Below are 48407 nucleotides of genomic sequence, written 5' to 3' on the forward strand. Positions count from 1 at the left end.
CAGAAGATATGAGAGCTTCTTTCGCTGAAGAAAAAGAAAAGAATATTTACAGCCGTTACAGCAATCCTACAGTGAATGAATTTACCGATAAAATGGTAAAGCTGGAAGGAGGTGAGGCTGGTTATGCTTTTTCATCCGGAATGGCAGCCGTTTACAGTACTTTGGCTCCTCTTCTAAACAGTGGAGATCATGTATTAAGCTGCCAGTCTGTATTTGGATCTACTCATACACTTTTTACAAAGTATTTTCCGAAGTGGAATATCAATACTACTTACTTCAAAGCTGATGAGGTAAATGATATCGAGAAATATATAACACCGGAAACTAAGATTCTTTATGCGGAAACACCAACAAACCCAGCTATAGAAATTCTTGATCTGGAAGTATTAGGGCAAATTGCTAAAAAAAATAATCTGATCTTTATAGTGGATAACTGTTTTGCAACACCTTATTTGCAGCAGCCTATAAAATATGGTGCCGACTTAGTAGTGCATTCTGCAACCAAGCTAATCGACGGACAAGGACGTGTATTAGGTGGGGTAGTTGTAGGAAAAGCAGATCTTGTTCGTGAGATTTATCTTTTTGCAAGAAATACAGGACCATCGCTTTCTCCATTCAATGCATGGGTGTTATCCAAAAGTTTGGAAACATTAGCCATTCGCGTAGAAAGACATTGCGAAAATGCACTGAAAGTTGCAGAGTTTTTGGAAGCGCACCCGAATGTAGTAACAGTGAAATATCCTTTCCTTAAATCACATCCTAATCATGAAATTGCTAAAAAGCAAATGAAATTAGGTGGAAATATTATTGCTTTTGAAGTAAAAGGCGGACTGGAAAAAGGGAGAGCTTTTATGGATAACATAAAGCTATGCTCACTGTCACCAAATTTAGGAGATACCAGAACTATTATTGTGCACCCGGCATCTACAACACATAGCAAGCTTACAGAAGAAGAACGATTGGAAGTAGCTATTACTCCGGGGTTGGTAAGATGTTCTGTAGGATTGGAAAATGTAAATGATATTATTGCGGACCTAAAACAAGCTTTGGAAGCCATAGGTTAGGTTGTTGGTTTTTGGTTGCCAGTTTTTAGTAATACTTTTTAATACATATATCATGAAAAAAGAATACACTGAATTAGAAGTCTGGCAGGAAAGCCGAAAATTGACAAATATAGCTTACAGATTAATGCAGAAGTATCCAAAAGACGAATTGTTTGGAATAACAAGCCAGATACGAAGAAGTGCAGTTTCAGTGCCTGCTAATATTGCTGAAGGCTGTGGAAGGCGAACAGCCAATGATACCATACAATTTTTACATATTGCGAGAGGCTCACTTTATGAACTTGAAACACAGTTTTATATATCATACGATCAGAATCATATTTCGGAAGATGAGTTAACTGTTGTATTGGGGAAAACTCTGATCTGTAAAAAACTTTTGAACGGTTTTATTAATTATTACAAGAACCTATAAAATGAAAAACCAAGATATAATACCAACAACCGATAACCAGAGACTGGCAACTCTCTATGATATTATTAAAGAGCGAATCCTTATTCTGGATGGGGCTATGGGGACAATGCTACAGCGACATAAATTTGAAGAAGAAGACTTCAGAGGAGATCGCTTCAAAGATTGGCAAAGTCCTTTAAAAGGAAATAATGACTTGCTTTCTTTAACACAGCCACAAGCTATTGAAGATGTGCACAGACAATATTTTGAAGCTGGTGCAGATATTATTGAGACCAATACATTCTCCGGAACTACAATTGCAATGGCAGATTATGGGATGGAAGAACTGGTAACAGAGCTTAACTATGAATCAGCGAGAATTGCCAGAAAAGTTGCAGATGAGTATACCGCAAAAACACCGGATAAACCTCGATTTGTTGCAGGAGCTATTGGTCCTACTAATAAAACGGCAAGCCTTTCTCCGGATGTGAATGATCCGGGATATCGTGCAATTACCTTTGACGAACTTAAAGAGGCTTATAAACAACAGGCTAAAGCTTTATTGGATGGAGGTTCTGATATTTTATTGGTAGAAACCATATTCGATACCCTGAATGCTAAAGCAGCACTTTTTGCTATCGACGAGATTCAGGATGAAAGAAATATCCGTGTACCTATTATGGTGAGCGGGACAATTACGGATGCCTCCGGGAGAACACTTTCTGGACAAACTGCCGAAGCTTTTCTTATTTCGGTTTCACATCTTAATTTGCTAAGTGTTGGTTTCAATTGTGCTTTAGGGGCTCAGCAGCTGACACCATATCTGGAAGTATTATCACATAATACAGATTTTGCAGTTTCTGCTTATCCAAATGCTGGTTTACCAAACGCATTCGGGCAATATGATGAAACACCCGAGGATATGGCGGAACAAATTAAGGAGTTTGTAGACAAAGGACTAATCAACATTATCGGAGGATGTTGCGGAACAACACCGGAGCATATTAAAGCTATTGCAGATTTAGCTAAAAACTATAAGCCAAGAGTGATATCTGTTAAGGCTTAAGGTAGATTTTATAAATAACAATTATTAATTTAAAGTATAGTAATATAGGTAGTTATAGGGTAAAGATGAATTTTCATTTTTTGTAAATTTGTTAGAACATCACAAATAATTACAAATGAAACATCCGACTTATTCTAAGAATACTGATGAAATACATTTATTCAACGAGCTAAGAAAACGAGTGAACCAGAGAATTGAAGAAATACCGGAAAATCGGGATAGATACATCCAGATTAAAGCTATTCTTCTGCCAATTGTATATTTTGGCAGTTATTTTCTTGCGATTTTTAATGGGGATAGACCATGGCTTTATATAACCTGTTATGTTTTAATGGGGTTTACACTGGTTTTAATCTATCTGAATCTGATTCATGAAGCAGCTCACAACAATATATATAAAACCAAAAAATATAATAAATGGATTCTGAAGTTATTCGACTTTATTGGTGCGAATAGCTATATATGGCAGAAAAGACATATTGTAAGCCATCATGCTTTTCCCAATGTAGATGGTTGGGATACCGATGTGGAACAGAGCGGTCCGATAAAAATTTTCCCACACGTGGAAGCAAAGGGAATTCAGAAATATCAGGACAGATATTTCATTTTTGCTTATCCGTTCTACCTGTTCAACTGGATGTTGGTTCGGGATTTCAGAGACTTTTTCGACAAAGAAAGAGTTATTTATAAAACTCATGGAGAAGCTCCTAAAGCAGAAAAAGTGAAACTGATCCTTTACAAATTACTTTACCTTTTCTATCAGATAGTAGTTCCTGTTTTATTTCTGAAAGTATCTTTCGGATTAGCTTTTGGGGCGTGGGCTCTGGAAATATTGGTAGCAAGTGTATTTGCATTATTTGTATTGTTGCCACTGCATCCGCTGCCGGATAATGAATTTCCACTACCGGATGAACAGAATAATTTACCATTTAGTTGGTTAAGACACCAGTTGGAAGTAACAAATGATTTAAGCAACAATAATTGGTTTATTCGTCATGTACTGGGGAATTTTAATTTCCATGTGGCACATCATTTATTCCCCAACTACAGCTATGTATACTATAATGAGATTACAGAAGAAATAGAAAATTTTGCTCACGAGAAAGGGTTTGTTTATAAAAGATTTCCATTACTCACAGCATTGGGCAAACATTATCAATTATTAAAATATAATGCGAATAACATTCCTCTGAGGCATGTCTTCGAGGAGCTTGATTCCTAATCAAGAATGAGAAATGCCTGTAAAAAGCATTCCATTTGGTAAAAATACCGCAAAGCGGTAAATTAAAAGTAGACGAATGAAATATCTAAAGCTATCGGGGCTTGAGCCATTGGTGATTACACCAGAAAGTAACTTTATAAACGTAGGGGAAAGGACAAACGTTGCCGGATCTAAAAAATTTCTGAGATTAATCAAAGAAGAAAAATATGCTGAGGCTTTAGATATTGCCCGCCATCAGGTAGAAGGAGGAGCTCAGGTACTGGATGTTAATATGGACGACGGCCTTCTGGACGGTAAATATGCTATGGTGAAGTTCCTGAATCTTATTGCTTCCGAGCCGGATATTGCAAGGATTCCTATTATGATTGATAGTTCTAAATGGGAAATTCTGGAGGCAGGCCTACAGGTTGTTCAGGGAAAACCCGTGGTGAACTCAATCAGCTTGAAGGAAGGTGAAGCCAATTTCATCGATCAGGCAAAGAAAATAAAGCGTTACGGAGCAGCTGTTATTGTAATGGCATTTGATGAGGTAGGACAGGCAGATAATTATGAGCGTCGTATAGAGATTGCTAAGAGGTCATACGATATTCTTGTTAATCAAATAGACTTTCCGCCGGAGGACATTATTTTCGACCTTAATATATTCCCGGTAGCTACCGGTATGGATGAGCACAGACGGAATGCTATCGATTTTATAGAAGCTACCCGTTGGGTAAGAACCAATCTTCCTTATGTATCAGTAAGTGGGGGTGTTTCCAATGTGTCTTTCTCTTTCAGAGGAAACGATGCAGTGAGAGAAGCAATGCACTCTGTATTCCTTTACCATGCTATTAAAGCAGGAATGAATATGGGAATTGTGAATCCGACAATGTTGGAAGTTTATGATGAAATTCCAAAAGATCTACTGGAGCTGATAGAAGATGTAATGCTGGATCGCAGGGATGATGCAACAGAAAGACTTCTGGATTTTTCCGAAAGAGTAAAATCTGTCAGAAAAGAAAAAACTGAAGACCTGGCCTGGAGAGAGCAACCGCTTCAGGATCGTATTACGCATGCTTTAGTGAAAGGTATAGACCGATTTATTGAAGAAGATATAGAAGAAGCCCGTCAACAAGCTAAACGCCCTTTGGATGTTATAGAAGGTAATCTCATGACCGGAATGGGAGTTGTTGGGGATTTGTTTGGCAGTGGGAAAATGTTCCTGCCTCAGGTTGTGAAATCTGCCCGTGTAATGAAAAGGGCAGTGGCATATTTACAACCCTATATTGAAGCTGAAAAAGATACAGGCCGTCCGGCTGCTGGAAAAGTATTGATGGCAACTGTAAAAGGTGATGTACACGATATCGGAAAAAATATTGTAAGTGTGGTATTAGGTTGTAACAATTACGAGATTATAGACCTTGGTGTAATGGTTCCGGCTGAAAAGATTATTCAGACAGCTATAGATGAAAAGGTAGATATTATTGGTCTTAGTGGTCTTATTACACCGAGTTTGGATGAAATGGTTCATGTTGCCAGTGAATTGGAACGAAAGAATCTGGATTTTCCGCTTCTTATCGGTGGTGCTACAACATCTAAAGCGCATACCGCAGTGAAAATTGATCCGTCATACTCTAATGCTGTAGTACATGTAAACGATGCTTCCCGTGCTGTAAATGTGGTTTCCAGTTTGCTGAACAAAGAAAAATCTAATGTTTATACACTGGACCTGAAAACTGAATATGAAGATTTCAGAGAGAAATTCTTAAACAGAGGTGAGCACAAAGAATATGTAGCACTGGAATTTGCAAGAAAAAATAAATATAAAATAGACTTTAAATCCGAAGATATTGTGAAACCTGCTAAACCGGGAATTACGATTATCGAAGATCAGCCATTGGAAGATTTATTAGATTATATCGACTGGTCACCATTTTTCAGAAGCTGGGATCTTCACGGAAGATATCCGGATATTTTGAAAGATGAAGTAGTGGGGGTGCAGGCAACGGAACTTTTCCACGATGCTCAGAAAATTCTGAAAAAGTTGATTGAAGATAAAAGCTTAACTGCTAAAGCTATTTTTGGCCTATTCCCGGCGAATGCTGTGGAGGATGATATTTTTCTGCAAAATGAGCAAGGTGAAGATATTGGCAAATTTATTACATTACGGCAGCAGGCTAAAAAATCAGAAGGAAAAGAATATCTGGCTTTGGCAGATTTTATAGCACCAAAAGAAACCGGAATTCAGGATTATGTAGGGTGCTTCTGTGTAACTGCTGGTTTCGGAGCAGACGAAGTAGCAGCAAAATATAACGAAGAAAACGACGATTATAATTCCATTATGGTAAAAGCCTTAGCAGATCGTTTTGCTGAAGCCTATGCTGAATTTTTACACTATAAAATACGTAAAGAATACTGGGGGTATGCTTCCGATGAAAATCTGAACAACGAACAGATGATCAAAGAAGAATATAAAGGAACCCGTCCCGCACCGGGGTATCCGGCTTGTCCGGATCACCTGGAAAAAAATATGATCTGGGATGTTCTCAATGTTGAAGAAAATATTGGTGTAAAACTAACAGAGAGCCTGGCAATGTGGCCGGCAGCCAGTGTTAGTGGTTATTATTTTGCCCATCCTATGAGTAAATATTTTGGACTGGGTAAAATAAAAGAAGACCAGCTTCGGGATTATACAGAACGTAAAGGCATCGATTATGATGTTGCAAAGAAATGGTTGAGTCCTAATTTGGCCTAGAAAATTGACCAAATAAAATATTGTTAAAAACAATTACATCCTTAGATTATTACATTAAAAACTATGAAAGTTACCGAACATATTGCTCAAAGTAAAGGAAAAACACTTCTCTCCTACGAAATTATTCCGCCTCAGAAAGGTCACGGAATTGGAGACTTGTACAAAAATATAGATCCGTTAATGGAGTTTAAACCCTCTTTTATAGATGTAACTACCTCCCGGGAAGAATATATTTACCTTGAAAAAGGCAATGGGCTTATGGAGCGTAAAATTTCCAGAATGAGACCAGGAACATTAGGGATTTGCGCTTCAATTCAGTATAAATATAATGTAGATACTGTTCCACATGTACTATGTGGTGGCTTTACTAAAGAAGAAACAGAATACCTGCTGGTAGACTGTCTTTATTTGGGAATTGATAATATAATGGCACTACGTGGCGATGCTATGAAAGGTGAAAAGTATTTTGAGCCAACTAAAGGTGGAAACCGTTATGCATCAGATCTTGTTACTCAGATTAATGATCTTGGAAAAGGAAAGTTTCTGCATGGCGAAATTTCAGGTAACGATCTCAACAATAGTTTCTGCATTGGTGTAGCAGGTTACCCTGAAAAGCACCTGGAGGCACCTTCTATGCAATATGATCTGAAAATGTTGAAACAGAAAGTAGAGTTGGGTGCAGATTATGTGGTAACTCAAATGTTTTTAGATAATCAGAAATACTTTGAATTTGTAAAACTAGCCCGTGAAGCTGGTATAGATGTTCCTATTATCCCGGGTATAAAACCTCTTGCTGTAAAAAAACACTTGCAGCTGCTTCCTCAGGTATTCAAAATAGATATTCCTGAAGATTTGGTAAATGCTGTGTCGCAATGCAATAATAATGAAGCTGTAAAGCAGGTGGGAGTTGAATGGTGTGTTCAGCAATGCAAGGAGTTATTAGATTTTGGTGTTCCTGCACTACATTTCTATACAATGGGTAAAAGTGATAATATCCAGAAAATTGTAAGCGAATTTTTCTAAGAATATTTTATAAAAATAAAAGAGGCTGTCTCAAAAGACTGTCTCTTTTTTTGTGCAATTTTTTATAAGATGTTTTTAATGTTTTATTTTTAGTGGTTCAAATTTTTTAGAATTCATTTTTTTCAGTTTTTGTGTTTATATTTTTAAAAAAAGTAGGATTTTCATCCTGCAAGAGCTAATTTCCGCAAGTTGTGAGCAATAGCTATCAAACCGGTTTCTATTTCGACTTTATTTTGGCCTCTGAGAAAAAATCTTTTAAATCCTTTGTTATGCTTAATTTGGGCAAAAACCGGTTCTACATCATGACATCTTTGCTTTCTGAGTTTTATACCACGTTTTGTATTGAGAAGCCGATGGGCTTTGTGCCGAAGTTTTGAAAGTGTTGGATTTGAGGGCGAAGAAGTTATTGTTTTGGATTTCTGATCTTTATCAAAATAATTATATTTGATGTAAGCCTTAATCTTTCTTTTTTTGAGAAGAATATAATTCTCTTCTGAGCCATATCCGGCATCCGTTACTATTTCTTTGGGGCGTTTATTATAAAGATATTCAAAGTTCTCAATGTGAGGCAGAAGGGTTTTAGTATCACCGGCATTGGGATGCAGGGTATAATTAATAATGAACTGATTCTCTGTACTGAGCTGAAGATTGTAAGCTGCTTTAAGCTGACCGTTACGCATGTGATCCTCCTTCATGCGCATAAAAGAAGCATCTGGGTCTGTTTTTGAGTAGCTGTTTCGCTGCCCAAGAATTTTCTGCTGTTTCTCGTATTTCTCAAGATTATCCGGCCAGTTCTTTTTGGCGTAATTAATCTTCTGACGAACTTTGGGGTCGATTTTCTTCTTTTTTAAAGTAGAATCTATCATTTCTATAACAGACTTTACTTTTTCTTTATCCATAGATTTAAAAACCACTTCCGAAATATCCTTCATTTCTTCTTTGGCTACTTGCTGGGTATAATTCCAGAGTTCTTCAAGCTGTGCTTCTATACGCTCTTTGTTATTCTTTATAGACTTGCCCCACACGAATGTATAACGGTTGGCATTGGCCTCTATTTTAGTTCCATCTGTAAAAACAGTTTGTAAACTTACCAGCCCTTCATTTTCTAAATAAAGCACAAGCTGGGCAAATATGTCTTTGATCTCACCTTTTAACCTTTCGCTCCTGAAACGATTTAATGTGTTGTGGTCAGGACGATTCATAGCACTAAGCCACATAAAGTGAATATTTTCTTTTAGAGCCTGTTCTAACTTTCTACTTGAATAAATATTACACAAATAGCCATAAACCAACACTTTTAACAGCATCTTGGGATGGTATACTCAGGTACCTCCAGGTTTGTAATTCCGGATTAAGTTACTGATATCAAGACCGTCTATAACTGCCGAAATAGTCCGGACAGGATGGTTATTTTCTATTAGTTCCGATAAATTTGGAGGAAAAAGAAAATTTTGCTTGGGATTGTAATCTTTAAAGACTACTTTTGAATTAATCGACACAAAGCAAATTAATCAATTTGCTGATATTAGGAAAGCTTTGGCTTTCCTTTTTTTATCCAGAAAAAAGGCTATCTCACTTTTGAGACAGCCTCTTTTGGGTATCTATACCTTTTAAAAAGCCTTATCAAATTTTGAAATCTTGATAAGGCTTTTGTAATTCTATACGAAATGGCTAAACAGCCTCTAATTGCAAAGACTTTAGGTTGTTGCAAATTTGTTCTGTTGTAGGTTTTCCTGAAGATGTGTGCCAGATAAACATTCCGCTTTCTACATTAAAGTAGTATTCTGTCTGCTCGTCCGAAACTTTAAACCAGTTAAGAGCTCCATTAGCCGCATTAATTCCAACCCAGTTAACTGCTGCCGTTTTCAGATCAAAGTTATATGGATTCTGATTTAGTGTGTCCTGAAAAATAATCTTGTTATCCAGAACATAAAGAACGCCACTTCCCTGGAAGGCTTTCATTTTTAATATTTTAGTTTGTTGCTTGCCCTTATTGTAACGTACAATAGCTTTAAGCTTGGCACCTTCTGGTAATGTAGCAAGTACAGCTTCCTGTTTTTTCTTTCTGCTTTGAGAAGCCAGAAATGCAATAAGGAAAATAAGTCCGATAAAGCCTAAAAAGGCAATAATGAACACGATTAAAAGTATAAAAATTGAATTCATTGTAATATATTTTCGTTATAACGTTGGATGTTTCTTAAATATTTTATTTCTGTCGAATAAATAACGATAAGTTATAAGTTTTCTTGTGATTGTTGTATCTAAGTTTTCTGCAATTTTAATCATTTTAGGATTGAAATCGCCTATCCACTGCATTTCTATTTCTTCAAAATGAGTAAATTTTCTTAGATGCAGTGTTCCTTCCCATATCATATAACCATCTATACCCTTTTTTTGCCATTCGGGTACAACACCAAAAACAAGTCCTACCATTTTTTTATTGGGTACAAATTGCCGGATAAATAAAAACTTTATTTTCTCCCATATTCCAAATTTACCATTCAGATACCGGAACCATTCATTCAGGTCCGGAAGATTTATCCACATAGCAACCGGACGTCTTTTTTCATATACAAACCAGGAGATATGTTCATTGATTACAGGTTTTATAATATGAAACATTTTTTTAACCTGTTTTGCATCCAGCTGCTTTCCTTCACCGTGTTTTGCCCATGCAGCATTATAAATATGGGTAAAATCCTCAGCATAGCGATCAAGATGCTTTATCTGCATTCTTTCTGCATGAATATCCGGATTTTGGCTAAGACGCGTATGTGCATTTATAAAACTGGAGCCGACTTCACTTGTTGTTTTTCGGGAAAAACATAATTGCTGAAAATATGGTTGAAAACCATAATTCTCAAAAAGCTTCTGATAGTAAGGGAAATTGTAATTCATCCTGTAAAGAGGTCTTGTAAAACCTTCTGTCAACAAACCCCAAAACTGATCTCTTTCACCAAAATTAATAGGGCCGTCCATAGCCTCTATACCTTTCTGTTGTAACCATTTTCTACAAAAATCGAAAATGAAATTAGCCGTTACCTGATCATTAATACAATCAAAAAAGCCAATTCCACCTGTTGGTTGATCTTGCTTATACTTATGGGTATAGAATACAGCTACACGACCTATTGTTTCTTGTTTTTCATTAGTGCATAGCCATCTGGAAGCTTCTCCGGAGCCAAAAAACTTATTCTTCACAGGATTGAAGATGTCTTCAACATCTTTGTCCATATTGCGGATAAAATTTTTATCTAGCCGATAGAGCCTTACAGGAAATTCAAGAAACTCTTTTCGCGTTATTCTATCAGTAACCTCAATCATCTTCAGCATAACACTTGTGTTTTGTCAGAGAAGTTACGAAAAATATTATTTTCTGTAAAGTTGTTGATACTTTAGAGGACTCTTACCTGTGATGTTTTTGAAACACTCATGAAAGCTGGTAAAATTATTGAAACCACTCGCAAAGCAAACCTCCTTTACAGACATTTGGTTTTCAATAAGCTTCTGACAAGCATCACCAATTCGGATTTCATTAACAAATTGTGTATAAGTTTTCCCTGTACGGGATTTAAAAAATTTACAAAATGAGTTAGGACTAAGGTTAGCTATTTCAGATACATCTTCCAAAGTTATTTTTTGAGTATAGTTAGATAAGGTGTAATTATAGATGTCAAGAATCCGATGTCTTTCATCTTCATCAAAATGATATTTAAAATTAGCTGAAGCTAAAAACTCGTATTCAGCAGATTCACTAATACTGTGTAAAGCTTCTAATAAACGTATAATTTTCAGAGTTCCATCACTTTCTACAATTTCCGGAATAAGATGTGTAAGCTTTTCCTTAGTTTCCCCTTTAATCTGAAATCCTCTGGAGCTAAGTGCCAGGGTCTTTTTCAATACCTGATTCTCAGGGAGCTTTAAGAAATCTTCACCCCAAAAATGTTCTCCAAAATGTATTACAAAAATTTCAACCTTATTTCTCTTAGGATTTTCGAAGTATTTTGCATCGAATAGCCAATAATGTGGAAGGTTTTTACCAATAAGAGCAACATCTCCTTCTTTAAAACGCTCAATACTATTACCCACATACTGAGTACCCGAACCTTTTCGAAAATAGATAAGCTCTAATACCATGTGGTAGTGCCATTTGTTGTTTACGTCGGGCATTATATCCTTTCTGGCATTGAAGGAATGTAGTGTATCTGAGGAGATTTTCAGGAACTGTGGCTTCATTATTTAGTTATATCAGTATCTAAAACATAAAATTAAACCTTTTTGGATAATATAGCTTAATAATTGGATAAAATACTGAAATTTTATTTTCTAAATAAAACCTTAATTTGTGTTAATAAAGTTTAAAAAAATATTTGATTCTTTATTGAATTGTTATGAAAGTTGGATTATTCGTGCCATGTTATATAGATATATTGTATCCTAAAGTTGGGATAGCAACTTATTCTTTATTAAAAAAGCTTGGTGTTGATGTTAGTTATCCAACTGGTCAGACCTGCTGTGGTCAGCCAATGGCCAATTCAGGTTATCAGCATCTTACATGCGATACTGACAGGAATTTTATTCAGCAATTCAAAGACTATGATGCTATTGTAGCTCCTTCAGGAAGTTGTGTTTTACATATTAAAGAGCATCTGAAGGGCGAAGGAAAGGAAAATAAAGATACAGCAATATGTATTCGTAAGAATATTTATGAGCTGACAGAATTTTTGACAGATGTATTGAAAGTTGAAAATCTTGAAGTTTCTTTTCCTCATAAAGTAGGCTTTCACCAAAGTTGTCATGGACAAAGAGGTTTAAAGCTTTCCGGTATGAGCGAATTAACAGCTCCTTATTTTTCAAAACCTGAACAATTATTAAATCAGGTGAAAGGAATAGAACTTATAGAATTAGATAAACAAGATGAGTGCTGTGGTTTTGGCGGAACATTTTGTGTTGCTGAAGAAGCTGTATCATCCAAAATGGGTAAAGACAGAGTAGATGATCATATAAAACACGGTGCAGAATATATTGCAGCTTGTGATATGTCTTGCCTTATGCACCTGGAAGGAATTCTGAAAAGAGAGAAAAGCACTGTGAAAGTGATGCACATAGCGGAGATTTTGAATACTTAATAAGTAAATTAATGAAGAATCACGCCGCTTTAGCAGAACAATTTAACCGGGATGAAGACCGTGTAGACTGGCACAACAAAACGTTGTGGTTTGTCCGCGAAAAGCGTGACCGACAGAGTAAACCGATTCCTGACTGGGAGAAGCTAAGAGAAACTGCATCTAAAATAAAATTAAATGTGCTTTCCAATCTCGATACCTATTTAATAGAGTTCGAGAAGAATGCTTTAGAAAATGGTATAAAGGTACACTGGGCTAAAGATGCAGCGGAGCATAACGCTATTGTACTTTCTGTTCTGGAGAAACATCAGGTAAAAAAGATGGTGAAAAGTAAATCTATGCTTACAGAAGAATGTCACCTGAACGATTATCTGGAGAAAAACGGAATAGAAGTAACAGATACCGATTTGGGAGAGCGTATTGTACAACTTGCTAAAGAACCGCCAAGTCATATTGTACTACCATGCATTCATAAGAAGAAAGAAGAAATCGGAGAGATTTTCCATGAGCATCTTAATACACCAAAAGGTCTTTCTGATCCACAGCAGTTAACAGAAATAGCACGCCAGGATCTTAGAAAAAAGTTTTTGCAAAGCCAGGCAGCTTTAACGGGAGTTAACTTTGCTGTTGCAGAAACCGGGGAGTTCGTGGTATGTACCAATGAAGGAAATGCAGATATGGGTGCGCATCTGGCAAATGTGCATATTGCCTGTATGGGATTGGAAAAAATAGTTCCGAAGCGTGAGCATCTGGGGGTTTTTCTTCGTCTTCTTACAAGAAGTGCTACTGGGCAGCCGATTACTACGTATTCCAGTCATTTCAGAAAACCAAGAGAAGGACAGGAAATGCACTTGGTAATTGTTGATAACGGCCGATCTGAGCAATTGGGTAGAGAAAAATTCAGAAATTCACTGAAGTGTATACGTTGCGGTGCCTGTTTTAATACATGTCCGGTGTACAGACGGAGCGGCGGACATAGCTATCATACAGCAGTTGCAGGGCCGATAGGCTCAGTACTAAGCCCGGCACGAAATATTGAGGAATACAAGGATCTACCTTTTGCATCTACATTATGTGGTTCATGTACTAATGTATGTCCGGTACAGATTGATTTGCATAATCAGCTGTATGAACTAAGACAAGAGGTTATTGCCTCAGGATTAGGAGAGCCGGTGAAAAACTTCTCTATGAAGCTGATGGCAAGGTCACTTTCCAATGCAAAAAAGTATGAGAAGCTTAGAAAAAAAGTAAAATTTGGGTATCGCTACACACCATTCCTTCTTAAAAGTGGTATGAATCCTTGGTATAAGCATCGGGAGATGCCTGAAATGCCAGAGAAAAGCTTTAAAGAATGGTATAAAAAGAATGTTGAGAATGGGAAGTAGAGAAGAAATTTTATCCAGAATTGCAAAAGTAAAGCCTGCAGGAAATGAATTGCCTGAAGACTTATCATTTATACTGGGAACCGGAAATCTTCTGGAGTCTTTTGTACAGACAGCCCGGAATAATGGTTCGCAGGTTACACTTGTAGAGAATACAGACGAGGTTTTAGCATACCTCAAAGAGAATATAGCATCTGATAAAAGAATAATCTCTAATATCAGTGCACTGAAAGAAGATTTGTACAGTGACAGCGATGAAATAACAGATCCGCATGAACTGGAAAATGTAGAAGTGGCTCTTATTGAAGGAAGTATAGGAGTAGCAGAGAATGCTGCAATCTGGATTACAGAAAAGCAAATGAAATATAGGGCATTACCTTTTATCACTCAGCATTTATTTGTGATATTAGCGGCCGATAAAATAGTAGCTCTGATGCATGATGCATATAAAATAATAGAGATAGAAGGCGGATTTTCATCTTTTATTTCAGGACCGTCTAAAACGGCGGATATAGAACAATCACTGGTGATTGGTGCACATGGTGCACGCAGCCACCACATATTTATAATGAATAACCAATAACCATGAAAGCTTAAATAAAAACTAACAAACTAATAACCATGAAAATTTAAGTGAAAAACGAAAAACTAATAACCACGAAGACCTTTACTTTATAGACCATGCAAAACATAACAACAGAGCAATCAACAAAAGCTTCATCAGAAAGGAGGAGAGGCTACCTTTTCCCACTGATTCTCGTTACGAGTCTCTTCTTCTTCTGGGGCTTTGTTCACAACCTGGACCCGGTGCTGATTCCGCACCTGAGAAAGGCCTTTCAGCTTACAGATTTAGAATCTTCCCTTGTGGATTTTTCTATATTTATTGCCTATTTTCTTATGGCAATACCTGCCGGAAATGTTATGCGTAAGTACGGCTATAAAAGCGGAATCATATTCGGACTCTGTCTGTTTGCATTAGGAGCCTTCCTTTTTATTCCGGCAGCCAATACCCAGAAGTACATTTTCTTCTTAGGAGCATTATTTGTTATAGCATGTGGATTGGCATTTCTGGAAACAGCAGCTAATCCTTATGTAACTATTCTAGGCCCTGAAGAAACTGCAACACGCAGATTAAACTTTTCCCAATCTTTCAACGGACTCGCAGCTTTTATAGCGCCAATTGTTGGAGGTAAATATATTCTGAGTGAACAATCTCTGACCGATGCGCAACTAAAAGCATTGTCCCCACAGGAACTCAGTGCTTATATTACTCAGGAAGCAGCCAGTGTAAAAGGACCATATCTGATCCTGGGAGTTATTATTGTCATTGTAATGCTTTTGTTTGTCTTTACCAAGTTACCCGATATTAAGCATGAAGACGATGGTGATAAATCGAAGATTTCCCATGCATGGAGGCACAAACATCTCCGTTGGGCAGTAGTTGCACAATTCTTTTATGTAGGAGCGCAGGTATGTGTACTAAGCTTTTTTATACGTTTTGTTGTCGTTTCTGCCGGAATTACGGAAAAAAATGCAGCGTTTTATTCAGGATTGGCAGGTCTGGCCTTTATGGTCGGGAGATTTGTCGGAACCTTCTTTATGAAATATGTAAAACCTAATAAGCTTTTAATGATCTACGCAGTTCTGAGTATGCTTCTCACTTTGGTGGCAGTATTCGGAAAAGGTGATATTACCATTTATGCGCTGATCGGAGTAGCTTTCTTTATGTCGATAATGTTCCCTACAATTTTTTCACTGGGAATAGCAGATTTGGGTAAAGATACCAAGATAGCATCTTCTCTTATTGTAATGTCTATAGTTGGAGGAGCAATATTACCATTAGGATTAGGCTATATTTCAGATGTTACCCATAGTATACAGTATGGCTATATTGTACCATTTATATGTTTCATTGTTGTATTTGCTTTTGGTAAATATGGCTGGAAACCAACCGAAGTATAGTCAGGTCAGCTTTAGCTGCTGATAAAACTTCGTTAATAATCAGAGAACATAATCATGAAAAATAAAATATTGAGAATTAACCCAAAGGACAATGTCTTAGTGGCACTACAGGATATTGAACAAGGTGAGAAAGTCCTTTTTGAAGGACTGGAATATGAGACCTTAGAGAAAATTCCCGCAAAGCATAAATTCTTCATGCAGGATCTTCCACAGGGAAGTGAGGTCATGATGTACGGCGTTCTGGTTGGAAAAACACAGTTCGATGTGAAGAAAGGAGCAAGGATGAATGTAGAAAATACCAAGCATGCTGCAGAGCCCTATGCATATCGCGATGTGGAATATGCATGGCAGGCGCCTGATACCTCAAAGTTTGAAAATAAAACTTTTGATGGCTATCACCGCAGCAATGGCGAAGTAGGAACAGCCAACTATTGGTTGTTTATTCCTACAGTATTTTGTGAAAACAGAAATCTGGATATCATTAAAGAAGCTTTGCACAACGAGCTGGGATATGCTGTAGGAGATAAATATAAAGATTATACCCATCATTTACTGGAAGCCTATCAGAAAGGTGAAGATTTGGAAAACATATCTTTAAATCCGGTTGTGGAAGTAAAAAATCGTGTTTTCAAAAATGTAGATGGTATCAAATTCCTGAATCATAGCGGTGGCTGTGGTGGGACCAGACAAGACTCTGCAACGCTTAGTAAGTTATTGGCATCCTATGCGGACCATCCGAATGTTGCCGGAATTACATTACTTAGCCTCGGTTGTCAGCATCTTCAGGTAGATAACTTTAAAAAAGATTTAAAAGAGAGGAATCCTAATTTCGATAAACCTCTTTTGGTATTTGAACAGCAAAAAACACAAAGTGAAGAAGCTTTAATTAGGCAGGCAATTCATGATACTTTTGTTGGGCTTACGGAAATTAATAAAATAGAAAGAAAGCCTGCAGGCCTGGATAAATTGGTATTAGGTGTTAAATGTGGCGGAAGTGATGGATTCAGCGGAATCTCTGCAAATCCGTCTGTAGGATATACCGCCGATTTGTTAGTAGGACTAGGCGGAAAAGTATTACTAGCTGAGTTTCCAGAATTGTGCGGAGCCGAGCAGGAAATGATAGATCGTTCTGTGGATAAAGAAACTGCAGAGAAATTTATCAAACTGATGACAGAATATGATACATTAGCGCATAAGGTGGGTTCAGGTTTTTATATGAATCCTTCACCGGGCAATATAAAAGATGGCCTTATCACTGACGCTATAAAATCAGTCGGAGCAGCCAGAAAAGGAGGTCTTTCTCCGGTGACTGATGTCTTGGATTATACTGAGAAAGCAACGAAGCCCGGACTGAGTTTAGTTTGTACTCCCGGAAATGATGTAGAAGCAACTACAGGAAAAGCAGCTTCAGGAGCTACCTTAATATTATTTACTACAGGATTAGGAACGCCAACGGGGAATCCGGTTTGTCCTACCATAAAAGTAGCAACCAATACATCATTGGCGATCAGAATGTCCGATATTATAGATATCGATACAGGGCCAATTATAGAAGGAAGCAAAACTATTGCAGAAATGGGAGAAGATATTCTCGATTATTGTATAGAAGTAGCAAGCGGAAGGATTACACCAAAAGCTGTTTTACTCAATCAGGATGATTTTATCCCCTGGAAAAGAGGAGTGAGCTTATAAGTACGAAGTTAGAAGTTAGAAAAACGTTGCGCGTTTTGCGTTTAAAAAAAATATAAAATGTTTTCATTAAAAAATAAAAAAGCAGTAATTACAGGAGGAGGAAGTGGTATAGGAAAAGCTATTTCTGAATTATTTGCCGAGCAGGGTGCAGAAGTTCATATCCTGGAGATTAGTGAAGCCAACGGAGCGGAAGCATTATCCGAAATAGAAGCAAAAGGCGGAAAAGCCTATGTTCATGTTTGTGATGTATCCAATCACCAACAGGTCAAAGACTTGTTTACGAGTATAGGAACCATTAATATATTGGTGAATAACGCCGGTATTGCTCATGTTGGTAAAGCAGACAATACTTCGGAAGAAGATTTTGATAAAATAGTAAATGTAAATATCAAAGGAGTTTACAACTGTTTGCATGCAGCTATTCCACAGTTGAAAGAATCTGGAAACGCAGTTATTCTCAATCTTGCATCTATTGCAGCATTGGTAGGTATTCCGGATAGGTTTGCTTACAGTACTGCAAAAGGAGCTGTAAAAGCAATGACGATGAGTGTAGCCAAAGACTACATCCTTGATAATATTCGTTGTAATTCTATTTCTCCGGCCAGAGTGCATACACCTTTTGTAGATGGGTTTTTACAAAAGAATTATCCTGACAGAATAGAGGAAATGTTTCAGAACCTTTCCAAAACTCAACCAATAGGAAGAATGGCAAATCCAAAAGAAATTGCAGCACTGGCATTGTATTTATGCAGTGACGAAGCTTCTTTTATTACAGGATGCGATTACCCTATTGACGGAGGTTTTACAACATTAAATAACTAATTTTAAACAAAGACAATGAAACTAATAAGATACGGAGCAGAAGGACAAGAAAAACCAGGTGTTATTATTGATGAGAAATACTACGATGTTTCTCACCTGGTGAATGATTATGATGAAAAGTTTTTCTCCGGGAATGCTATTGAAGAGTTAAAAGAAAAAATTGCTGCCGGCGGACTTACCGAAGTAGATCAGAATGTAAGACTGGGCGCACCACTGGCAAGACCTTCAAAAATTGTTTGCGTAGGACTTAACTATAAGGATCACGCCGAAGAAACTAATATGCCTATACCATCTGAACCTATTTTGTTTTTTAAATCTACATCAGCCTTAGTTGGTCCTAACGACGATCTGATAATTCCCAAAAACAGCACTAAAACAGACTGGGAGGTTGAACTGGCTATTATAATAGGAAAAAAAGCCAGCTATGTAGAAATGGAAAATGCATTTGATCATATTGCAGGCTACGCTTTGCACAATGATTACAGCGAAAGAGCTTTCCAGATCGAAAGAAACGGGCAATGGGTAAAAGGAAAAAGTGCAGATACATTTGCACCAATAGGCCCTTTTATCGCCACAAAAGATGAAATAAAAGATGTTAATAACCTGAGACTCTGGCTGAAAGTAAATGACAAAAAGGTTCAGGATGGTAATACTTCAAACTTTATCTTTGATGTAGCTTATATCGTAAGTTATATCAGTCAGTTTATGACCTTACTTCCGGGAGATGTAATCTCTACCGGAACACCTGCAGGAGTGGGAATGGGACAGAAACCTGAAGCATGGTATCTGAATCCTGGAGATGTAGTAGAATTAGGAATAGAAGGACTGGGAACAAGTAAACAAAATGTAAAAGCTTATTCCTAATGAGAAAATATGCACTAGCTTTAGATCTTAAAGACGACGACGAGTTAATTCGTCAATATGAAGAATACCACAAGCAGGTATGGCCTGAAATTCTGGAAAGCATCAAAAATTCCGGAATACAGAATATGGAAATCTACCGTACGGATAACCGACTTTTTATGATAATGGAGGTTGGAGACGATTTTTCCTTCGACGCAAAGGCTGAAGCAGATGCAGGAAACCCGAAAGTTCAGCAATGGGAAAATCTGATGTGGGATTATCAGCAGGCACTACCCAAATCTAAGCCTGGCGAAAAATGGGTGTTAATGGACAAAATATTTAGTCTGTAGAAAATGATAGACACTCACGTTCATTTCTGGCAATATGATGAGGTCCGCGATAGCTGGATCGATGAGAGTATGGAAGTTATCCGCAAAGACTTTTTGCCCTCTGATATCGAAGAATTGCTGGTAAGTAACAGCGTTGAGGGAATTGTTGCTGTACAGGCAGATCAGAGTCTTACAGAAACCAGATTTTTGCTGGATCTTGCAGAAAATAATCCTAAAATATTAGGAGTTGTAGGCTGGATAGATTTCCTGAGTGATAATTTCGAAGAGCAGTTGCATGCCTATAGAAAATATTCTAAACTAAAAGGCTGGCGACACATTGTACAGGCAGAACCGGAAGGCTTTTTAGCTTATCCACAGTTTGTGGATAATGTAAGAAAGCTGAAAGCGTATAATCATACCTACGATATTCTGGTTTATTATTCGCAATTGGGAGAGGCCATTAGTTTTGCTGAAAAACTTCCTGAGCAAAAACTGGTTTTGGATCATATGGGGAAACCGGATTTAAAAACACCAGAGATAGCTCTTTGGAAAAAGAATATTGCAGCATTGGCAAAATCTGAAAATGTATATTGCAAATTATCAGGACTGGTTACAGAAGCTGAAAAAGGAAAGTGGACAAAAGAAATGCTGGAGCCTTATTTAGATGTAATTTTCGAACATTTCGGAACATCCAGAATCATGTTTGGTAGTGACTGGCCGGTAATGCTTCTGAACACGAATTATACAGAATGGATACAGCTGGTAAAAAACTATATACAAAGATTTAGTAAAGAAGAACAGCAACAAATCCTAAGAGGAAATGCTGTTGATTTTTATAATTTATAGAACATGGATTTACAACTTGAAAATAAAATTATCATTGTAAGTGGCGGAGCCAAAGGCATTGGTGAAGGTATTGTACGGGTATTGGCTCAGGAAAAAGCAATTCCTGTTATCATCGGAAGAAGTGCTGAGGACAATCAGAAACTTATTGATGATTTGGCCGGGAAAAACCTGACAGCTTATGCTGTAGTTGCAGAATTGACTCATCCTGAGGAATGCAGAAAAGCTATAGATGAAATTATTACAAAGTTCGGAAGAATTGATGGACTGGTAAACAATGCAGGAGTTAATGATGGAGTAGGGTTGGAGAATGGGAGTTACGAGGCTTTTATGCAGTCATTGCATAAGAACCTTGTTCATTATTATCTTCTGGCACACTATGCACTTCCTGCTCTGAAAGAAAGTAAAGGATCTATTGTAAATATAGGAAGTAAAACTTCTGAAACCGGTCAGGGTGGAACTTCTGCTTATGCAGCATCCAATGGCGGCAGAAGTGGATTGACCAGAGACTGGGCTGTAGAATTATTGCCTTACAGCATCAGGGTAAATGCAGTAATTGTTGCTGAAGCTTATACACCATTATATGAAAAGTGGATCAAGACTTTTGATAACCCCGAGGCTAAGCTGAAATCTATAACAGATAAAATTCCATTTGAAAAGAGAATGACAACTACAGAGGAAATAGCCAACATGGTAGTATTTCTATTGTCAGAAAAGTCCAGTCATACGACCGGACAGCTTATTCATGTCGATGGTGGTTATGTACACCTCGACAGAGCTTTATAAATACTTCATCACAAATATTATTATTTTAACTTTTCAAAAAAAGAGTGTTGTCTTCGGGTAGCGCTCTTTTATTTTTCACTGATTGTAAAACAAAAAACCTTATAGGTCTTCAAGACCTATAAGGTTTATAAGTATGCGAATGAATATAAGAGCCTGTCGAAGTCTAATATTTTTTTAATCAAAATTTAAACAGGCGCTTAACTTAATTATTTCTGAAGATCACTTTCGAAAAAGGCCATGGTACTGCCAATCCAGATTGCATCTTTCTTATTGAAATTTACATTCACCATTTCCGCTTTGGTCATTCTTACAAGATTTACCAGGAATTCTAATTTGTTACTTCCTTCCGCTTTACCAAACAATAGACGGATTTCTGCTTTAGAAAATTCACCGTTGATATCCTCAAATATTGGAGCATAGTTCACTTTTCTCTGCAGTATATAATTTTCTTTGTCACTTATACTGTCAATATCTTCCTGCTTGGGATGTATGTTTACACCACTTCCTGCGAAAGAGAAAAGAGGTTTTAATACATACTGGCTATAATCTAAGTCATCGGGAGCTTCATTCAGAAAATAACTTTTCGGAACATAAGCATGGCTCAGCTTTGGAAGGATAAATTTAGAAACCTTGAAAAACCAGTTAGGATGTGTTACCCAGGTTACATCCACATCATCTGTAAAATGAAAATCAGTTTTCAGATCCGGAATATTATCCAGTTCATCAAAGATTACCCGATTGTAAATACGGTTTACTTTGATCTTTCTCCCGTTGTCCTCGTAGAAAAGCTGTCGGCCTTCTTTTATAAGCTTGGTCAGGCAAATGGTTTTTATGCCCAGGAAATTTTCAGTTACACTAAAGTCTACAGCTGTCTTTTGCTGTTCAGGAAATATTTCCAGCAGAATGACATTCTCCGGATTTTCGTTTCCGATAATAATATTCCTTAGTTTCTCGATGTAATCATTTATTGGGATACGCCTTTTGAAAGTATCCAGGAAAGGATATACGGATCTTAAATCTTCCTCATACTGGCGTTGAAAACCAAAAAGGGAAGGGAAAGCCTGTAATTCTATTAGCTGAGGTTCCAGCTCTCCGGATTCATTTCTGCATATTCCGAAATCAATTGCCAGAAAATGATAATGGGAGTCATCACCTGGAACCAAAGACTGAGAAGGGATCGCTTTGTTTAGTTCTTCGGCAGAAAAAGAATCTATTTGCTGAATAATAGACTCGGCTGCATTAAATAGTTTTTCCTGAAAAACTTTATCAACAAAAATTGGACTTTCCGAAAGTCTGAATCCAATTTCTGTAGATGAATGTTGTTGACAGGTATCTTTTAGTTTTTGATATTTCTCTGGTGAGAAAGCATCATTAAACTGCTTTCTGAGATTAGGAATCATATCATATTTGTGTTTTTAGGCCAGTGAAACAGTTTTGGAAATCTGCTGTGCGGCAAACTCCAAAAATACTGGCAGGATTTCTTTTCTTGTGAGTACTACTTTATCTTCATCGTCAATACGGTCAATAGTTTCCTGATATTTATCCAATCCGTAATCCTCTATAATACTGTTCTTGTATTTTTCAACTTTCAGAGATTCTAAAAATCCTTTCGGATCTGCTTCGGGGTGAAATTGAGTTCCAAATATTTCATCGGAAAACCGAATAGCCATTACAGCCCTTTCCAGGTCAATATATGGGCGCTCTTTTTCCAGTGCCAGAATCTGCATACCATGTTTCTCCAGATGATCCGTTTTAGGCTGGATAACCTGATAGGCTCTGGAATCTACTGCATAAAAAGGTTCGGGAAGATTTTTCAGTAAAAAATCCTTTTCACCGGCTTCTGTCTTATGGATCGGCATAACTCCGAAAGAATAAGATTTTCTTTGGGTAACTTCTGCCAAATCCCAATAAATGCAGGCCAGCTGGAATGAATGGCAAATAAGGAACATATATTTTTTGGATTCCTGTTCTTTGTTGTGTTTCCATATAGCATTGAGGAAACGATTGTAATTCTCTTCCCATACAAAACCTTCTTTATGAGGATTTCCAGGACCTCCGGAGGAAATGAAGATATCGAAATCTTCAATTTTAGGCATTTCGTATTGATGACGAACATCAAAAATCTCAATACTAACCTGATATCCGGAATTTGCTTTGAAAGTTTCCGATATATCCTTTATATTTCGCATCCCTTGGTTAGGATGATTGTTGTTCATGTCGAGTATTGCGATTCTTATTTCGTGGTTCATAATCTGTATATTTTCTACAAATGTAATAAAGTAAAAAGTTGTTTTTCAGTGTTCAGGGATGTTAAAGTACGGATTTTTCGGTTTCACGAATCATATAGTCTACCACCTTTTTAATATCTCCGGTTTCGTGGAATATCTTTAATTGTCGGTCGGCACCGGTACCTGTTTTTATAATTTCACGGGCATATTCTACTTCTTTTCGGCAGCCTAATTCATCAACAACATCATCTATAAATTCCAATAATTCATCAAGCAGAATTGCATAAGGCACGCTGGCTTCTTTACCAAAGTCAATAAGGTCTGCATGTATTCCGTCTTTAGAAGCCCGCCACTTGTTCTCACTCAACAATAATCTGCGGTAAGAACGGAAACTGATGTTCTGCCTGTGCATTTTATAGATTTTCGCAACTAAGGATTGCATAATTGCAGCAAGACAGGTGGTCTCATCTATTGTAAAAGGCATATCACAAATCCTAAATTCTATGGTTGGATAAAAAGGATGCACGCGAAGATCCCACCATATCTTTTTAGCATTGTCTATAGTACCGGTTTTTATCATCAGGTTAACATAAGCATCAAATTCTGCAACACTGCTAAAATAACTTGGAATACCTGTTCTCGGAAACTTGGCGAAAACTTCCTGACGATAAGATTTAAAGCCCGTAAGTCTGCCTACCCAAAAAGGTGAGTTGGTAGAAAGCGCATAAACATGGGGTAGAAAGTAGCGCATTACATTCTGAATACGAATTCCTTCTTCTCTGTCCGGGATTCCAATATGTACGTGAAGACCAAAGATCAGGTTAGATCTGGCGACATCGCCCATGTCATTTACAATTTTGTTATAACGTTCGGCTTTGGTAATGATATTATCTTTCCAATGAGAGAAAGGATGGGTTCCTCCTCCGGAAACACGAAGCCCCTGATCGTGTGCTATTTTTACCAACTGACGCCGCAGGCTGGTGAGCTCCTCACGCGCCTGTTGAATATTCTGACAAATACCTGTTTCCATTTCTACCATGGACTCATGCATTTCATGCTTGAGATTTTCACTCAATATTGCCTTTCCACTTTCTATAATTTTGGAAACGTGTGAAACCAAATCCCGGCTTTCTGCATCGATAATCTGATACTCCTCTTCTATACCTATTGTGAATTTATGCATTTTGTGTGTTTTTAATTTTTAGTTTGAGAAGCCCGCATATTGCGGATTTATTTTACAGAATCTTTTACGAAAGTTCCCCACGAAATATTCGGCTTGCCCGGAACATATTCATTAGCTTTTTCAATAGCCAGTTTAGCAGCGTGTTCTACAATCCATTCGAAGTTTTCCTCTCCTACAGAATTTCTGTCGGCATCTGGTGCTGGATTGCAGAAATCGATAGCGTAAGGAATACCATCTCTTACAGCAAACTCTACAGTATTAAAATCGTAACCTAAAGCCTCATTCATTTTAATAGTATAGTTATGAATGGTTTTTAGTAAGTCTTCTAATTGCTTTCCTGAATACTGCGATTTTGCCGCATATCGTAAATGATGCGGATTTCTTGGCTCGTAAGGCATGATGTGAACATATTTTTTGCCCAGACAGTATACACGATAGTAGTCTTCAAAAATAATTTCTTCCTGTACCATCATGACTAGTTGCTCCGTTTCCGCAAGTTTATTCCACAAGTCCTCCGGACTTTCTACGCGATAAACATTTCTCCAGCCACCACCATCATGAGGTTTCATATAAGCTGGAAAACCTACATAATTGAAAATATATTCCCAGTTATGCGGGAAAGTTAGGTTTCTGAACGACGTTTCGCTTGTATTGGTTGGTCTGTCATTGGACGGCAGCAAAACCGTTTTCGGCAAAGGAATTCCCAGTTTAGTCATTAGTGCATTGTTAAAGAACTTCTCATCTGCACTCCACCAAAAGGGATTGTTGATAACGTAAGTACCATTAAGTGCTGCATTTTTTAGATAAGCACGATAGAAAGGAACATCCTGAGAAATCCGGTCTATAATTACTGCATAGCCATAATCTGCACCTTGTTCCAGTACATCAATCTTAACCGGTTCAGCGATAATCTCACCTTTTCCCAGTTCGTTTACTTTATCTATAAATGCCCAAGGGAAAGTATCTTCCATCCCAAATAGTATTCCGACTTTTTTTGCCATAATTGTATTTTTTTCTGTATTAAATATTTTAGTTAAGAGTGTCTTTATGAGAAATAAGCGCTTATAAATTTTGGAAAAACCATTCTCCACAAGGGCCAGTCATGGTTAATCCATTTAGCTTCATCGTACCAATGGTCAATTCCCTTCGAGCGTAGAATATTGGACATTCGGATATTTTTATCCAGACAAACATCCTGATCGGAGGTGCTGAGGACAATATGCATATGCCCGAATTTCCAGGAAGCATCGTCCCGCATAAATTCCTCGGGGCAATTGAAATAAACAGTATCGTTGCTAAAACCATCCATGAAATTTCGGATAGAGAAAGCTCCGGACATCGCTATAAGGTGGGAAATTACATCCGGATAGCGGAAAGCAAAATTGGTGGCATGATAAGCACCAAAGCTACAACCGGCAATTGCTACACGATGTACCTGATGAGTTTTCTGGATAAACGGAATATATTCCCGGATAAGAAACTGGACATAGTTCTCATAACGCCATATTCTTTCCTGAGGGGAAATATTGTCGTTGTAGAAGTTCTCTTTGTCCAATGTTTCCAGATTAAACAGCTTTACCTTTCCGCTCTCTGTGAAATGATCTATAGATCCGTTAAGATGAAAATCGGAGTTTTGAGTAAGGCTTCCTTGCGACGTTGGGAACATAATAATAGGATGTCCGAAATGCCCTGTCACCTGGATATTTATTTTTCTCCCTAAAATATGGGAATAATAGTCTGTGTATTCTACCTGTGGCATATTTGTGTTTTTAGTGTTTAGGATGTTGGTTTTGCCTGTGGAGGAAGAATGCTAAGATGATGTGCATAGATTTTTTCTGCTGCATCATCCAATGCCTCGGTTATTTTATCAGCAGAATCTGACTTATACAGAAGGCTGATATGATGTTCCAGATTTAAGGACTTTACCAGTTCCTCTCTTTGGAAATCGGTAATGTCAGGATGTTTGTCTTTTGCCAGAGCGATGATGAGCCCGGAAAAATAATTTCTCTCATAACTAAGATCATATTTGTTCTTATTGAGAACATCCGTTTCAATTTTTGCCCATTCCCGCCAAAGATTTATATTAGTAGATGCTTCCACCATATCCGGAATATGTGCTCCGCCTACACGGGAAGATGTTTCCAGAAAGTAAAATTTTTCATCTTCATTACTTTTGATAAATTCCGAATGGGTAGCACCATGTACGATCCCAAATTTGGAAAGAACTTGTTGATTTATTTCTGCTAAGCTTTTAAAATCTTCTGAATTTTCTGCAAGCGTCTTGGTTCGGAAGATACCACCATCATGCGATACTGCCATAGGAGGAGAAAGGTATTTGGAGCAGGAAATAAATTTAATTTCTTTATTGTAAACTAAACAGTCCACATGAAAAACATCTCCGGGCTTGAATACTTCCAACAAAAAATGAATGCGGTCTTCACCAAGTTTTTCCATCACTTTCCAAAGTTCTTCTGCCGAACGTATTTTCTTTATACCACTGGCAGATGCTTCAGATCGAGGTTTAAGAACCCAGGGTGCAGGATTCTCTTCAATAAACTTTGCAATAACGCTATCATTAAAAACAGGAGCGAAAGGAGGAATGTTAATTCCGCTGTCCTTTGCCATCTGGCGCATAGCCAGTTTATCTCTGAAATATCGATACGTCGTTTGTCCCATTCCCTGTATACGGAATGTTTCCCGGATTAGCGCAGCCTTTTCCACATCGAAATCGTCTAAAGCGATAACGGTATCTATATTGTGGATCTTCATAAGATAGGCAAATCCCTGTATCATATGGTCGGAATTCCAGACTGAAGGCTCTGTTTCCGGCATGTAATAAACCTCGTCTATGGCATGCCAGGGCCAGTTTTTTTCTTTCAGGCTTTCGGAAGTGATCAGGATGACTTTATTGCCCAGCTTTTTGCATTCATCCATAAAATCATAGCCTTTGTAATAGCTGGAAAGGCAAACGAATGTTTTCATCTTGTGTTTTTAGTTTTTACAATTTTTCTATAAAGTCTATTAGGAGTCTTACACCATAGCCAGTGGCTGCTTTCTCTTTTGCATAAATTACATTCCCGAAACACATGGCTGCAATATCCAGGTGTGCCCATTTGGGATGGTCGTTGATAAAATGCTTTAAAAAAGTAGCGGCAACTATACAATCGCCTACAGGTTTCAGTGAAATATTTTTAAGATTGGCTACATCCGATTTAATCTCGTCTTCCCAGTCTTCCCATAATGGAAGATTCCAAAGACGTTGTCCTGTTTTTTGTCCGGATTCCTCTAGCTGTACCTGCAAACTTCTATCGTTTGAAAAAAGAGCTCCGCAAGTTGTTCCGAACATTCGTACAGCGCTTCCTGTAAGAGTCGCCAGATCTATCAGATAATCGGTTTTATAATTTTTTGAAAGATAGCTAAGCCCGTCTGCAAGAGTCATGCGTCCCTCGGCATCAGTATCTATCACTTCTATTGTTTTGCCATTATAGGCGGTAATCACATCACTCGGTAGGTAAGCATTGTTAGAAACAGCATTGTCAGTTATAGGAAGTATGGCCGTAATATTTACCGGCAATTTCATTTCTGCAGCGGCTATCAACGCACCTAGAACAGCTGTAGCACCACCCATATCACTTTTCATATAGTGCAGATTAGTGGCAGGCTTTATAGAAATTCCGCCAGTATCAAAAAGTACACATTTGCCTACCAGTCCTATTGTAGGGGCATCCTTGGCTTCAGATTTATATTCCAGAATAGTGAAAGCAGCTTCCTGATGGCTTCCCTGGTTAACTGCCAGAAATGCTCCAAGTCCTAATTCCTCACATTGTTTGCGGTTGTATGTAGTTAGTGTGAAGTTGTATTCCTGAGCTTTGTCTTGTATAAAATTACTTAGCTGTGGCGCTTTTTTAAAATTAGCAGGTTTGTTCAGCCAATCCATACAAATAAACTGACCTTTACAAATAGCCTTTATCCTGGAGTATTTTTCATCAAACTGCTCAATATTTGCCCATCGGAATTCAGTATCCCATAGCGGGTGTGTCGCCTGAAAAGGATACAGGTAGGTTCCTAGATAAAACCCTAATAAAAGGCTTTCTATTTCCTTGGAACTTAAAATATCAGCATGTAAGAATGTAATTTTTGCAGATAACTTTTCTCTGTAATCGTAAGAAAACTTCTGGCCGATATCTGTAAGGTTGTTTTCTGTATACGAATCTCCAATACCTACTAACAAGGAAGTTTCATTGTCTGATGCCAACACGAAACTTTCATTCTTTTTTCCCGAAAAAAATGAATGTAAAGAATCAGAAAAGAGGTGTCGATTTTCTTTCCACGAAGATTCTGAGTAAATATAAATATGTTGGGTAGTGTCAGACATTTTGTTTTGCTTTATTGTATTTTCTTTTTCTTTCTTTAGGATTTTCCAGCTTATCAAAGAATAGCCATTCTAATGCTCTCGGAAATTCCTGAGACCAGTAAAATTCCTGATGTTTCCCTTCCGGGTGTATGCTGGTTCTGATATCGAATTCTATAGACTTACTCTCTTCCCATCGTTTCATGGCTATTTTAAACAGATTAATTCGTTTTACCATATCAGAACCCTCCAGTTCGCCGCCATAGATATATACTTTGGTATGATAAGGCTGGTGGAAGCTAAGCATCGGGAAATTATTATTAGGATTCAACCATAATGATGGTGAGAACAGCATCAGCTTGGAATAGACTTCAGGATATAAAAAACCGCCATAGATACTGATAAGTGCACCTAAAGAGCTTCCCCCAATTCCGGTATGTTCTCTCTCAGGCAGAGTCCGGAAGTTCTGGTCTACATAAGGTTTCAATGTGTCTGTAATAAAACGGATATACTTTTTGCCTTCGGCTTTTACAGCGAATTTGTTTTCGTCTTCGAATACATATTCCTGAATACGATCCTGGCTTCCATGCTCTACAGCTATAATTATAATATCCCCAATTCCATATTCTGCCAGAAGAGAAAGTTTCTTATCTATTTCCCAGTTACCATAAGCACTTCCCTCATTAAATAAATTTTGTGCATCCTGCAGATAGAGTACAGGGTAACTTTTCTGAGAAGTTTCATAATCATAAGGAAGAAGGGCCCATACTTTTCGGGTTTTATTCAGTTGTGGTATATAGAAGTTTTCGGAGATCAGTTCTATCTTTGGGAAATACTGTTCTTTGAACGGAGCCCAATTCAGACGCCAGTCTTCAACAATATCTTCAACCTTTTTTGCTTGTTTTTTTACTTTTCTGTTGGAGGTGAAATGCCCTTCGCTATCCATCTCTACATTTTCCCAACCTCCTTTGGTAAATTTATATTCTACCTCGGAAGGCAATTTATCATCACTGATTTCTATAAAGTATCCGTCTTTAGTCTTTTGCAGGCTATAGCTTTTGTCCCGTGGATTCCAATTGTTAAAATTCCCGGTGATGAATATCGTTCTTTCATCGTTTTTATCTGTTTTTAAATAAAACTTCATCAGAATTGTGTTTTTGTGCTGAATTGTTTAATTCTAATAAAGTTAAATAAAAAATGTAATTATGCAATACTTTGTAGTTTATTTTTATTTTAAATGGGTGTTTGTTTAGAGAATAGTAATGGTTATCGGGGTAAATGGATATTATTTCACTTTTCAGCGTTGTTTTTTCAGATTGAGTTTACATTAAATTAAAATTGAAAAATAGGAATAGAAAATCGCTGTAATGTGCATGGATAAACAACTTTGAGATTTTTATCTTCTGAAAGCTGATAATAAGTTGGTTAGATATTTCAAATGGATAAATTCTCAGGAAAGAGAATATTTCTGAAAATAAAAAAGCCCGTCGTTAAAAAATTAACGACAGGCTCTATAGGAAATGAATTTAGAATTAAATTTTCTGCATTTGTATTCAGCCGCAAAAATAGGAATGAAATTTTGCATGGCCTTACGGGAAACCGTAACGGAGCAGTTTTTTATATAATTCCCAGATCTTTACAGAATGCAACAAGCTGTTCGTTGTTGTTTACCTGAAGCTGATCTTTCAATATATTCAAACGTTTTTCGACACTGCTAAGGCTGCTTGGAGAGATGTTTTCCTGCTGCAGATATATAGGAATATTCTTTTGCAGAATGCCTTCTGCCAGAAGAGAAATAACTTTTACATCGAATGAAGAAAATTCAAAAGAATTAATCTCTTTCAAAGATTGCTGAGAATCTGTTGATAGATATTTCTTTCCATTATATATAGCATCTATGGCCAGCTTTAGTTCTTTTACATCTGTCCTGCCTTTATGAATATAGGCATCTACGCCATAATCTTTGAACAGAGAATCTATAATTCCGGCTCTCTTTTCCGCAGAAAATACAATAACAGCTAAATTAGGGGCAGCACTTTTAGCCAGGGTGATAAGCTCAAATCCCGATTTTATCCTTTGTATATTCTGATCTTCTTCAAAAGACAAATCTGTGATGAGTAACTCATAGGGATTCTTCAACTGAACCGATTTTTCAATTCTGTCCAGAGCATCATCACAATAATATACAAAATCTGTAGCTGAAGCAGGGTAGTCCTCTAGGGTTTTCTGTACAGAAAGGTTTGCACTTTCATGGTCTTCAGCAATAAGTATTTTTCTAAACATAATCTGTTGTAATTAAGGTATGGATATCTCTGCCAGAAATCCTTTCCCTTCATTGGGTAATATATGTAATATTCCTTTTATATGGGTTGCCCGTTGTTGTATACTTTGTAATCCATTGTTGTGAGAAGCTTTTTCATCCAGTCCGGTTCCGTTATCAGAATATCTGAGATGAAATTTTCCTTCTTCAGAACTGAATTTTATAACAACTCTGTCAGCTTGGCTGTGTTTCTTTGTATTTACTAAAAATTCCTGCAGTATAAGAAATACTTCTTCCTTAATATCTGTATTCAGCGTATTCCATATAGCATCTTCGTTTCCGACAACAAATATTCTCCGCGAGCTATTTTGGAAAGATAAACATAATTCAGAGATACGATCTTTAAACTTCTTTTCAGAAGAAGATAAAGGATTGTAGGAGATATCTCTGGATTTTTGGTACATCATCTCCAGTTTATCAAGGATCTCATTCTTACTAAAATCATCATTGTACTCTATTCTGGACATTACCTGATAAAGCCCGTTGGCAACTACGTCATGCACCTTTTTAGAAAGGATAAGCCGTTCTTCTTTTATTTTATCCTGAGCCAGGAGCTCCAGTTTGGCTTTTCTCCGTTTGTACCATAGTATTCCGGTAATCAGCAGAAGTATAAGTACTCCCGATACAGAATAAATGAAGACCTGCTGACGAATTATTTTATATTGGTTATGTACCAGGTCTTTTTCCAGATTCAGTTTTGCTATGCGGTTTTTATCACTTTCAAATCGTATGGCCGCAAACTGATTTTTGTAGGTATTATTGCTTTCCTGTATACTGTCCGAAAGTTTATAATATTCTGTAAAATGCTTCTTCGACTGATCTCCTTTTTCCAGTACAATCATATTCTGTAGGGCTTCCAGCCTGTCAACAGGAGATTTTAGTTTGTTTGCAATATCATACATCTTGTTAGAGTAAAACATTGCAGAGTCTTTGTTGGTGTGAAGATAATATTCTGATAAATAAGCATAGGAAGCATCCAGCCCCCAGTCATCTTTTTCCTTTGCATAATATTCTTTAGCTTCCAGATAGACAGGAATTGGATTGTACTTAGCATTTTCGTACCATAAGGTTTTAGCCAGGTTGGAGGATATTTTATAATAGATATCATCTTTTGCCTGAAGGCTGTCTTTTATTTTTTTGAATACCGAAGCAGCTTCTCCATATTTTTTCTGATTATGAAAGCAGTTTGCCAGATTATTCATAATCATAATCTTTTCAATCTTGTCCTGAGAAAACTGGTAGGCTTTCTTATAATATTTCTCAGCATCAGCATAGTTTTTTAAACTATTGGAAGCAACACCCATGTTATTATAATTACTGGAAAGGAAGCTTTGATGATTTGGATTCTTTTCATTTAGAAACTTTAATGCAGTAATGCTGGTTTCTATACTTCCCATATTATCGCTTACCCGCTCCTGAATAATAGCCATGTTTACAAAGCTTTTTCCTGCAGAAAAACTATCTCCGGCTTTTATATAAGCATCTTTTGCTTTATCCAGATAGATAAAACCATTTTTGTCGTCGCCTTTGTCAATAAATTTCCAGGCTTTATCATAATCTGCATTTTGGATGGAATGTGGTGCCGTTATGCCCTTGGTACTAGTTGTTTTAGTACACGATGCAATAAAAAAAGCTGTAATTAAGAAAAATAAACAGTGTTTCAAAATTTATAGGGCTAAAGTGCTTTGGCTAAAAAAGACAGCATGAGTGACAAATTTAAAGAATAAAGATGAATTTCTGAGTAAAGTCCGACTACTTCTTTTGTGTAGAGATTCCGCAATTGTCTGTCCCTGAAATAAGAAAATTTAATATTGGATTAACAATTTTATAATACTCAAAAAGTTATTATTTGTAAATATTTAATCAATTTTGGCATATAAAATTTACAAATAGTAAAAATGAAAACTAATAACCATTTCTTTAAAGCTATTGTTTTAGATCATAAATGCAATAGTACCGAGGACTTCATTTTTATGAAATGTACTAACATATCATAGCCATGAAATCATCACAGGAGAATAAAACAAAACAATTTACTTTTCTTTTATATAGTTCAATAGCTGCTTTCGGAGCATACTTTTGCATGTATGCTTTCCGAAAGCCATTTACAGTTGCCCGCTACGATCATTTGCAGGTTTGGGGTGTAGATTATAAAATCGCCCTTATTCTACTGCAGGTACTGGGATATGCAACTTCTAAGTTTATCGGAATCAAAGTAATATCGGAACTCACACCTAACAAGCGTAAATTCTATTTTCTGGGGTTAATTCTGATGGCAGAGCTGGCATTGTTCCTTTTTGCAATCGTTCCGGCTCCGTATAATGTAGTATTTATGTTCCTGAATGGGTTGCCACTGGGAATGATCTGGGGAATTGTATTTTCCTATCTGGAAGGTCGGAAAACAACCGAAATATTAGGTATTATTCTTTGTACAAGTTTTATAGTTTCCAGTGGTGTTGTAAAGTCTGTCGGAATGTGGGTAATGCAGTACTGGGGTGTTTCAGAGTTTTGGATGCCTGTAGTAACGGGTGTATTATTCCTTTTGCCCTTATTGGTTTTTATTTTTTTACTGGAAAAAATTCCGGCGCCTACAGCAGAGGATATTGCCGAAAAATCTGAACGTGTACCAATGAACCGTGCAGAGAGGAAGAAAGTGTTTCGTCAGTTTGCACTGCCTTTTAGTTTTCTTATTCTGTTTTACACGTTACTTACGGCTTTTAGAGACTTCCGGGATAATTTCGCAAGAGAGCTTTGGGATAGTATCGGTTATACAGGAGATGTAAGTGTATACAGTAAATCCGAAATCGTTGTCTCGCTTATTGTACTTCTTATTTTCGGAGCACTCTATTTTATCAAGAATAATATTAAAGCACTATATATCTATCATTATTTGCTATTGCTGGGAATTGTAACATTAGCAGCTTCCACTTTGTTGTTTCAGTACCATCATATCGGAGCGTTTATCTGGATGGTGGCAACAGGTTTTGGATTATATATATGCTATGTGCCTTTCAATGCATTGTTTTTTGATCGGTTTATAGCCGCTTTTAAAATTAAAGGGAATGCAGGATTCCTTATCTATCTCGCCGATTCCTTTGGTTATTTAGGAAGTATGTTGGTTCTGTTGTACAAAAACTTTAGCGTTGGAGGAATATCCTGGTTAGATTTCTTCTGCTCAGGTACCTATATATTGTCAGCAATAGCCTTATTAGCTGTATTGTATTCATATTTCTACCTCAATCGTAAATTTAATAACTCTGAAAATATACATAAAGAAAAAAAATGGAAAACGAATTTGACCTTATAGTAATCGGGGGCGGAGTTCTGGGAACCTTCCATGCATATCATGCTTTGGAAAAAGGACTTAAAGTGGCAGTACTGGAGAAAGATAAAGCTCCTCAAAGCGCTACAACCCGTAATTTTGGACAGGTAGTTCCTTCCGGAATGGATACTAAATGGCAAAACTATGGAAGAGAAAGTTTACAGATTTACAAAGAGCTGCAAAGTAAATTTGACATTACAGTTCGTCAGAATGGTTCGGCCTACTTTGCCTCCAATGAAGAAGAAGTAGCCCTGATAGAAGAGTTGTATCAGATCAATAAAAACAATGACTATTCGTCGGTACTTCTTACAAAAGAAGAATGTTTAGCAAAATATCCGGGACTACGTACAGATTATGTAAAAGCCGGGTTGTTCTTTCCGGAGGAAGTTACAGTAGAGCCTCGCACTATGATTCATAGGTTACAGGCTTATCTGGTACAAGAGAAAGGATTAAAGTTGTTAACATATCAACAGGTAATTCATTGCTCAGTACAAAATGGAAAAGCCGAAGTTTTGACATCTTCAGGCAATAAGCTTTTAGCGCAGAATGTTATTATTTGTAATGGTAGCGAGTTCAAAACACTATATCCGGAGTTATTTGCACAAAGTGATCTGGAAGTTACCAAGCTGCAAATGTTGCAGACGGTGCCACAGCCATCTGATTATATCTTGCCTGGATCAGTACTAACGGGACTTAGTATCCGCAGATATGAAAGCTTCCACGAGTGTCCGTCTTTTAATGAGATCAAGTCAAGAGAAGAGAAAGATACACTCGAGAAGAAATGGGGTGTGCATATCCTTTTCAAGCAAGCTGCAGACGGATCAGTTATAATAGGAGATTCTCATGAGTATGCAGATGTAAAGGACATGGATGATCTTGGATATGATATTAAAGAAGATATCAATGCTTTTATGCTGGCAGAAGCCAGAAAGATAGTAGATCTTCCTACTTATGAAATTCAGAGACAATGGTTCGGAATTTATTCACAATGTAAAAACCACGATGTATTCGAGCATTCAATTGACGGACAAATTCATATTATCACAGGTATAGGTGGTAAAGGAATGACCGGAAGTGCAGGTTATTCTAAAGAAAATATCAATAAACTTTTAATGTAAAATAAGCGATAGAGAATGGAGAAGAAAATAAAACTGGTTGTTTTTGATATGGCAGGAACAACAATAGATGAAGATAATCTGGTGTATAAGACAGTACAGAAGGCAATGAATGAATATGGATATAATGTAAGCCTAGAAGAGGTATTGCAATATGGAGCGGGAAAAGAAAAGCAACAAGCCATAAAAGATGTACTAGAAAACTGTACAGAGGAGAAAAATACAGAACAGCAGGCAGAAATAATATTTACATATTTCCAGAAGGCTCTGGAGCTGGCATATGATGAAGTACAGGTAAAACCTGTAAACGGTGTACCTGAATTGTTTGACCGTTTAAGATCCAAAGGAATAAAAATAGCGCTTAATACGGGTTACGACTCAAAAACAGCTAATAAACTTCTTCAACAGGTAGGTTGGGAAAATGGTCGTGATATAGATGCTGTAATTACTGCAGACGATGTACTAAATGGTCGCCCGCATCCGAATATGATTTATAAAGCGATGAAAGATTTAGCCATAGATGATAGTCAGTTTGTACTGAAGGCCGGAGACTCCGAAATTGATATAGAAGAAGGAAAGAATGCCGGTTGCGGAATTACAATAGGTGTATTAAGCGGAGCACAGACCAGAGAGCAGTTACAAGCTGCTAATCCGGATTATATTCTGGATTCGCTGGCGGATCTGGATCATATTATTCCGGGTTAATATAGAAATAAACAACGAGCATAGTGGAGGAGAGGTTTCCTCTGTTTACAGGGACATGCGGAATTCTTCCGTCAAAAAATATAGAATCTCCCTGTTTCAGCAGAACTTCTTCTTCGCCAATGATATAAGTACACTCTCCCGAAATTATAAACTTAAATTCAAATGCATCGGTAACCACCTTTTCTCTTTTTGAGTTTGGATGTACTTCTAATAGTACACATTCGAAGCCTACAAAAGGGAATTGCTTACTGAATATATGCTGATATATAAAACCTTCAGCATTTTCTTCCTTTTCAATCAGCGTCATTTCTTCTTTCCTAAAGACAAGGAAAGGGTTTTGGGATTGCACAGGAAGATCTTTGAAGAATAAGGCAATATCTGTTTCCAGAGCGGAAATCAGAGAAAATAATACGGGGAGGGAGGGAATCGTACGTCCATTTTCCACGCGGGAAATAAGACCGTTGCTTACATCAGCTCTTTGTGCAATGTCATTAATTGTAAGCTTTTTATCCTTTCGTATTTGTTTGATTCTCTTTCCAACAGTAATAATGTAATCTTCCATATTTCAGCTCTCCAAAAAATATTGGGGCTTTAAAGATATAAATTTTGATTGTTTTCTGTGAATTACTGTACAAATAAAACCAGAAAAAATAAACGGAAAAGTAAGGCTTTTCAGAGAGTTGTGAGGAGGGCAATTTAATACTAAAGTATGTCAATATTGTATTACAAAATTGTTTAGAAAGTGACTTAATTGCGTCTTCATTTGCCGGAGGTATGTTGCTGTTAGTAGTGCTTATTTATATAAAAATTTAATAAACAATAATTCTAATAATTAAACTTGGCACCTACATACAATTTGACACCATTAGTTAAAAATATTTTGTATATACTTTTTTAATTCAATTTTTTTATATATATTAATAATGCAAATTTATTTTCATTATTAAAAAATAGATTGCTTTTATTTCTTTAAGTTTGTGATACATTTAAAAACTAATAAGTATCAAATGAATGTACACCCATATCTAAGAAAACTAGATAACATAGATTTAATTGAGCATTTTTTAGAAAAAGTTATTAATTATGAAGATTCTAGTAATGATTCAATACTTAGAAAAATAAAATCTGGTGAAGCTGAATTAAAAAACTATATTGATAGTAAATCGACTTTTTTAAGTACTGAAAATAGGGATAGAAAATATAAAGATAATAGAGATCGGTGGAAATTAAGAAAACAAATAGTTACAGAATTATTAACTATTAAAAGAGATGACGATGATGACAATACATGTCTGGGAGTTGGCGGAACACTGCCTAAATGTAAACTTTTAACGGAAAAAAAGGCGATAATAATTATTGGATTACCTGCATCAGGTAAATCTACAATTGCCAATAAAATTGCAGATCATTATGGTGCTATAATTTTAGATTCAGATTTCGCAAAAAGAAAAATTCCTGAGTATGTAGATAATCCAGCTGGTGCTTCGCTAGTTCATGATGAATCAGATTATCTTGTTTTTGGTGCTAGCGTTAGTGACAAGCCTGATGATTTTAAATGTCTGTTCGAAGAATGTATTGAAAAAGGGGCTAATATTGTTATACCTAAAATTGGACATGATGAAAAAAAAATTAATAATTTAGCAACAGTATTAAATAAATTAGATTACGAGGTACACCTTGTTTGCGTAAGTTTAGATAGACGTTTAGCAACACAACGTGCAATAAGCCGTTTTATCAAAACTCATCGCTACGTACCATTAAGCTTAATTTTTGATGGATACGGAAATGATTGTATACTTACGTTTTATAGGTTGAAAGATAAAATTGGAATTGAAGACGTCCCCATTAAAACATTTGGAAAACTATCTACCAATGTCTCTCAAGGTTCCAATCCTATAATTTTATATTCCGATGAAGAAAGTCCTGTAAACGTCTTTAAATAACAATTTTATATCTTTGTAAAATGAAACCAAAAAAAATATGTAAACAAAATCTTAGAAATAAGTCAGTACTTAGACAAGCAACATTTGCTAGATTTAAGGATAAAGATTATTCGGAACTTTCAATTAATGTAAAAAAAATAGTTGTCATAAGAGGTTTCGGATCAGGTAGAAAGTATGTAAAAGCAGTATCTAAATTATATTCTAGGGAGATTAATGATATTGATAGATTCGTACACTTTGCAGAATCTCTTGTAAAACAAGATTAATATTTTTAGATCATCTGTTCTTCAATAATTCAATAATATATATTGCTTTAAATAAGAAAAAAATCCAGTAAATTATTACTGGATTTTTTGTTTCAAATTTATAATGGATTACAAATGTATACAATTTCTAAAGTATTAATCTTTAGGGTGACTATTTTGGAATCATAATCTTTTTCAGAAATGAACTCCATTAAAGCTTTACGATTTTCCTTATCATTAAGTAAAAATACTACTCTGTCAGCTTTATCATAATTACCAGATACTATTGTAAATACATTTACTTCTTGATTATCTGGATTAGAAAATGTTATTTTATTATTGGGTATATCAATATTTATTTTTTCCTTAGATGGAATGTTTTCAGACCAATCAGACCAGTTAGTTTCAGTTGCCTTTTTGTGTCGATAAGTCATTAATGTACTTTGTATGGTAAATGATATTTGAGCAAAGGTTACTGAAAATATGCACAAGAAAGTAATGATAAGTAATTTTTTCATGATAGATTGATTTAGTTTATTTATTGGTATCAACAACGTCATAATCAGTTGCGTATTCAGTATGTTTAATTCTATCCCGTAGATTACTTGCTTTAGTGTACAAGCTTGAATCACCACCATAATAATAGGTATATACTATATTCCATAGTCTCTGTTCTTCATAATATGTTTTGGAATATTTTTTTATAAAATAGCTAAATCTAACCAAGCCATTTGGAGCTTTTGGGCTAATTTTATAATAGTTTAAATAATTTGTAGCTACAGTAATGTATTGTCTATAATAAGCATTAACTTGATTTTTTCGTTGTTGTAATTGTTCCTGTTGATAACGGGCTTCGTATTCTTTCTGTTTCTTATACTGTTCATAAGATTGTGCATGTACAGTAGTTACGAAACCAATAGTTCCAACCGATAATAGTAAAAGTACTTTTCTCATAGGTTTAGGTTTTGATAGTTAAACATTACAAAATACTGGCATTGTAAGGTCCTTTCCTTACGGAAATCCGTAGTTCGGTTAATCATAGATTGATTTTTTAGTTTCTTTTCAGCCTCGAAAAAGAGTTACTTGTAAATAAAAGAAAGCGTGAGGACTGCTAACTTATTTTATCGAGTGGGTTCTGGTAAACCTTTGAAGTCAAATAAGCAGCAAGCCCCCACGCCATAGGTATATGACATGAGAGTTGCTAACTATATTCCCTTCAATTAAATGTACCAGATTCACTCGAGGAATGTCGTTAAACACTTTCTATGTTGTCGTTGATGTCTTGTTCGGAATCTCTATATCCGTTATATCCTGTAAATATAAGGAGTTTTTGGAATGTAAAACAATCAGTCTTTGACTTAGTAAAACATTAGCGTTTCAAACCTATAATACCATCAATAAACGGATAGTATTCTTCTAACAATAGAAGATATGAACATTTTTGATGGGATAAAATTAAACTCTGTAATAGACCTTTTCGATACATTTAAAGACGAGCAATCATGTATAGATTTCTTGGAAAAAGCTTTTTGGAAAGGAACACCAATCTCTCCGTTTGATAAAGATTCGGTAGTTTATAAATGTAATAAACGCTACAAGTGTAAGAATACAGGCAGGTATTTCACAATAAAAAGTTGTATAGATATTTTTAAAAATTCGAACGTACCGCTTAGAAAATGGTTTATAGCAATGTGGCTGTACGTAACACACAAAGGAGGATTGTCATCTAAACTATTGGAAAGAGAACTTGGGTTAACCCAAAAGACAACTTGGAATATGCTTAGAAAAATAAGAAAGGCATGTAAGTTTGAAAATGAACATTTATTATCGGGCGAGGTTGAAATAGATGAAACCTATGTAGGTGGGAAAAATAAAAACCGCCATGCAAATAAGAAAGTAAAACATTCCCAAGGAAGAAGCTTTAAAGATAAGACTCCTGTTCTTGGTTTGATTCAGCGAGGTGGAAATGTTGTTGCACAAGTTGTTAAGTCAGTGAGTCGTGAAGATTTGGAACCTATTGTTTTGAGTAAAGTTAATCTTCTTGATACTGTTTATACTGACGAATGGAAGGCTTATGGCGGTCTCAAGGATTATTATATTCACCACATTGTAAATCATGGAAAGAGAGAATATGTGAGAGACAATGCACATACCAATACAATTGAGAACTTTTGGAGCCATTTAAAAAGAGGAATCATTGGTGTATACCGTGTTGTATCAAGAAAACATTTGCAATATTATGTTAATGAGTTTGTTTTCAGACATAACACAAGACATATGAAAGAAGGACAGTTATTCGTACACCTATTGTCAAATCTTAAATAACAAAATTGATTACTTATTCTGAAAATATTTTGTGGATATATAAACTAGCAAAACAATTTAAAAATTACAGATATGTCCAAAAAAATTGAACATGAACAAACTCAAATAGAGATTGATTTAAGTAAATTAAACGAACAAGAATTGATAGAGTTCTTACAAGTTAATATGGGGTTTGAAAACAATCCCGAAACTCCAGAAAAATATGAAGCATGCTTTAGACTGTATCTATATGTGCGAACGGGTTCTCGTGAGGTAGCAGATGGCTTCCGTGCAGGAGAATTATTGGAATATTTCAACAATAAAGTATCTATTTCTGACACCTACAATACTATATTGGAAGAGGTAAAGAAATTGAAAAAATAATTGGGAATTAAAAATCTCACTATTTTCAATAATAGTGAGATTTTATTACGGTTTCCCGCAATCAAGATATTGTGTTTTCTTTGTAGTTTTATTGCTTAAATTAAAAGACTATGAGAAAATACCATTTATCTTATGATGTAATTTCAGATAATGACGATTTTGATTTTGTTGAAAAACATTTATCACTTAGAGAAAAAATCCTTACAATATTAAAAAAATTGGGTGCTAAAAGTGTTACGAGTCCTTGTGAATCTACAATAATTTTCACATTTCCGAATAGAAATTTTAATCTAAATGCTTTTGAAAAAGAAGCGAAAAAACATATTTATTTTTCAATTTGTTTGGTTGCTCAATATGAATCTGTACCTATTGAAAAAATTAATGAAAGTCTAAATATTGATGATGAAATTTTACAAGATTTGTGGAATAGTATACAAATTTAGATTGTATCATCAAGAATTTCATATTGAAAATATTCATCCATATAAAAAGCACATAATACTTTCCCAATCTTATTATTGGACATAATAATTTCATTTTTGTTATTTGTCAGATTAAATTTTGGAGGTAATTTTTTGAATCTTATAAGATAATCAAGAAATATAAAAGCTTTAAAAAGAGGCTTAATTTTGAATAGTAAATTCAAGAATTTATTCATAACAACATTATTTATAGGTTATCCATATATAATGTTGTTATGAATTTTATTTTTTAAATTAAGTGTCAAATTGTATGTAGGTGCCTTAAACTTAAACCATGAGAAGAAGCTCGATTATTGCCCAAGGCTCTTTGAAGGTCGCTATTGCGTTTTTCCTGTGTACTTCCTACACTGCTATAGCCCAGCAAGTACCTTTAAAGAAAGAAAACTCCAAAAAAGCGGATACGCTATCCAGATCTAAAGATATAGATGAGGTAGTTGTTGTCGGTTTTGGAAAACAGAAAAAAGTTAACCTTACCGGTGCCGTAGATATGGTTTCAGCAAAGAAGCTTGAAAACAGGCCTATCACCAATATCGGTGCAGGTTTGCAAGGACTTATTCCTAACCTTAATATTACCATAGACAATGGTAGAGCTACTTCGGCAGCAAACTTTAATGTAAGAGGATTCACCAGTGTAAATGGAGGTAATCCTTTAATTTTGGTAGATAATGTACCTTATAGTGGTGAGGACCTATCAAGGCTAAACCCTGCAGATATAGAAAGTGTTTCTGTACTAAAAGATGCCGCAGCTGCTGCAATATATGGAGCAAGAGCTGCATTTGGGGTGGTATTGATTACAACTAAAAGTGCAAAAGGAGGTCAGCTGAATGTATCTGTAAATACCAATACAGCATACAGAACTGTAGGAAAGCTGCCGGAATTGGTAACAGATCCTCTGACGGTTATGCAGTATAAGCATGACGCAGCAACTCCTTTATATAACCTCTTCCCGGAAAATGAAAGAGAATATGCCAGACAGATTGCCAATAATCCAAATCTTCCCCGTGTAATTCTGAGTCCTTCAGACCCTAATTCATGGGCGTATTACGGATCGACTAACTGGCTGAAAGAAGCATATAACGATACAGCACCTACTTTTACCAATAACATCAGTATATCCAGAAAGTTGGATAAAGTAGGTTATTTACTTTCAGGGGAATATTACCGCCAGGACGGAATGCTTCGATATGGTAATGATATCTATAACAGATATAACATGAGAGGTAAGGTAGATCTTAATATCAATCCATGGTTAGATTTATCTACCAATACAGCTTTTACATTCTCGGATTATGATTCTCCGGTATTTATAGATGACCTTTTCTTTTGGAATGTAAACCGTACACCATCTCTAAGCGTGCCTAAAAACCCAGATGGAACCTGGACAAAGGATGGAGCTAGCATTTTGGGAAGATTGCAGGATGGCGGACGCTCCAAGAATGAATTTAGACAAACCCAGATCTCATTTGCAGCGAATGCTTCTATTATTAAAAAGGTATGGGATTTAAAGGCTGAAGCAACTTTCAGAAATACATCATCAATTACCCGTTCTTATGATATCCCTGTAGCCTACAAAACAGGACCAATGCAGCCGATATCTTACACAGGCTCTACAACATCATGGGCCAGAAACGAGAATATGACCGGAAGATATTACGTGTATAATGTATATACCGATTTTCATAAAAACTTTGGAAGCCACTATGTTCAATTATTAGGAGGTTTTAATCAGGAATATAACAGATATGGCTACTCTTCAGCAAAAAGGAATAATATTATTTCCACTTCATTGCCTTCTATTGGGTTGAGTACAGGTACAATGGAAGAAACCGAAAGGATTATAGAATGGGCATTGCAGGGGGTATATTATAGAGCAGCTTATAACTTTAAGAATAAATACCTGTTGGAATTAAACGGCCGTTATGATGGTTCTTCCAGATTCCCGAAAGGTCACCGTTGGGGCTTCTTCCCATCGGCATCTGCAGGCTGGGTGTTGTCAGATGAAAACTTCTTTGCAGGAGTGAAAAATACAATTGGTCTTAACTTACTAAAATTCAGAGGATCTTATGGGTCTCTTGGTAATCAGGATCTGATAGATAAAGATAAGAATACAATAGCTTATCCATATATCCCAACGATGGGTACCGGAACTGTGGGACAGATTCTTGGAGATGGCCGTCCTATCGCTGTTTATGCTCCGGGTGCTGTTTCCGATAATTTTACATGGGAAAAAGTTTCAACAGTAAACTTCGGAGCAGATTTAGCTTTCTTTAATAATCGACTACAGTTAAACTTTGATAAATATACCCGTTATACCAAAGATATGTTGATTCCGGGGAAAATCCTCCCTAATGTTTTTGGAGCATCTGAACCTAAAGTGAATGCGGGAGATCTTAAGACTAAAGGTTGGGAATTTAGATTAGGATGGAATGATCAGTTTAAATTAGCAGGCTCTCCTTTCCGTTATAATGTGGCATTTACACTTGCAGATAGCCGATCATATATTACAAGATTTGATAATCCTGCAAAATTACTTTCTGGATATTATGTAGGCCAGGAAATCGGTGAAATTTGGGGAGCTGAAATAGAGGGCTTCTTTAAAGATGAGGCAGATATTAAGAATCACCCTAATCAGACCGCAATGGGTACCGATGATCAATCTTACAGATTCTATCCGGGAGATCCAAAATTCAGAGATCGTAATGGTGATGGTAAAGTAGACATGGGCGATAAAACAGTAAACAATCCTGGAGATCTATATGTAGTTGGAAATACATCCGCTCGTTTTCCATTTAGTTTAGACTTATCCGGAGAATGGAAAGGAATAGACTTGCGTATCTTCTTACAAGGGGTTGGGAAAAGAGACTGGTATCCTGGAGCAGGAACAATTTACTTCTGGGGCGTTTATGCACAGCCATGGACTAACGTAACACAGCAAAACCTTGATCACTGGACACCGGATAATCCTAATGGATATTTCCCTGCAGTAAGAGCTTATACGGCAGAAGATAACATGCAGCAGCTGGGCATTCCAAATAAACGCTATATGCAGGATGCTTCCTATGTCCGTGTAAAGAATGTGACTATAGGCTACTCCCTGCCACTGAAAGAAACTTCTAAAATTCATTTTAATAAGATTCGTTTCTATTTCAGTGCCGAGAATATATTCGAGATATCGCATCTGAAAGTAAAACTGGATCCTGAAACCTTAGGGCAAGCAGCTTATCCTTTTCAGAGAACATACTCATTCGGTATGAACTTAAACTTTTAACATCTATAATTTCTTAAGCATATAAAAATGAAACTAAACACCTATATATCTACAGGAGTTTTAGCTATACTAGCGAGCTTATCCATAATGTCTTGTGAAAGCGATTTTCTGCAAAAAGATCCGATAACAGACATTACAAAAGAAAACTTTTTTAATAATCCTCAGGATTTAGAGACGTATACCAATGGTTTTTACAGTTATATTTCGGCACCATATACCGATGTGTTTTCAGACAATATATCAGTTTATACCGGAGCCAGTAATACAGATAATCTTTTAAGAGGGTCCATTACACCTGCGAATATAGACGGATGGGATTGGAGGCAATTGAGATCTATTAACTATATGTTAGAAAACTCAGGAAAGGCAACAGGTGATCAGGCATTAATTAGACATTATAAAGGGGTGGCCAAGTTCTTTAGAGCCAACTTTTATTTTAATATGGTAAAAAAATACGGAGATGTACCGTGGTATTCTAATGTACTAGGGGATACAGATGATGCATTATATAAACCTAAAGATCCTAGAGCATTGGTTATGGATTCCGTGATGAGCGACCTGGAATATGCTTCTGCTAATGTATTGCCGGCAAAAACAAATAATACCATGATTACGAAATGGGCTGCGCTTACATTGTTGTCCAGAGTTGCATTGTATGAAGGTACATTTAGAAAATATCATGATGAATTAGGCTTGCAGGATACATCTGCTAAATTTCTTAACCGTGCTGTAACTGCATCTCAGGATATTATCAGCAATGGCGGATTCAGTATCTATAATACAGGAAAAGGAGCCGAAGATTTCCGGGCATTGTTTGCCAGTAATAGTCTTGCCGGTAACAAGGAGGTTATTTTCTTGCAAAAAAATAATAAAGATCAGGGAGTGAGTAATAATACCCATACAGTATTGGGTTGGCAGTGGGCGCTGAGTGGAAGTCTCGCAGATGAATTCCTGATGAAGGACGGAACGCCTTTTACTTCAGTTACGGATTATGATAAGAAAACATTTACTGAAGTATTTGCCAACCGTGATCCACGTATGGCAGAAACGATTATGCCTCCAGGGTATGCAACAATTCCGAATGGTGATCCTTATATGCTTCAGCCTGCTTTTGGTGGATATCTTCAAATTAAATTTTATCCTAGAGATCCATCATTAAGAGGAGGATGGGAACTGAATTATACAGATCTTCCTATATATAGGTTTGCTGAGGTATTATTAGTTAATGCAGAAGCAAAAGCGGAATTAGGAATTTTAACGCAGGGTGATCTCGATAATACCGTGAATCTTTTGCGTAGAAGAGTGAAGATGCCAGATCTTTCTATGCTAGCAGCTAATGCAACACCCGATAACTATCTTGCAAAACAATATCCTAATATTAACGGTGGAAACAGAGGTGTTCTTTTAGAAATCAGACGTGAACGTCGTGTTGAATTGGCTTGTGAAGACAAACGATTGGATGATTTATTCCGTTGGAAGTCCGGAGCATTATTGGGACAAGCTTCCAAAGGTATTTATACTCCGGCACTTGGAGCAATGGATGTGACAGGTGATGGCAAACCGGATATTGCAATCCTTGAAGCTCCTGGAAAAGAAGATCCATTAAGTAATGTTCCTGCGGATATCAGAGCGAAACTAACCAAGTTTTATATTTCTGATGGTGTCTTCTATCTTTCAGGAGGTACTTCAGGTAATATTATGTTCGAAAAAGACAGACGACTGCCAAGAACATTTATTGATCCTAAATATTACTATCTTCCAATACCGGCAAGTCAATTAATTCTTAACCCTAAACTTAAACAATCACCGGGGTGGTAAAATGCCTTCCGGAGTTTCGAAGACTAATATTAAAGAAACAGAATAATATATCATGAAAAGAAGAAAGTTTTTGGCAAAAGTTCCGCTTGCAGCTTCCGCACTTATGTTAGGAGGAACTGCTACCAATCTTTTAGCGTCAACTCTGAAAGACAAAAATGTAAATCTGAAAAAGAAACTTGTACTGACGGTAGCACATATAACAGATGTACACTTGCCGGCAGATCCTAAGGTTATGGAACGCTTTGTGAAATGCCTGAAAGAAGTGAAAACAAAGAAAGTAGATTTCTTCCTTAATACCGGAGATTCTATTATGGCTGTTGACAGAGACAATTCTACACGTCAGGAAGTTTATGATCAGTGGAATGCCTGGGATACCTGTATCAAAGAAATTGCAGATTATGATATGTACAGTTGTGTAGGAAATCATGATATCTGGTGGGCCGGTGGAAAATCGGATGAAATGTATGGAGTACCTTATGCAGCTAAAAGGCTTAAAATGCCTAATCGTTATTATAGCGCTAAAAAAGGGAAATGGCATTTTATTATGTTAGATGGTAATAATTCTGGTGTGACATTAGATCCAGAACAAATGAACTGGTTGAAACAGAAATTGGAGAATATTCCTCAGGGAGAATACGCGCTTATTATGTCGCACTATCCAATACTTACGGTTACCGGAACCTTTGAAGGTGGACAGCACAAAGATCATGTAGCATTAAAAGACCTTTTCTATAAACATAAAGATAAAGTAAAAGGATGCCTTAGTGGTCACCAGCACCTTTTGGATAGAGCCTGGTACAATGATGTGTACTATTTCTGTAATGGTGCGATGTCCGGATTCTGGTGGGGAGAAGGAGATAAACGATCTGCTAAACCTTTTTATTATCAGGAAACACCTCCTGGGTATGCAATATTAAAGTTTTATGATGATGGTACATTCGAGAATGAATATATCGTTCACCACTATTAATACATATATATATTATATAATATCCGGCTTTGTGCCGGATTTTTAGTTTTTACATATATATAGAGAGGTATTAAAGCTAAAAAAGAACGCGTGGGCTTCTAGAAAGAGCTTGTTCTGGCAAATGCTTAAAAGAAAACCACGGTTTTTAAAGGGTGTAGAGCGATATATAGAGGATATAAAAAGAGTTCAGTTTTTGCAATGTGAACATAATATTAAATTTTTCTCGCGTGTATTCAGTTAGTTAGGTATATTATGTTAAAAAAGGTGTAATAAAGTTTGGTGAGTATAGGTGTTTTTTCTACTTTTGCAGTCCTAAACAATGAGAGTTGTAAGGGGAGCAGGAGATAATTGAGACGAAAAAGCGATTAAAATTTTTTAGAAAAAAGATTTGGTCATGTTAATAAAATTTATTAGTTTTGCCCACGCAAAAATGGTTACTAAAAGAACTGTTTAAGCGGAGTAAAGTTAATAAGTATGACTGAAA

43 protein-coding genes and 1 pseudogene (1 of these 44 cut by a window edge) are annotated in these 48407 nt (G+C 36.4%); 27 read left to right on the plus strand and 17 right to left on the minus strand.

The features are described 5' to 3' along the window. The 6 genes from BAZ10_RS13255 to metF form a co-directional block, all read left to right on the plus strand. Positions 1–1064: the 3' portion of a trans-sulfuration enzyme family protein gene (locus BAZ10_RS13255; protein ID WP_078772431.1), read on the plus strand. It extends 106 nt beyond the left edge of the window; only the last 1064 of its 1170 coding nucleotides appear in the window; the start codon falls outside the window, past its left edge; its stop codon occupies positions 1062–1064. Between the two features lie 52 nt (positions 1065–1116). Then, positions 1117–1476, plus strand: coding sequence for a four helix bundle protein (locus tag BAZ10_RS13260; protein WP_078772432.1), 360 nt, complete (start codon positions 1117–1119; stop codon positions 1474–1476). Position 1477: 1 nt separating this feature from the next. Further along, positions 1478–2521: a homocysteine S-methyltransferase family protein gene (locus tag BAZ10_RS13265; RefSeq protein WP_078772433.1), complete on the plus strand. Its 1044-nt coding sequence runs from the start codon at positions 1478–1480 to the stop codon at positions 2519–2521. A gap of 115 nt (positions 2522–2636) precedes the next feature. Beyond that, on the plus strand, positions 2637–3743 hold the full coding sequence (locus BAZ10_RS13270; protein WP_078772434.1) for a fatty acid desaturase family protein: 1107 nt from the start codon (positions 2637–2639) through the stop codon (positions 3741–3743). Between the two features lie 76 nt (positions 3744–3819). After that, positions 3820–6477, plus strand: coding sequence for a methionine synthase (metH, locus tag BAZ10_RS13275; RefSeq protein ID WP_078772435.1), 2658 nt, complete (start codon positions 3820–3822; stop codon positions 6475–6477). A gap of 63 nt (positions 6478–6540) precedes the next feature. Beyond that, positions 6541–7500 carry a methylenetetrahydrofolate reductase [NAD(P)H] gene (gene metF / locus BAZ10_RS13280; RefSeq protein ID WP_078772436.1) on the plus strand — a complete coding sequence of 320 codons (960 nt, stop codon included), beginning with the start codon at positions 6541–6543 and terminating at the stop codon, positions 7498–7500. Between the two features lie 161 nt (positions 7501–7661). Here metF and BAZ10_RS13285 read toward each other — a convergent pair. The 4 genes and pseudogenes from BAZ10_RS13285 to BAZ10_RS13300 form a co-directional block, all read right to left on the minus strand. Further along, a pseudogene (locus tag BAZ10_RS13285) lies at positions 7662–8993 on the minus strand (IS1182 family transposase). A gap of 178 nt (positions 8994–9171) precedes the next feature. Then, complete coding sequence (locus BAZ10_RS13290) at positions 9172–9663, minus strand: hypothetical protein (protein WP_059325814.1); 492 nt, start codon at positions 9661–9663, stop codon at positions 9172–9174. 15 nt (positions 9664–9678) lie between these two features. Next, on the minus strand, positions 9679–10833 hold the full coding sequence (locus tag BAZ10_RS13295) for a hypothetical protein (RefSeq protein ID WP_311316304.1): 1155 nt from the start codon (positions 10831–10833) through the stop codon (positions 9679–9681). 36 nt (positions 10834–10869) lie between these two features. Further along, positions 10870–11736 (minus strand): AraC family transcriptional regulator, encoded by an 867-nt coding sequence (locus tag BAZ10_RS13300; protein WP_078772437.1) that lies wholly within the window; start codon positions 11734–11736, stop codon positions 10870–10872. A gap of 155 nt (positions 11737–11891) precedes the next feature. Here BAZ10_RS13300 and BAZ10_RS13305 point away from each other — a divergent pair, with 155 nt between their 5' ends. The 10 genes from BAZ10_RS13305 to BAZ10_RS13350 all read left to right on the plus strand — a co-directional run bounded on the left by BAZ10_RS13305 (position 11892) and on the right by BAZ10_RS13350 (position 21285). Then, entirely contained in the window at positions 11892–12629 is a 738-nt protein-coding gene (locus BAZ10_RS13305; protein WP_078772438.1) for a (Fe-S)-binding protein, read from the plus strand. Positions 12630–12640: 11 nt separating this feature from the next. Continuing rightward, on the plus strand, positions 12641–14011 hold the full coding sequence (locus BAZ10_RS13310) for a lactate utilization protein B (protein ID WP_078772439.1): 1371 nt from the start codon (positions 12641–12643) through the stop codon (positions 14009–14011). Further along, entirely contained in the window at positions 14001–14591 is a 591-nt protein-coding gene (locus BAZ10_RS13315; protein WP_078772440.1) for a LutC/YkgG family protein, read from the plus strand. Before BAZ10_RS13310 ends, BAZ10_RS13315 begins: the two co-directional genes overlap by 11 nt. Positions 14592–14689: 98 nt before the next feature. Continuing rightward, on the plus strand, positions 14690–15970 hold the full coding sequence (fucP, locus tag BAZ10_RS13320) for an L-fucose:H+ symporter permease (RefSeq protein WP_078772441.1): 1281 nt from the start codon (positions 14690–14692) through the stop codon (positions 15968–15970). A gap of 54 nt (positions 15971–16024) precedes the next feature. Beyond that, positions 16025–17662, plus strand: coding sequence for a UxaA family hydrolase (locus BAZ10_RS13325; protein WP_078772442.1), 1638 nt, complete (start codon positions 16025–16027; stop codon positions 17660–17662). Between the two features lie 57 nt (positions 17663–17719). After that, positions 17720–18484 (plus strand): SDR family NAD(P)-dependent oxidoreductase, encoded by a 765-nt coding sequence (locus tag BAZ10_RS13330; protein WP_078772443.1) that lies wholly within the window; start codon positions 17720–17722, stop codon positions 18482–18484. Positions 18485–18499: 15 nt separating this feature from the next. Next, positions 18500–19348 (plus strand): fumarylacetoacetate hydrolase family protein, encoded by an 849-nt coding sequence (locus BAZ10_RS13335; protein ID WP_024567357.1) that lies wholly within the window; start codon positions 18500–18502, stop codon positions 19346–19348. Beyond that, positions 19348–19677 (plus strand): L-rhamnose mutarotase, encoded by a 330-nt coding sequence (locus tag BAZ10_RS13340; protein ID WP_078772444.1) that lies wholly within the window; start codon positions 19348–19350, stop codon positions 19675–19677. The genes BAZ10_RS13335 and BAZ10_RS13340 overlap by 1 nt, the downstream gene beginning before the upstream one ends. A 3-nt stretch (positions 19678–19680) precedes the next feature. Then, positions 19681–20502, plus strand: coding sequence for an amidohydrolase family protein (locus tag BAZ10_RS13345; protein ID WP_078772445.1), 822 nt, complete (start codon positions 19681–19683; stop codon positions 20500–20502). A gap of 3 nt (positions 20503–20505) precedes the next feature. Continuing rightward, entirely contained in the window at positions 20506–21285 is a 780-nt protein-coding gene (locus BAZ10_RS13350; protein ID WP_078772446.1) for an L-fucose dehydrogenase, read from the plus strand. Positions 21286–21491: 206 nt separating this feature from the next. On the opposite strand, the gene BAZ10_RS13355 is transcribed toward BAZ10_RS13350, so the two are convergent. The 10 genes from BAZ10_RS13355 to BAZ10_RS13400 all read right to left on the minus strand — a co-directional run bounded on the left by BAZ10_RS13355 (position 21492) and on the right by BAZ10_RS13400 (position 33031). After that, the gene (locus BAZ10_RS13355) at positions 21492–22685 is read right to left on the minus strand and encodes an ATP-grasp domain-containing protein (RefSeq protein ID WP_078772447.1); all 1194 of its coding nucleotides are present in this window, start codon (positions 22683–22685) and stop codon (positions 21492–21494) included. A gap of 15 nt (positions 22686–22700) precedes the next feature. Further along, positions 22701–23534 carry a type 1 glutamine amidotransferase gene (locus BAZ10_RS13360; protein ID WP_078772448.1) on the minus strand — a complete coding sequence of 278 codons (834 nt, stop codon included), beginning with the start codon at positions 23532–23534 and terminating at the stop codon, positions 22701–22703. Between the two features lie 61 nt (positions 23535–23595). Next, positions 23596–24696: a carboxylate-amine ligase gene (locus BAZ10_RS13365; protein WP_078772449.1), complete on the minus strand. Its 1101-nt coding sequence runs from the start codon at positions 24694–24696 to the stop codon at positions 23596–23598. A gap of 47 nt (positions 24697–24743) precedes the next feature. Then, positions 24744–25697 carry an ATP-grasp domain-containing protein gene (locus BAZ10_RS13370; protein ID WP_078772450.1) on the minus strand — a complete coding sequence of 318 codons (954 nt, stop codon included), beginning with the start codon at positions 25695–25697 and terminating at the stop codon, positions 24744–24746. 44 nt (positions 25698–25741) lie between these two features. Next, positions 25742–26455, minus strand: a complete 714-nt coding sequence (locus BAZ10_RS13375) for an alpha/beta fold hydrolase (RefSeq protein WP_078772451.1) — start codon at positions 26453–26455, stop codon at positions 25742–25744. Positions 26456–26472: 17 nt separating this feature from the next. Continuing rightward, positions 26473–27678: an ATP-grasp domain-containing protein gene (locus BAZ10_RS13380; protein ID WP_078772452.1), complete on the minus strand. Its 1206-nt coding sequence runs from the start codon at positions 27676–27678 to the stop codon at positions 26473–26475. 16 nt (positions 27679–27694) lie between these two features. Beyond that, entirely contained in the window at positions 27695–29071 is a 1377-nt protein-coding gene (locus BAZ10_RS13385) for a leucyl aminopeptidase family protein (RefSeq protein ID WP_078772493.1), read from the minus strand. Continuing rightward, on the minus strand, positions 29064–30191 hold the full coding sequence (locus BAZ10_RS13390; RefSeq protein WP_078772453.1) for an alpha/beta hydrolase-fold protein: 1128 nt from the start codon (positions 30189–30191) through the stop codon (positions 29064–29066). The genes BAZ10_RS13385 and BAZ10_RS13390 overlap by 8 nt, the downstream gene beginning before the upstream one ends. Positions 30192–30664: 473 nt before the next feature. Next, on the minus strand, positions 30665–31330 hold the full coding sequence (locus tag BAZ10_RS13395; protein ID WP_078772454.1) for a response regulator: 666 nt from the start codon (positions 31328–31330) through the stop codon (positions 30665–30667). A gap of 12 nt (positions 31331–31342) precedes the next feature. Continuing rightward, a complete protein-coding gene (locus BAZ10_RS13400) occupies positions 31343–33031 on the minus strand; it encodes a tetratricopeptide repeat-containing sensor histidine kinase (protein ID WP_078772455.1) in 1689 nt (562 codons plus the stop codon). A gap of 335 nt (positions 33032–33366) precedes the next feature. On the opposite strand from BAZ10_RS13400, the gene BAZ10_RS13405 reads away from it, so the two are divergent. From BAZ10_RS13405 to BAZ10_RS13415, 3 genes are read left to right on the plus strand one after another with little or no spacing between them, the layout of a single operon-like run. Then, positions 33367–34674: a DUF5690 family protein gene (locus tag BAZ10_RS13405; protein WP_078772456.1), complete on the plus strand. Its 1308-nt coding sequence runs from the start codon at positions 33367–33369 to the stop codon at positions 34672–34674. After that, the gene (locus BAZ10_RS13410; protein ID WP_078772457.1) at positions 34650–35807 is read left to right on the plus strand and encodes a TIGR03364 family FAD-dependent oxidoreductase; all 1158 of its coding nucleotides are present in this window, start codon (positions 34650–34652) and stop codon (positions 35805–35807) included. The genes BAZ10_RS13405 and BAZ10_RS13410 overlap by 25 nt, the downstream gene beginning before the upstream one ends. 15 nt (positions 35808–35822) lie before the next feature. Then, positions 35823–36509, plus strand: coding sequence for a phosphonatase-like hydrolase (locus BAZ10_RS13415; protein ID WP_078772458.1), 687 nt, complete (start codon positions 35823–35825; stop codon positions 36507–36509). Here the strand turns inward: BAZ10_RS13415 and BAZ10_RS13420 are convergent. Next, positions 36496–37071: a helix-turn-helix domain-containing protein gene (locus BAZ10_RS13420; RefSeq protein WP_078772459.1), complete on the minus strand. Its 576-nt coding sequence runs from the start codon at positions 37069–37071 to the stop codon at positions 36496–36498. The genes BAZ10_RS13415 and BAZ10_RS13420 overlap by 14 nt on opposite strands. A 445-nt stretch (positions 37072–37516) precedes the next feature. Here BAZ10_RS13420 and BAZ10_RS13425 point away from each other — a divergent pair, with 445 nt between their 5' ends. Together BAZ10_RS13425 and BAZ10_RS13430 are read left to right on the plus strand one after the other, a co-directional pair. After that, entirely contained in the window at positions 37517–38452 is a 936-nt protein-coding gene (locus BAZ10_RS13425; RefSeq protein ID WP_078772460.1) for a zeta toxin family protein, read from the plus strand. Between the two features lie 20 nt (positions 38453–38472). Next, a complete protein-coding gene (locus tag BAZ10_RS13430; RefSeq protein WP_078772461.1) occupies positions 38473–38718 on the plus strand; it encodes a hypothetical protein in 246 nt (81 codons plus the stop codon). Positions 38719–38816: 98 nt separating this feature from the next. Here BAZ10_RS13430 and BAZ10_RS13435 read toward each other — a convergent pair whose 3' ends face one another. Beyond that, positions 38817–39215: a hypothetical protein gene (locus tag BAZ10_RS13435; protein WP_131828795.1), complete on the minus strand. Its 399-nt coding sequence runs from the start codon at positions 39213–39215 to the stop codon at positions 38817–38819. A 16-nt stretch (positions 39216–39231) separates the two neighbouring features. Continuing rightward, positions 39232–39651 (minus strand): hypothetical protein, encoded by a 420-nt coding sequence (locus tag BAZ10_RS13440; protein WP_078772463.1) that lies wholly within the window; start codon positions 39649–39651, stop codon positions 39232–39234. 477 nt (positions 39652–40128) lie between these two features. On the opposite strand from BAZ10_RS13440, the gene BAZ10_RS13445 reads away from it, so the two are divergent. From BAZ10_RS13445 to BAZ10_RS13475, 6 genes are all read left to right on the plus strand, one after another. Beyond that, positions 40129–41022, plus strand: coding sequence for an IS1595 family transposase (locus tag BAZ10_RS13445; protein WP_078772464.1), 894 nt, complete (start codon positions 40129–40131; stop codon positions 41020–41022). 72 nt (positions 41023–41094) lie between these two features. Continuing rightward, complete coding sequence (locus BAZ10_RS13450; protein WP_078772465.1) at positions 41095–41385, plus strand: hypothetical protein; 291 nt, start codon at positions 41095–41097, stop codon at positions 41383–41385. 110 nt (positions 41386–41495) lie between these two features. Next, positions 41496–41828 carry a hypothetical protein gene (locus BAZ10_RS13455; protein ID WP_078772466.1) on the plus strand — a complete coding sequence of 111 codons (333 nt, stop codon included), beginning with the start codon at positions 41496–41498 and terminating at the stop codon, positions 41826–41828. Between the two features lie 313 nt (positions 41829–42141). After that, positions 42142–45135, plus strand: coding sequence for a SusC/RagA family TonB-linked outer membrane protein (locus tag BAZ10_RS13465; RefSeq protein ID WP_078772468.1), 2994 nt, complete (start codon positions 42142–42144; stop codon positions 45133–45135). 27 nt (positions 45136–45162) lie between these two features. Further along, entirely contained in the window at positions 45163–46953 is a 1791-nt protein-coding gene (locus tag BAZ10_RS13470; protein WP_078772469.1) for a RagB/SusD family nutrient uptake outer membrane protein, read from the plus strand. A gap of 52 nt (positions 46954–47005) precedes the next feature. Beyond that, complete coding sequence (locus BAZ10_RS13475) at positions 47006–47923, plus strand: metallophosphoesterase family protein (protein ID WP_078772470.1); 918 nt, start codon at positions 47006–47008, stop codon at positions 47921–47923. Positions 47924–48407: the final 484 nt, after the last annotated feature.

This window comes from Elizabethkingia occulta (assembly GCF_002023715.1).
GTDB lineage: Bacteria > Bacteroidota > Bacteroidia > Flavobacteriales > Weeksellaceae > Elizabethkingia > Elizabethkingia occulta.

What these genes read in the sequence shown, in the direction of transcription:
- BAZ10_RS13290 (WP_059325814.1), bottom strand. Translation starts at nt 9,663, where the DNA reads ATGAATTCAATTTTTATACTTTTAATCGTGTTCATTATTGCCTTTTTA.
- BAZ10_RS13350 (WP_078772446.1), top strand. Translation starts at nt 20,506, where the DNA reads ATGGATTTACAACTTGAAAATAAAATTATCATTGTAAGTGGCGGAGCC.
- BAZ10_RS13300 (WP_078772437.1), bottom strand. Translation starts at nt 11,736, where the DNA reads ATGAAGCCACAGTTCCTGAAAATCTCCTCAGATACACTACATTCCTTC.
- BAZ10_RS13415 (WP_078772458.1), top strand. Translation starts at nt 35,823, where the DNA reads ATGGAGAAGAAAATAAAACTGGTTGTTTTTGATATGGCAGGAACAACA.
- metF (WP_078772436.1), top strand. Translation starts at nt 6,541, where the DNA reads ATGAAAGTTACCGAACATATTGCTCAAAGTAAAGGAAAAACACTTCTC.
- BAZ10_RS13380 (WP_078772452.1), bottom strand. Translation starts at nt 27,678, where the DNA reads ATGAAAACATTCGTTTGCCTTTCCAGCTATTACAAAGGCTATGATTTT.
- BAZ10_RS13410 (WP_078772457.1), top strand. Translation starts at nt 34,650, where the DNA reads ATGGAAAACGAATTTGACCTTATAGTAATCGGGGGCGGAGTTCTGGGA.
- BAZ10_RS13360 (WP_078772448.1), bottom strand. Translation starts at nt 23,534, where the DNA reads ATGAACCACGAAATAAGAATCGCAATACTCGACATGAACAACAATCAT.
- BAZ10_RS13395 (WP_078772454.1), bottom strand. Translation starts at nt 31,330, where the DNA reads ATGTTTAGAAAAATACTTATTGCTGAAGACCATGAAAGTGCAAACCTT.
- BAZ10_RS13420 (WP_078772459.1), bottom strand. Translation starts at nt 37,071, where the DNA reads ATGGAAGATTACATTATTACTGTTGGAAAGAGAATCAAACAAATACGA.
- BAZ10_RS13270 (WP_078772434.1), top strand. Translation starts at nt 2,637, where the DNA reads ATGAAACATCCGACTTATTCTAAGAATACTGATGAAATACATTTATTC.
- BAZ10_RS13295 (WP_311316304.1), bottom strand. Translation starts at nt 10,833, where the DNA reads ATGCTGAAGATGATTGAGGTTACTGATAGAATAACGCGAAAAGAGTTT.
- BAZ10_RS13265 (WP_078772433.1), top strand. Translation starts at nt 1,478, where the DNA reads ATGAAAAACCAAGATATAATACCAACAACCGATAACCAGAGACTGGCA.
- BAZ10_RS13440 (WP_078772463.1), bottom strand. Translation starts at nt 39,651, where the DNA reads ATGAGAAAAGTACTTTTACTATTATCGGTTGGAACTATTGGTTTCGTA.
- BAZ10_RS13325 (WP_078772442.1), top strand. Translation starts at nt 16,025, where the DNA reads ATGAAAAATAAAATATTGAGAATTAACCCAAAGGACAATGTCTTAGTG.
- BAZ10_RS13475 (WP_078772470.1), top strand. Translation starts at nt 47,006, where the DNA reads ATGAAAAGAAGAAAGTTTTTGGCAAAAGTTCCGCTTGCAGCTTCCGCA.
- fucP (WP_078772441.1), top strand. Translation starts at nt 14,690, where the DNA reads ATGCAAAACATAACAACAGAGCAATCAACAAAAGCTTCATCAGAAAGG.
- BAZ10_RS13435 (WP_131828795.1), bottom strand. Translation starts at nt 39,215, where the DNA reads ATGAAAAAATTACTTATCATTACTTTCTTGTGCATATTTTCAGTAACC.
- BAZ10_RS13455 (WP_078772466.1), top strand. Translation starts at nt 41,496, where the DNA reads ATGAGAAAATACCATTTATCTTATGATGTAATTTCAGATAATGACGAT.
- BAZ10_RS13310 (WP_078772439.1), top strand. Translation starts at nt 12,641, where the DNA reads ATGAAGAATCACGCCGCTTTAGCAGAACAATTTAACCGGGATGAAGAC.
- BAZ10_RS13370 (WP_078772450.1), bottom strand. Translation starts at nt 25,697, where the DNA reads ATGGCAAAAAAAGTCGGAATACTATTTGGGATGGAAGATACTTTCCCT.
- BAZ10_RS13430 (WP_078772461.1), top strand. Translation starts at nt 38,473, where the DNA reads ATGAAACCAAAAAAAATATGTAAACAAAATCTTAGAAATAAGTCAGTA.
- BAZ10_RS13470 (WP_078772469.1), top strand. Translation starts at nt 45,163, where the DNA reads ATGAAACTAAACACCTATATATCTACAGGAGTTTTAGCTATACTAGCG.
- BAZ10_RS13445 (WP_078772464.1), top strand. Translation starts at nt 40,129, where the DNA reads ATGAACATTTTTGATGGGATAAAATTAAACTCTGTAATAGACCTTTTC.
- BAZ10_RS13355 (WP_078772447.1), bottom strand. Translation starts at nt 22,685, where the DNA reads ATGATTCCTAATCTCAGAAAGCAGTTTAATGATGCTTTCTCACCAGAG.
- BAZ10_RS13315 (WP_078772440.1), top strand. Translation starts at nt 14,001, where the DNA reads ATGGGAAGTAGAGAAGAAATTTTATCCAGAATTGCAAAAGTAAAGCCT.
- BAZ10_RS13405 (WP_078772456.1), top strand. Translation starts at nt 33,367, where the DNA reads ATGAAATCATCACAGGAGAATAAAACAAAACAATTTACTTTTCTTTTA.
- BAZ10_RS13450 (WP_078772465.1), top strand. Translation starts at nt 41,095, where the DNA reads ATGTCCAAAAAAATTGAACATGAACAAACTCAAATAGAGATTGATTTA.
- BAZ10_RS13260 (WP_078772432.1), top strand. Translation starts at nt 1,117, where the DNA reads ATGAAAAAAGAATACACTGAATTAGAAGTCTGGCAGGAAAGCCGAAAA.
- BAZ10_RS13385 (WP_078772493.1), bottom strand. Translation starts at nt 29,071, where the DNA reads ATGTCTGACACTACCCAACATATTTATATTTACTCAGAATCTTCGTGG.
- BAZ10_RS13305 (WP_078772438.1), top strand. Translation starts at nt 11,892, where the DNA reads ATGAAAGTTGGATTATTCGTGCCATGTTATATAGATATATTGTATCCT.
- BAZ10_RS13345 (WP_078772445.1), top strand. Translation starts at nt 19,681, where the DNA reads ATGATAGACACTCACGTTCATTTCTGGCAATATGATGAGGTCCGCGAT.
- BAZ10_RS13330 (WP_078772443.1), top strand. Translation starts at nt 17,720, where the DNA reads ATGTTTTCATTAAAAAATAAAAAAGCAGTAATTACAGGAGGAGGAAGT.
- BAZ10_RS13375 (WP_078772451.1), bottom strand. Translation starts at nt 26,455, where the DNA reads ATGCCACAGGTAGAATACACAGACTATTATTCCCATATTTTAGGGAGA.
- BAZ10_RS13365 (WP_078772449.1), bottom strand. Translation starts at nt 24,696, where the DNA reads ATGCATAAATTCACAATAGGTATAGAAGAGGAGTATCAGATTATCGAT.
- BAZ10_RS13340 (WP_078772444.1), top strand. Translation starts at nt 19,348, where the DNA reads ATGAGAAAATATGCACTAGCTTTAGATCTTAAAGACGACGACGAGTTA.
- BAZ10_RS13390 (WP_078772453.1), bottom strand. Translation starts at nt 30,191, where the DNA reads ATGAAGTTTTATTTAAAAACAGATAAAAACGATGAAAGAACGATATTC.
- BAZ10_RS13335 (WP_024567357.1), top strand. Translation starts at nt 18,500, where the DNA reads ATGAAACTAATAAGATACGGAGCAGAAGGACAAGAAAAACCAGGTGTT.
- BAZ10_RS13465 (WP_078772468.1), top strand. Translation starts at nt 42,142, where the DNA reads ATGAGAAGAAGCTCGATTATTGCCCAAGGCTCTTTGAAGGTCGCTATT.
- BAZ10_RS13425 (WP_078772460.1), top strand. Translation starts at nt 37,517, where the DNA reads ATGAATGTACACCCATATCTAAGAAAACTAGATAACATAGATTTAATT.
- metH (WP_078772435.1), top strand. Translation starts at nt 3,820, where the DNA reads ATGAAATATCTAAAGCTATCGGGGCTTGAGCCATTGGTGATTACACCA.